This window comes from Sphingobacterium sp. 1.A.5 (genome assembly GCF_002734235.1).
In the GTDB taxonomy this organism is placed as follows: Bacteria; Bacteroidota; Bacteroidia; order Sphingobacteriales; family Sphingobacteriaceae; genus Sphingobacterium; species Sphingobacterium daejeonense.
Genome location: NZ_PEBA01000015.1, coordinates 1 through 51,215 on the forward strand (window position 1 = coordinate 1; position 51,215 = coordinate 51,215).

Here is a 51,215-nt window from a genome sequence, read left to right on the forward strand (position 1 = left end):
TTCATGTTGCCAGTAGTGCTGCGGAGTCCATTAGAAATGTCACGAACCGAATCTGCCGAAGAGAGATGGCAGAATAGCATGCTCACAAAATGCGTCCAACTGTTGATGCCCTTGTGATGTTTGTCAGATTGATGTTCGTGAACCAATTTTTTGAAAATGTTCCGATCTACGAGTCCCAAAATCTGAGAGAATACGTTTATATTTACCATGGCGATGGATCAATTTTGGCGAAATAAATATAGCATTCCCTGCTATATAAATCCACCGCCATTTTTTCCCTCGTTTAGGACGCTACTGATCCAGTAACGGTGTAGAAACTAATCTACAAATCCAATCAAACAAATTTGGTTACCGAAAACAACTAATAGGAAAATCAATTAACTAAATAATTTTGTGAAGTCAATTCTAAGAGTTAAAAATTTCTATGCTCCAATGAATTATCATTTACATAATATCAATATCATACAATGAAAAAACATTACCATAAACCCATAATTAACATTGAGAATATCATTCTTGAGGAAGGTATTGCCAGTGGGTCAGCTTTTATCAGACCAGGCAATGAAAATGATGAAGTATTTGAGGAATGGCATCAGGACGATAATCAAACTAAAGAGTTTGATTGGAATTTTTAACAAAAAATTAGCGAATAAAATGTTTAAAGATAACACGAAAATTAAGGGAATTAAATTATTGGCATTTATAGCATTGGTCGTATTGATCATCCTTGCCTCTTGTCAAAAATCCAAGGATGAATCCATAGGAAATTCTGAGGCAAAACTGAAGGTTAACCTTTCCGTTGGTGAACCAGAGGAAGAAAAAATAGTTGTTGCTGGCAGGCAGACAACAAGGAGATCGACTGGCACTGTTCAGCGATCAAATATTAACTTAGGCGGTGGGATGTCTCTCGAAGTGACAGTTTCTGAATCTGAACAACCTAGAATGATGGAAGGTATTACCAAAAATTCTAGCTCAGCAACTGCATTGAAAGCTTCTGGTAGCAGCGTGCTCAAGGTTCTTGAAAAAGACACTAAATATAGAGTCGTGGTATACAACGAATCGGGCAGATATTTAGAAACCCATGACTACGTGTACGGAAATGAGATATCTGCTCCTGCCTTTCCTTTATCAGCTGGCGAAACCTATACTTTTATTGTTTACTCCATAAATAGCAAGACCGAAATTCCGGACATCGAAAGTCAAGAAGATCTTGAAACGGCAAAACTTAAAGATATTTCAAGTGATTTAATGTTCTTCAAAAAGACTTTAGAGGTTAACCCAGGTGACAATAATCTAAATGCAATCCTTCATCATCAATTTAGCCAAATTACTACTACGTTAGAGATGGACGAAAATATGACAGGTTCTATTGAATCTTTGAATGGAACAGCCTTTGGACCAACCAAAAATTCGGCAACTTTAAGGTTTATTGATGGAAGCTTAGAATTTCCGAATGGTGAAGCAAATGCTAGTGTTTCCTTTCCGAACGTTCAGCCCGGAATAAGGACCATAACCAGCGATCCCTCCTTCCTAATCAGCCCAACGACTACTACTGCAAATTTTAAAATTGCTTCCATGGTCATTGATTCGGAAACAAAAACAGATATCTCAATTCCCGACATCAAAATTACTCCAGGACATCGGTACAATTTAATAATCAAGATTAAATCCTGTCTTCAAGATGTGACCTCGGCGGATCTAAACTGGGATTATGATGGTACTAGCTGGAGAGTAGGTCGAACAACTTATTATGGAATATATAAGGATGATGAGAGACGCTATTACCAAAATGGTGAACTAATTTACAACGAATTTACAGCACCTGAAGCAAACTATGGGTTCCAGTTTGATATTATTCAATTTGACAATGCCTTTAATATGAAGGTCAATGGAAAACACATTTTCAGTAATTCAGATAGAGATCAAATTCAATTTGAAACAGTTGGCGGACCAGGGGGAACTACAAATATCGAATTTGAAGACGGCACTCAATACGGTGAAAATATGGATATGATCTACGACCTGAGAGGAACTTTAGAAAGACCTATCCTGCGAATTATGATAAGCAGAAATGGAGAGGTAAAAATGTTTGGTAGCAAAGTAAATAATGGACCACTATTTCCTCTCAAATTAAAAGATGGAAAGACATTCAACAATGTCATTTGGAATAAAACAGGAAGTAATTCAGTAGTTGTTTCACAGCAGGTGTCAGGACCTACAGTAATTATTGGAAAAGGAAGAGGTAGAAAGACTATACCATGTAGAGGAGCAGGAGCAGGATTATAGAATTAGAGAATTTACAGAATTTTTGCATGGACGATATAAATTGAAAACAAATATTAAAATAAGGAAAGAAAAATTTATAAAAACAACTTAATATTCTGAAAATACATACAGCCTATTGCAGAGGGGTTATATAAAAACGATTTTAATTAATCATTTAACAGATAATTAAAATGGGATTTATATAATCCTTTTATTTTTATGAAAGAAGACGATCGGAAAAGTAGTTCTAGGCTCTGGATTTAAGAATCAATTGTAATAAACTTTTAAAATAAGGCATGTTCAAAAATGAATTAACTTACACCTGCATTGGATGTGCGATGAAGGTTCATAATACTTTGGGTAATGGGTTTCAGGAAAAAATATATCAGCGATGTTTTGCGATCGAATTGCATAGATCTGGTTTACAGTTTCAGCCTGAAAAGAATCAATCGATATATTATGAAAACATTAAAGTCGGTGTAAGAAGAGCTGATTTCGTTGTAGAAAATCAAATAATTATTGAATTGAAGGCTGTAATAAAATTAGATGATGCAAACCTTGCCCAAGCAAAAAATTATGTAAAAATGTATGATTTCCCTTTAGGATTATTAATAAATTTTGGAGGAGTCAGCCTGGAATATAAACTAATCTTCAACCCAAAATATAACAAAACCTAATACCCCAACATTAATCCAGTTAATCCTTAAATTCTGTCAATCCTTAAATTCAGTTAATTCTGTTAATTCTGCTAATTCTGTTATTTTTTCTTATTCTTTCTTGTCATCCTTGCCTTTTCTCCGCTTCCGTAATTATAAGTTTTGCTGTTGCTTTCTTTCTTTTTATGGAATGCACCGCCACGACTTTCATCGATTACCTCTTTTTCTTTGGGTGCATCTGACGGCTTATAGATTACCAATTCTTCTGGCAATGGCATTACAGGAATCTTTTTGCCTAGAGACTGTTCAATTTTCCTGACTTTTGGCAGTTCGATGTCAGTTGCAAATGTTATCGCAATTGCTTCTTCCTCTGGAGTTTTGAGGACATGCTGAATAAATTCATCTCTATTTTCTGGGATTTCAAAATGGAAGATAAATGGAATTCCATTGAGGTCGATATTTTCCAGGCCTTCATTGGCAACTATTAAAACTCTTGCCTTAGGGTTAGATTTAAATAGGTTGATATCGTCAAACCCAGGGTCATCGAAGAATAGCGGATTAAGTATTGCGGCTTCACCTTTTTTGACGTGCAATCTATGAAGCAAGTTTTGTGCTGTTTGTTTTGTATTGACAAAGACAACGACCTTGTCAAAGACATCGTCATCTTGCATTAGGTTGTTGAGTAAATTGATTTTAGTGGTAAAGTTTGGAACTTGATAGAGCATTAAATCATGCGTTTCAGTTTCCACATCACCTAAGTCATCTACTTCGATCAATGTTGCGAAAGGCATAAAAGGATCGATCATCAAATGTAGTTTTTCATGCTCTACGGTACTGAAAGCCAAATACTGAACATTTCCGCAAGACTGAGCCAATTCGCGAACATTGGTCTGCATACCTTGTTTTACGATTTCTTCGGCATCATCGATGATAAAAGTCTGGATACGGTTTAAATTTAGGCCAAGTTTAAGGTATACAGCTCTGGCGCGAGGAGGTGTAGCAACAACGATATCTACTCCACGCACCAGGTCTTCGATCTCCTCTTCCATCCCACCACTGGTTTTCAGTCCCATGATATGCAGGTTCTTATTTTTGCTGATGGTATAGAAACGTTCAACGATTTCATTGATTCGTTCTTCGTTTGGGGCTAATATCAATACCTTTGGCGCTTCATCATCCGTATATTTCAGGCGCATTAAAACTCCAAGAACATAGGTTGTGGTCTTTCCGGCACCATCGGGAGCAATTCCGATTACGCTATGTCCACCCACAATACGGGAAAGGGTCCGCAATTGAAATTCCTTTGCCGTAAAATAACCCAACTCACTCATATTTGAATGAAGACGCTTGCTTAGTTTTAATTTATCTAATGACACCTTTGAAAAATATTTGATGAAAGGACAAAGGTATAGAAAACTATCCTAAAAACTTTAGAATCCTTTATCTTGACAATCTATTCACATATTTTATTTCAAATAGAGACTTAATGACTTATTAATTTAGAAGATAAGGCAGGGAAATCAAAGTTTACCATTTTTCCTAAAGCGTTCAAATTCTTTTTTATCCTTGATGAGTAATGGTAAAAAATCGGCCATCCTAGCTTGGAAGATTTCATTTTCATTGATAGGAACTTTGACCAAAAGATATTGGGATTGGTCTAGACCTTTGGTTTGAGTGAGTAAATCGCAATATTCTTCGATATTCAATTTTATAGGGTGATAGCCTTCACTGGTACTATAGATTATTAAATCTTTTTCGACTTTATTATCATCGATATTAAAACATACACATCCATTTTCTTCCATATCATAGAAGTCAAAAGGTCTTAAGTTTTTCATTTTTTCTTGATCCTCTAAATCCTTAAACCATAGCACATCTTGCCAACCTAGATTATCAAATCCATAGAATGAATCATGAAGAGTAAGAATATAGATCTTACCATTGACTTGATACCTTTTTCCCTTGATTTCAAGTTCATGTTTGAAGCTCCAGCTGATACTTACAAATCCGACTTCAGTATAGAAAGCTTTAATATCCTCTGATAGCTGAATTTGAAAATCAGATTCAATTTGCTTGAATTCATCGATTGGAGAAGGATAGCCTATTTCTGCTTCCTTTATACTAATTTCTGAATAGCCTTCTAAATCAGAAATAATCCTTTCAAACAGTTCTCTATATTTTTTCATTTTGAACTAAATATTTCTAACCTTATTTTGAGCAATGGCATCTTGGAACCATACTTAAATACTTTTACAAATCTCCTATTTCCTTAATGATGAACCATTTTTTATATAAATCCATCGGTTTGCTAACTTGCATTTTCCCTTCTTTATCTTTGTAAACTACAGGTTGGTTATAAACCATAGTTCCCCATTTCTGGTTTAGATCGCGATATAATGGCCATAAATTTGAAACTTTATCTTTTCCTTCGAAACCTAAATCCTTTACATGGTCGACATCGTATTTATTCAGATCCAAGTAATAATTATCGACTAATAAAGACCTAAACCGATCTTTTTCACTGGTACCGTCTTTTTTATTACGGATTAATTTTGTTCCTATATCTGGAAAATTCTCAGCATCTACACCGATCATAATAAATTTGCTTCCCTCCCCTGTTTCTTTATTCTTGTCTTTATAAGAAGTTTTTTTGGTTGGAGGAATTTCTACCCTGGTTTTTTGATAAATGGAAGCTGATTCAATTGGATCAGGTGGATTCATTCCCTTCATTTTCCACAAAGAATCCTTTGGGATAAGATCATTCACAGTTTGCATGTGCCCACGTTTAGTCCAACGGATAGGAATTGGATTTTCATAGGATCCGTCTGGCAGATCTTTTTCGGATATCAGTTCAGCGACATACGCAGAAAGCTGCCCCATCAATTCTTTTAGTCTATCTTTTCTATCTTGATAAATTTTCTTTTTTTCTTCGGAAGACAATGATTTCTGCGGTGGAAATGCATTTGTGATCTTTTTGATCTCTTCCATTAATATGAGCGATTCTTTCTTTGCATTCTCTTTATTTTTATCATCTGTTACCTGAACATTTTTAATGAAAGAGACAAATGGTTTTGGGTTATTACTTGCTACCATCAACTCTGCATTCTGTTCCTCACCTTTAAAATAAAGCTCATGATTTTCCCCACCTTTATCTTTAAAATCAACTTTAGTTTTCCACCAACCTAAAAATGCATCTACTGCTTTCTTCCCTGTCTCAACCAACCAATCCCCTGCGGCCAACAACCTATCCACCAACCAATCGATTTTCTCATCTATCCATTTCTCTGCCTCCTTCGCCATTTCACGGATCTTTTTACCAATTTTTCCCATGCTCACCTGATTTGCTAGAAATTCCAGGAACAAAGGAATTGCTCGCTGCAGTCCAATTTCAAACATCTGTGCAGACTTCGTAAAAGCACCTGCCATTACATCAGCAACATTGTCTAGGACATTTTCAACCAACTGTAAAATTTCTCTAGCTTTCTCAATGGCAGTTTCTACGGCATTGTAGAATGCAACAATGGAATTAACGACCGCCATCACACCTGTTGGATCAAGCATAGAAATCAGTTTAGCTGAAACTTTGGCGATGATATTGCTGACGATCCAATCGATTACCGAGTCCGTTAATACTTGTAACAATTCAGCTCCTTTAGCCTTTATCATATCAATGGTTTCGTCCAAGCTATTTTCATGTAAAGCTTTGACCCATGACCAGGCCATGGCTGCCCCTCTAGAAATATAACCAAGCCAGCGACGTACTTTTGCAGCAAGTTCAGCACCTCTTTTCTTTTCAATGCTTTTATAGACTTTATCCATGCCCACACTGAAGAGACTGCCCAACATTTTGAAAATTTCGGAGAATGAAAATGCTCTTGGAATATAAATTGGAGAACCTTTTACAGCATCGAATAGCCAGGCTGTAAATCCTTCCTTTAAATGGAACCATTTGCGTTCAAAGAATCCTATCAATCCAAGTTTAGCCGTAGTAAGCATATTCACGAAGAAAACCTTAGGCTGTTCAATTATGGTATCAAATACATCGAAGGTCTTATTAAACACCTTAACAGCAAGCTCTTTAGGAAATTTGAGAGCTTCTAATAATAGATTGAAAACTTCCCACAATGCTCCCATCAGGTCACCATGTACAAAAACCATCTCAATTAGCTTGATTGCTTTTTTCTGCATTTTTGCCCATGCGCCTTCCACATCTTTGACTTCTCGCAAGATTGGAATATGCTTGAAAACATATTTTACCATAAAGGCAATGATTCGATCCCTAATGCATTTAGGAATTTTATGAAACAAGGTATCCAAAACCAAAAACGGTAATTTATAGTAATCAGCGAGAGCCAAGCCAACTTTGCGAAGGATAACAGTTATTGGATGAAGGATTTGCTTGATTCGATTGAATGCAGCGTCCATCATTGTCACCAATAAGGACAATTGCACTTCTGCCCAAACAGTCAATATGGTAAACTTTTCCGTTAGCCAATTTACAATGGAATTTAAGGCTGATAAAGCAATTTCACCCATATCTTGAGAAATGCTTTGAAGAGCGATTAAACAACCACGGAGGGATGCAAGTATCATATTAGCCTTAGCTTTCAGAATATTGACTAAGGATTTCATCTGATTATTTAGAGCAGGAATCAGCACTCCATTTACATAACCCCTTTCTCTGATGATGGCTTGTCGGTCATTAAGATAATGTCTAACCTTGCTCGCCAAAAATAATATACCTGTTAAAGCTGCTCCCGCGATAATAAATGGTCCTGCAGGTGATAATAGCAAGATTATACCTGCCAATACCATTAATTGAGTTTTATAAGGTTCAAGTTTTTGCTTTATTAATTCCCATAAGGCCAAAACTTTTCGCTTCACTTGTTCCCAAAGGCTATCTTGATCATCACCTTCAAAGCCAATGGCACGCGCAAACCAATGCCAGATATCTGCATATACAGAGATAATTGTTTTGATATGGTTCCAGATTTTATCCGCCACCGATTTGATACTATCCCAAATATTTCCAAATACTCTACTGATAAAATCCCAAAGTGGCTTTCCGAAATCATTCCAGACCATATCAATAAACGCCTTGATAGGACGCAAGAATTCCTTAATTTTCTCCAAGACTGGGCCCGCTATGCCTTCTAGTATATTGGTTATAAATTGGGTAGCTTCAGAAAACGGGGTACAATCTCCCTGTTTTAATCTTTCAACAGCAGAGACAAGCCAAACCTTAAATTGATCAAAGTTAGCACGCAGTATGTTTAAAACTGATGCACCGAGTCTTATAGGTGCGGACAAGGAATTAACGGTATTGGATATAAAGCTTGAGATTTTATCTTTGGCCCAATTTATAAAACCTTTATATCTAAAAATATCATGGATTTCAGGAGATGCTTCCCTAACGATTGCCCATAATCCATCTTTGGCAGCTTCCAGCAAGAAACCATCTTCTTCTTCCTCTACTTTCCGAGAAATTACAAGTTCAGCAATTGCTACGGGTGTAGATAAGGTATTAACATGGCTACCCTTGAGCTGAACCTGTTTTTCCTTTATACCTCGTTGCTGTATGACATGAGTTAATTCATGTGCCAATAAATGAATGCCAGTAGAACTATTAGGATCATATTTACCAGTATTAAAAAAAATATCATTTCCGTGAGCAAATGCTTGAGCATTTAACTTTGAGCACATTTGAATAGCGAGATTGTTGTCATGTATCCTAACACTAGAAAAATCCGCCCCAAATGAACTTTCCATTTGTTTGAGGATAGGTCCTGACATCGGTCTTCCTGTACCTTTCGATGCGGAAAGCCCTCTTTCAATATCATCAGTGTTTTTTGTTAGTTCCTTTTCACAATCCGTACATTTCCGCTGAAGTGGTTCTTCAGATAATTTCTTATTTGAAGATTCATCAGCTTTTAGTCTTAATTTTTCTTTTTCAAATTTTGCCTCAGTATATCGCACTTCTGCCTTCAATTGAACTTTAGAGTCTTCATTGATTACTTCAGCTTTTTTTTGAACATTTAGTTCATTATTAGAGGTCGTAATCTTTTCTTCTTTCTTCTGAACTTTTTTCTCAGATTCACAGGATTCACATTTACGTTGAACGTAGGCTGAAATTTTATGATCTATAGGTATCTTTTGATTTCCGAAAGTAGATTTTTGATTAGATAATTTCTGCAAAACCTTATCAGCAGTGTTATCTGCCTCCTTTTCAAAACTATCATTGACTTGTGCTACTCTGAGCTTCGTTTGAATAGTGGATTCTATATTTTCTTTTTTGAAAAAAGGCTGTCTTTGTACTGATCCATTGAAAAAAGAAGGTTCGGCTCCCTTGTTAAAAAAAGAAGTTTGTGCCTTTGCAGGTGTTGCTATGGGTTTCGTTTCAGCAACTTTCATTTCATGGTTAGTAAAAAAGACATATTAAATTTCAACTTGATTGGTTGAAAATGCAATAGCTAGGATTAGCCATTTTTTGGTCTGAAAAAGGATTTAATATTCAAAAAGGATTAATTTTTTGGATTGATTATTAATTGGAACAGAAAGGAAATATTCGAAATAAACACCTGTTCCAAATGTTAAGGAAATGTTAAAATTTACTCATAATACGGTTTATACTTGTCTTGATTTCAGGACAATTTTATTAAAATTCAATAATTGATATTAAATGTTACAACATATAAAATTTCACAACACACTTATTTACAGCATTTTGCAATTTATTCAAAATAATAAAATGCAATTTATGATAAGTGAATCGGTTTTTGAATAACAATAAATACAATTCACACATTTAACTTAAAAAACACTAACAAATGGGAAAATATAATTTTAATAAGGACGTGATGGGGCAGTCTCATTTATTATTGGACTATGCCAAGAAATTCACCAACAATCACAATGATGCTGAAGACCTTTTACAGGATACTTTGATCAAAGTTTTTCGGTATTTCGAGAATTTTAAGGAAGGTACGAATTTAACTGGTTGGATGTATACGATCATGCGAAACACATTTATCAATGATTACCGCAGAAAATCTATTAGTACCAAGTTAATTAGCCAGAAAGAGGAACTTTCACCAGCAGATTTAAGTCGCTCTTCTGTAAAAAACCAAGCTGAATCATCATTTATGAATGCTGATATTCAAAGAGCTTTAAAGACTTTACCTGAGGCTTATTATACACCTTTTGTGATGCATTTCGAAGGATATAAGTATTACGAAATTGCAGAACACCTTCAGATTCCAGACGGAACTGTCAAAACAAGGATTCACGTAGCACGTAAAATGTTGCAAAAATCCTTACACGAATACAAAGTATCAAGAAGCGCTTAAGAATTAAAAATCAATATATTTTTTGAAGAAGCTTATTATAAGCTTCTTTTTTCTTTTCCTGTCCTAAACTCAACTAACAATTCCTCCATTGACAATAAATAAATCTTTACGAAACTTGTTTAATTAACCAACAAGCTTTATATTAGATGTTAATGATTCCTTGAATCAGCTATTGACCAATTTATGCAACAATGGAATTAAATATCCCATATATAAACCCGCATGCATATCTAAATTCTTTGACCAAGAATTACCATTTCTATGATCATTCAGCTTGGAATTCTGTTCAAATTGTTACTCCTCAAGAAATAGCCTCCGGAGGATTGCTCCTATTTATCCGAAATGATTTTCACTTTATACGAGGTAAATGGAATTTCAACGAGAACACTCACTTTATTTCCAATGATCCTGTTGGTGAAAAAGGATTGGTTGATTTTAGAATTGATAAAGCCGGGCAATTAAGTTCTGCAAGAATTCAAGGCGAGAAAAAATTTGAATGGGACATAACTGAAGTCGATGGCTTTCGGTTCTTTATTCCTGAAAAGTATCTTACTATTAGCAATAAGAAAATATCAGATTGCTTTAAACTTTTCTGTGACCATCCAAATATTCGATACATTCAAAAGCAAATCATAGAAATATCTCCAATGGACATCGAAAAAGCTATGTTACTGGAAAGCAAAATGCTGGAATTTCTGCACTATTGGTTAGAGTTCCAAAAGACATTCAGTATAGATCATAATTTTGAAGGCGTATCCGATAAAACAAAAACCATAATTCAGAATGCCAAGCAGATTATTCATGAAAATATTCAAGAATCAATTTCTGTAAAAGAGATCAGCAGGAAAATAGGACTCAATGAATTCGACCTCAAAAGAAATTTTAAAAAAATCTACGGGCTGCCGATCCACCAATATTTGATCAAGTTGAAACTTGAACAAGCACGCCAAATGGTACTAAATGGAGATCTTCCAATTGGAGATATTTGCAATATGTATGGATATAGCAATAGAGGACATTTTGCAAATTTATATCAGCGATATTTTGGAGTTACTCCGTTACAAGATCGACTGAGATAGTTTCTTTTACCGATTCAAAATAAAAATTCCTGTTTGGTATCAAAAAACTCCTTTTTCGATATACTCTTGATTACTATGCTAACATAACTTTACTGAAATCTAATGCCATTTGCACCACGCTTGGCCCAACCAGTATAAAATTATGTTCAATCTCGCCGTAATATTAGAAGATTCTGCTAGACGATTTCCAAATGAAATTGCCATCAGCTTTATGCAAAATGACCTGACCTTTCAAGATTTAAATCGGAAAGTCAATAGATTAGCCAACGCATTTAAGGTTTTTGGACTTCAAAAGGGAGATAAAATAGCGATGTCTATTCCTAATACTCCTCACTTTCCTCTTGTATATTTTGCAGCATTAAAGGCTGGAATGGTCGTCGTTCCGCTAAATATCTTGCTTAAGTCAGAAGAAATTGCGTATCACTTAGAAAACAGTGATGCAAAAGTATATTTCTGCAGCAAAGGATCTGATGTTTTACCCATTGGAACTTATGGATGGGATGCCTTTAGAAATACGCCAAGCTGCAAATATTTTGTACAGTTGGAAAAGGAAGACTATTTGAATGGAAATGTTAAAATATTTTTTGAGGAACTTATCACCAATCAATCCGATTTTTTTGAAACCATAATCACAGAGCCTAATGATACTGCCATAATTATTTACACCTCAGGTACCACCGGCCACCCAAAAGGTGCAGAACTCAGCCATATGAATCTATTCTGTAATGCCAATTTAGTAGCAGATCTATTTCAGACCAAAAGAGGTGACAAGCAATTAGTAGTCCTCCCTCTCTTCCATATTTTTGGGATGACCACGATGATGAATGCAGGATTTTTCAGAGGAGTGCATCAAGTATTTGTTCCAAAATTCGACCCAGCCGTTATTATGGAAAATTTTCATAGATATAAGGTCAACATCTTTGCCGGTGTACCAACCATGTATTGGTCACTTTTGAATTATAAACATGAGAACATTCCGGACGATCAAATCAAAACACATTTGAGAACATGTGTTTCTGGGGGAGCTTCGTTGCCAGTACAGGTCTTGGAAGATTTTGAGAAACGATTTGAAGTTTCTGTTTTAGAAGGATATGGCATGAGCGAAGGTTCTCCCGTTGTGACCTTTAATGATTATAATATTGGCACAAAACCTGGATCCATTGGTGTGCCTGTTTGGGGAGTTGAAGTTAAAATCGTCGATACTGATGGAAACGAATTATCCAATGATCAACCAGGAGAATTAGCCTATAAAGGCCATAATGTGATGAAAGGATATTATAAAAATCCAGAAGCAACGGCAGAAGTTCTTAAAGATGGCTGGATGCATTCTGGCGATGTTGCATATAGGGACAAGGATGGCTTTTATTTCATTGTGGACCGAACTAAAGATATGATTATTCGGGGCGGCATGAATGTCTATTCGAGAGAAATCGAGGAAGTACTGATGAAGAATCCTGCGATCTCATTAGCAGCGGTGATTGGGATAGCCGACGAAAAATTAGGTGAAGAAATCAAAGCATTCGTCGTACTGAAAGAGGCAGTAAATGTTGAGCCCGATATCTTGATTTCTTGGGCTAAAGAAAATTTGGCCGTCTATAAATATCCAAGGATCATTGAAATTGTAAAAGAACTGCCCCTCTCCGCTACCGGAAAAGTTTTGAAAAAGGAATTAAGAAAAAATAAACTATAAACTTATGAAATATCAAATTTTATTCATCAGCTTATTACTTCTTTTATGTGGATGTTCTGGCCCCAAAGCTATCAGTAAATCTGAGGCTCTGATATTAAAAAACGTAGCCTATGGTCCTGACAGCAGAAATATTATGGATATAAAACTGCCAGCCAATCGGACTACTGAAACTCCATTTGTCTTATTGATTCATGGTGGAGCATGGACGATGGCCAACAAGGAGAATATAGAGGATTTTATGGATACGCTCTATACAAATGGAATTTCTGTTGCTAGCATCAATCATCGGTATGCGAATCATGATAATGTCCATTACCCTGAAATGTTAGCTGATGTTGATGCTGCCCTAAACTATTGCATTTCTAAAGCAAACGAATGGAAAATCAGAAGCAATAATTTTGTTATGGCTGGTGTAAGCTCAGGTGCCCATTTAGCCCTACTCTATAGCTATACTACAGATAAAAAAATTGATGCAATAACAGAATTCTGTGGGCCTGTGGATTTTACAACCAAGGAAGTATTGGGCTACATCCAAAGCGCAGGATTAAAAGAGGTATTAGTGAAAATGACTGGAAAGGATTATGACTTAAGCAAAGAGATAGATCCTGTATTTGCAAAAAGTAGCCCTATAACTCAGGTTAAAGATATCCCAATTCTGATTGTTCATGGAACAGCAGATCCTGTTGTGCCATTTATTCAATCCCAATCTTTAGCAAAAACATTAGAGGACAAAAACATCAAACATAAATTGATTCCTATAGAAGGTGCTGATCATGATTTGAATCTAAAAGACAGTAGCATTAGAAAAATGGTTTATTCAGAAGTAGTTAATTGGATAAATCAATACGGACATTAAATAATATAAATTATGAAAAGAACCATTATATATTCCCTTCTTTTACTGATCACTTATAGCTTGCAAGCTCAGGAAAAAAAAGATGTAAAAGTCCTTAGCAGGCAGGAAGTCAGCGAACGGTTATTACCGAAGTTTGCGCCATTAGCTTTTTTGCCAGCGACTTTAGTGAATGATCAACATATTAAAGAGTCTCGAGAAAAGGAAAAACAACTGAAAATTCCAGAATTAAGCAATGCTGACAGTGTAGATATAGTTTATGAAAATATACCCGGCTTGAATCCTGGAGATCCTGCAATACCCGTTCGAATATACAAACCAAAAGGCTTAACAAAATCTCCTATTTTTCTATGGTTTCATGGAGGTGGATTTATTTATGGCAATTTGAATTGGGACCATAAAATGTGTGCTAATATGGCTATAAGGGCCAAGGTAGTTGTAATTTCTGTTGATTATCGATTAGCTCCTGAAAACCCATATCCTGCGGGAGTGAATGATGCTTATGCTGTCTTCCAATGGAGTATAAAAAATGCAAATCAGATCGATGGGGATCCTGAGCGATTAGGTATTGGCGGAGGTAGTGCTGGTGCTGGTATTGCAGGAAGCATGGCTCTAATGAACCGTGAGAAAAAGGGACCGGAAATTAAACTACAGGCTTTAATTTTCCCTCCAGGAGATATTGATACAACAAGAGTTTCTATTCAAGAATTATGGGATATTCCCGGAGTAAAAGGAGCTGATGTCCCTATCCTACTCCGCTATTATCTTGGCGAAAATTTTAATAATCCGCCTAAAAATGTATTGCCCGGAATGACTAACAACTTCAAGGACTTGCCAGCAACCTATCTTGTAACTTGTGGTGTAGATCCCTTAAGAGATGGAGGATTGCAGTTAGGAATTAATTTAATTGAAGCAGGTGTACCTGTTGAGTTGCACAATTTTCCTGGATACCCACATGGAATGTTGCCTGATAGAGTATATCCAGAACTTTATGAATTTTTGAACACCTATTATGCCATTGATCATAAAACATCCAAAGTAACTCAAACAAAGGAATAACGTTAAAAAAAGGATTTGCATCAGCAATCCTCTTATAACCCAATAAAACCAATAAATTATGAAAATTAAGATACCATATTTTGGCTGTCTAGCACTTGTCATGCTTATCATGCTCAGCCCAATCGTCACATTGGCACAAGGAAATAGTATTCGTGGAAAGGTTCAAGATGAACAAGGAAATGTCATTTCTGGTGCCACCATTAAAATCAAAGGAACCAAAACCACTGTGCCCTCTGCTGCTGATGGCACATTTGAAATCACAAATCTTACGATTTCTGAAATCATTTTACATGTTAGTTTTCTGGGATATCAACCTAAGGAACAAAGAGCTATTTTAGGGCAGTTTGTTACTATTACATTATTACCTGCCAACAACACTATGGATGAAGTATTTGTGACTGGTACTTTTGACAAAAGAAAACGTATGGATGCTTCTGTTGCCATATCGACTTTAGATGCTGCTCAAATTGAAAAGCTAGTACCTTCTTCAGCTGCCGATTTACTTAAGAATGTCCCTGGGGTATTTGTGAATTCTTCACTTGGAGAAATCCGGAACTCAGTTGCCAGCAGGGGTATTACAGTAGGTACTCAAGATGGAAGTTTTGGCTACGAATATGTTTCAATGCAAGAAGACGGGCTTCCGATTACAAATTCTACATACTTCAATTATGGCCCAGATTTCTTTTTAAGACCAGATGCTACTCTATATCGTCTTGAGGCTGTCCGAGGTGGCACTGCATCTATTACAGCAGCAAATGCACCAGGAGGAATCTTCAACTATGTCTCCAAAACAGGTGGTGATTTATTAGCAGGTGAAATAAGATTGAAATATGGCCTCCTAAGTCCAGATGGTCATAGTTTTAGTAGAGCTGATTTCAATATTGGTGGTCCTATTCAAAACAATTGGTTTTACAACATTGGAGGATTTTATAGATATGATCAAAGTGGAAGATATCCAGGTTATGCTATGAACAATGGTGGTCAAGTCAAAGGTAATATCATGAAAAAATATTCAAAGGGAACATTAAAGATCTTCTTGAAATACTTAAATGACAAAAATGGGTATGTTCAATTTATTCCAACCAATAGTTATGATAAGCCAGAACCAGCTCCTGGATTCAACATTTATTCTAGTGTATTGATGCCTGCTCTAAATTATGAATCTCAAGATTTTATGTATGGCGGAACAATGAGCTTTAACCCCAAGAACCTTGTTCATAGCACTTACCGGTCTGCGGGGTTTAATTGGGAACATCAGTTGGGCAATAATTGGACTTTCAATAATGCTGCTAGATATGCTAAAAATAATATTCTATATAATACTCCTGGAAATGTTACAACCATGAGTGCGACAGATCTTACCTCCTATTTCTTATTGTCTGGTATGGAAGGTCTAGGAATTGGGATGTATTCATACAAGAATGCCAAGACGGGTGAAGAGTTGATGCAAGTGGCATCAGCCTTAGGTCAAGGCGGCCTGCCAACCTACACTGCAGTCTCAAATAAGTTGCCTGGTCAAGATCTTTTCCAAAATGGAGTATTTATGACCACCTTTGGAGCATACCACAATGATGTTAAGGAATTTATTGACCAATTTACATTTCAAAAAACCACCGATAACATGAGTTTTGCCATGGGAGGATATTTTGGGCATACCGATGTAGAGAGGTATTCTGGTGTCGATGGTGTAGCCATTAGCACAATAGAAAACAGACCACAATACCTAACCTTAGATTTTACAGGTGGAACTTTGGCGGGAACTACAGGTGTGCATAAAGTAACCAATTCAGATGGAATTGCACAAGCTATAGGTGATAATGGCGCTTCCCTTACTTTTAATGCAACTCAAAGATTAATGGCACTTTTCTTCGGTCATACTTGGAATATCAATCCGAATTTGACCTTTGATTGGGGCATACGATATGAAAACATGAAAGTAAAGGGACATAATAAGCGTGTATATATGAAAACAGGAGTTCAAGGTGGATTAGATGGCGACCCAAAAACCTTTTATGATAATAATACAGTTGATAGAATTACATCCGTAAACTTCGACAAAACATTAAACAGCTTCTCTTTTTCAGGAGCATTAAATTATAAGTTCAACGAAAATATGGCTTTATACGGACGATATTCTCAAGGGAAAAAGGCACCAGATTTAGACGTTTATTTCGCTGCAAACAGAGAAGAAACTATTGGATTATTGAATCCACAAGAGCGAACAACAAGACAAGTTGAATTAGGATTGAAGGCTAGGACGAAGGATTTGAATTTATTCGTCACCCCATTTTACAGCGTATTAAGCGGTGTGCCTAGTGGACAATTTTTTCAGGCTGAAGGTGGTGGATTTTATGTTCCAGAAACGCTTTATGGAAAATATAGCACTGTTGGAGTCGAAATCGAGGCTGATTGGCAACTGCACAGAAATTTTAGTGTTCGGAGTATAGCAACTGTCCAACGCTCTAAAATCATCAATCTTGAACAATGGGTAGCAAATAATCCTGGACTAGCGGATGATACAAAGGTTTCGTATTCAGGAAATGAAACCGACAATAACGCAAGAATTATAATGAACATTACCCCTACTTATACAACAGGAAAATTTTATAGCTTCATAACGTGGTCTCATTTAGGAAAAAGGCAAGCGAATGTAGTAAATACTTTCACCTTACCCTCCTTTTCACAATTTGATTTAGGAGCTGGTTATGATGTTAGCAAAAAGATAAAATTGAGTTTGAACATCAATAATATATTCAATAAATATGCGGTTATGAGTTGGGTAAGACCAGGAGGAATATTAGAGACTTTGGCAGGAAACAACAGCTTCACCAAAGAAGAATACGATCAAGCTGTGCAGAATAATACACCTTATTCAACGGTTTCCAATCCCCCAAGGTCCTACTATCTAACAGCAACATACAAATTTTAAAATCAAACCAATTACCTAAAAAAAAGCGAGCCTAAGTATTTTGGCTCGCTTTCATATTTATGAATAAAGACTATTAAAACTTTTTATAAACTTTGGGATAATCACCTAGAAAATAAACCTCATCATTAATTTTGATTTGCCATTTCTTGCCGTCTTTTGTATACATCGTATGCATTTCACCGGTTGTTTCCGTCATCAAAACTGAATTAGAGAAGAAGGCACATCCAACATTTGTTACTGGGAAAGTAATGATTTTACTGTTTGAGATAATGCCTTCTTCCAATAACTTTCGAGCAGTATCTAAAACCACAATAAATGGGATTTGATGAGTAGTATTCATAGTAGGTGTAATTTTTAAAAATTAGCCTTAGCTTAAAAAAGATAAGGCTAAAAACAAGTTTTTTATGGTTATATTATGTAGCAAATAATATCTCTTTTATTAGTGAACCATCTAGAACTTAAATAGTTCTAATTGCAACAAATTTATTTTTTGTTAAATAATCTCAAATAATTGATTATTATTCAAGGAATTATACTATATTTGAGAAATAAATCAGGCTCTGCCGACGCTAATCTAAAACCGATCAGTTCACTCATCTCTTTTAGTCTTCGCTTTTTCAGTCGCTAAATTTGTAAATAAGGTTAAGTCCTATTTGAATTTGTACTGCACATTCTCATTAACTTCTTTCTTAATTATAATACATGATTTATAAAAACATAAAAAATAATGGCTTTATGCCGAAAAATAATTCAATAATTAATATTTAATACAATGGAACAAGGAAAAGTAAAATTCTTCAACAACACAAAAGGTTTTGGTTTTATTACACCAGAAAATGGTGGTGAAGATATTTTCGTACACACAACTGGATTAAGAGACAATGTTCGTGAAAACGACACAGTTGTTTACGAAGTAGAAAAAGGTAAAAAAGGATTAAACGCTGTAAATGTACGTCTTGCATAGTACAAATCAATATAAATATTGAATTTACAAAATGGCTATGGGTTCTTCCCGTAGCCATTCTTTTTTGCTATTAATTTGAACTTTTGACAATGACATTTGTTTTGAAATAAGAAGGACAATAACCAAGTAATCTCGACAAGATTATAAGGTTATCCTCATTTGATCACACAAAACATGTCACCATGGAAAATCATCACAATCACAAAGTTCAGAATAATGGTGGAAACAATAATTACACCTGCCCCATGCATCCTGAGGTTAGAGGCAACAAAGGCGACAAATGTCCGAAATGTGGAATGAACCTCGTGCCACGTGAAGGATCCGAGGAAAATTCGGTAGACGTTAGTCTGGAAGCAGAGCCTGAACCCATAGAGGAACACCAACAAGTAAAATTGAATTTCACTTTCTCTGAAGGAAACAAACCAGTTCTGCTGGAAATCTCACATGAGATGAAAGTGCATCTCATGGTAGTTAATGAAGACCTCACTTGGTTCAAACATATTCATCCAGAAGAGAAAAAAACAGGACTTTTTACGGTTACAACTATCTTTCCCTTTGCTGGAAAATTTATCCTTTTCAGTGACTTTAAACCTCAAAATGGCTCTCAAAACATTGACAAAAAAGAACTCACAGTCCAAGGTAAAACTAAGAGCGAACCTTTAGATTTTTATGCAAAAACCGTTTCAGATGTAGATGGTTATAAGTTAATCTTGGAAAGTGCGGATCAACTAGAGTCAGGTCATTCCCAAAGTTTAAAATTCTCTTTGGAGAAGGATGGAAAAAAATTATCAGAATCTGATCTAGAGCAGTACCTTGGTGCTTCAGCACATATAGCTATGATCGGAATTAAGGATAAAAATTTGATCCATGTTCACCCGACTTCCAATAATGAATTTCCGATTTATGCTGAAGCTCATATCAAAAATAGTGGTAAGTATAGAATTTGGGTTGAGTTTCAAACACAAGGCAAGGTTCATCTTGCCGACTTTAACATAGAAGTTAAAGAAGGAAAAACGACAAAAGGAAATGATGAACATAATGTTCATAATCATTAAACAAAGCCGTCTAAAAGAACGGCTTTATTTATTAAGCGCAATCAGCAAGTTTTTCAGAGTTTACCTTCTTTAGAACAATTTTAGATTTCTTTTCTTGCTTAAAATATAGCAAAGTAATCCCGATTCCAATAAGGGATAATAATGCGCCAACCAATACTGGTGAAGTATAACCATATCCTGCATCTATTGGCAATCCTCCAAAATAGGCGCCTAAAGCATTAGCAATATTAAAACATGCTGGACCTAATGAAGCAACCAACATTTCAGCATCGGACTTGACAGAATTCAACAACAATAATGTTAATGATGGAACCAGGGCAAATGTTGCAACGCCAGTAATAAAGGTCATCAAAAGATTAGCATAGGCATTGGATGCTACAAAATAAATTAATACCATGCATAGTATCTGCAGTACCATAACTCCAACCACAACTTTGGATGGTGAAAATCTATCAGTCAGCTTTCCGCCTATCATATTTCCGACAAACATCCCCAACCCTGCCAAGATCATAATGTAAGGTAGAAACCGAGAATTTATTCCAGAGACTTCGCTCATTAAGGGTGCTATATAAGAAATCCAAGCAAAAAGTGCCGCAGGACCAAATGAAAAGATAAGTACCATAAACCAAATATTGGCATTCTTAAAAATGGCAAAATCTTTCCAAGGACTTTTGTTTGATTCTCTAACTTCAGTTTTTGGCATCCAAAATTTTAATGCTAAAATGGTCAAAACACCTATAAAAGCAATTAATAAAAAGGTATATCTCCAAGAATAATGATGACCTATATAGGTACCAATGGGAACCCCTAGTAAGTTGGCTACTGTCAATCCCGAAAACATGGTAGCAACTGCTTGAGCCTCCTTCCCCCTATCCGCTATTCTACTTGCCACCACAGACCCCACTCCAAAAAATGCACCATGTGGCAACCCTGCAATAAATCGAGAAGCCAGTAAGAAATTATAGTCAGGAGCAATGATCGATAATCCGTTGAATAAAGTAAATAGGACCATTAATAATATCAAGGCTTTAGTTGGTGAAAACCTATTCATACCTACTACGAGCAATGGAGCTCCAACGACTACCCCAAGAGCATATGCCGAAATTAAATATCCAGCTTCTGGAATACTCACTCCTAAGTCGCTCGCTACATCAGGAAGCATTCCCATAATGGTGAATTCTGTAACACCAATTCCTAATCCCCCCAGAGCTAGAGCTAATAAACTTTTCTTCATAAAAACTAATTTTGATATACAAATATCCCAAGATTATAATTATTAGAGAAATAAGAATACTTATAAGCTTCTATAATAAATGTGATAGACAAATAGGTTGAAACTATGATACAATTATAATATCTTACAGATCTATATATAAAATATATGATAAAAATTTACCATAATAACAGCTGTAGCAAAAGCAGAGCAGCTTTTGAATTACTAAAAGATAAAAATCTTGAATTTGAAATCCATGAATATTTAAAGAATGTGCCTTCTAAAGAAGAATTAAAAGAAATTATAGTGCTATTAAAAATCAAGCCATTTGATTTAATGAGGAAAAATGAAACCTTATTCAAGGATAAATACAATCAGATGATATTGACAGATGAAGAATGGATTGATGTAATGTTAGAAAATCCAATATTAATAGAAAGACCAATTGTGATTAAAGATGGTCAAGCTGCCATAGGCCGGCCAATAGAAAATATAATTAACCTCTTAAAATAATTTATTATGATTTTTTAGAGTTCGGAACCAATAGGATTATTTTTTTTCCCCCATAGCCAATACAGGATAATTCCTGTCCAGCTGCTAAATAGAGTAATAATAACCCAGATAAACTTTTGGTTAAAACTTAAGATTTTATTATTTATTACACTATACCAAGTTAATAACAATGGCAATATCATAATTGATATAATAAGAAGCGTCATAAATGAATTGATGAAAAGAAAGTTCATAATTAAAAGATTTTTAAAACCTAATATATGAAAATTCTTGATTGAAACCCAGAAGTTTAACCACCCATTTTGGTAATTATAATTACTTGTATACAGGTATTTTAGCAGCAATGCTTAAGCTCTAGATTTGTGTATAATCCAAAAAAACATGAAAAGAAAACCAAACTCTATGAGCAGATTATTGATTCTTCCAATATTTGCATTGCTAATTATAGAAATTACATCGTGTAGCAAAGATGATAATAGTGGAGACACACCTGGAAATGTGAAAATTGATGCCGCAGTGGGAACTTATAAGGGTACCATTGAAGTTTTTAGAGGCACACAAACACAAGAGTATTTTAATGCTATTGTCAATGTGACAAAGTCAATGATAAAGAGCTAAAAGTAGCTCCCAAGTCTGGTGAAGCTTATTCGGATGCGACACCTGAAACATTCTTTATCCAATCCGTTTCGGACTTGGGCTTGTCAAGCACAAATAGTAGATTTATCTATCAGGTTGCAGATAAATCCCTAAACTTTATTACGAACAAAGACCAAGAAAATGAAATCATCTTTCATTTTACCGGAACTAAGCAGTAGAATACCACAATTATAAATTGAAAAAGCCCAACTGTAAAGTTGGGCTTTCTCTTTATAAAGGACTAAGATATTATCTATCTAAGTCTCTTAACCACGTTTTAACTTCATCACGAGTTTTACCCGTTTTTTCTTGAAGTCTTCCGTATAATTCGTCTTCTTTTCCTTCAACATACAATAGATCATCATCAGTTAGATCTGCATATTGTTGTTTAACTTTTCCTTTTAATACGTTCCACTTTCCTTTTAAATCTAATGAATCCATAATGCTTTAATTTTTTTAATGTTATTAAATAATTAATGTGTTGTATATAAAGAACACTTCGAACAATAAAAGGTTTTGATTTTTTTAGAATTGTTTTTTAAAGGTGATTCAAACCATTATTATTAATCTTTGTTTTTTAGACATGGATTTAAATAGAACATTTACCCACAACCATATGGATCGCGAGATAAAATTCAGCGTCACATATGACCCTCAAACGCATTCATTTAGTGTTGTTGAGGATGATAGCATTAATTACATGCTGTTTTATAACCCTGCTAATAAGGAATGGACAACTTCGGAAGATCCAATGCCTACAATTCCAGTAAACGAATTAGCATTATTGGTTCAACAAAATTTTGGAGTATTTGTATAAATATTCCATTAAAAAAATAACAGCCCCAAATAAATTTGGGGCTGTCATATTATTTAATAACCTTATCCATTTCTGCCTTAGGACAAGGGATTAAAAATTCTATTACATTATGCCTTTGCGAGCTAATTTAATAGTCATGTGTACTGAATGAACAATCCATAATGGAGAAAGTTCTATCTAAATAAAAAATAATTATATTTTTTCTACTAAATACTTCCAATACCGTTTTGGAACATGCCGCAGGTGCAATTTCAAATTCTTTCTTTCTTCAATATTCGTACTTTTAAAGTAGGTTTTCCATAAATGTTGAAATTCCAATTCCCTTGGATCAAGATCTAATTCTATAGCATATGGATTTTCAATTTCGTGATTGTCAGAATTACTGACTTCGTGAATCTCCTTTCCATCATAATGATACCCGTAATTTCTGCGGATATCATAAATCAACCACTGTTGATCAGAAAACCGATTTTTAAAAAAAGTAGTAACCAAAGGTAAAACATTAAAATCTGGCTCAATCAAAGCAGTATACAGATTGTCTGAGGATTTGACGAATCTCACAAATGCTTTCATTCTGTGCCTTTCTCGACTTACTTTCTTAATCGTTTGATGTATCTGCAAAATTTCGGGATTTCCGTAGTCCCGAATATCAATTTTACCATCCTTAAATAACCGAATGATAGTCCTAAAACCTAATTCCCATGCTTCTTTTTGATCGGCAAGAAAGTTATGGTAAAATATATTGAGGTCCTTCTTTCCTATTATTTTTTCGATTCCTTTCAAAATTCGGGAAGATTTATTCAGGTCGGTTGAAATTTCTCTCTGATCATTAAATATACTGGGTTCTAACATGGTTAAAACCTTCGGTGTAGCATAAAACTCTTTTCTCTCAAATGCCTCAAATACACAACATAAGTAACCATTGAAACTTCCATCAAACAAATAATTCATTAGAATAGGCTTAATTGTGGTGCTGAAGTTAAAATCTTTGGTTGAGGATTGTGCTCCAAAATGGCTTTCTTTACAGAATCTGGATATATAAATCCCGTATTGACAACCGTATCTTGACAAACCATAAAATATTTAGCTCGGTTAAATGCTATTCCCATCTTCTTCAACTGATGTTCCCGAAGTTTTCCATATTTCCTAGCTTGAACAATTTTATTAGCAGATTGCCTTCCAATACCAGGAATTCTAATGATCCATTTATAATCAGCAGTATTGATATCAATTGGAAAGAATTGGGGATTTCTCAATGCCCAAGAAAGTTTTGGATCAATTTCTAGTTCTAAATGTTGATGGCTGTTGTTTAAAATTTCATTCAAAGAAAATCCATAAAATCGCAATAACCAATCAGCTTGATAAAGTCTATTTTCTCGCACTAAAGGTGGAGCAGTTCCAATTTTGGGCAATAAACTGTCATTTGCATTTATCGGAATATATCCTGAGTAGTACACCCGTTTGAGGTTAAATTCTTTATAGAACTTATTAGCGGTCTCCATTACTTGAAGGTCATTTTCTGGTGTTGCGCCAATAACCATTTGCGTACTTTGTCCTGCCGGAACGAAATGAGGAACTTTTTTGAAAATCTTTTTATCCCGCTGCACGGTTTTGATTTCATTTTGAACGATTGCCAATGGCTCTTTTACTGTCTGATGGTCTTTCTCAGGAGCAACCAATTTCAAACCTTCTTCCGTCGGGATTTCAAGATTTACACTCATGCGATCCACATATAATCCAGCTTCTTTTAATAAAGCTTCACTAGCGCCAGGAATAGCTTTCAAGTGGATATAGCCGTTAAACCTTTCTTCTGTTCGAAGTTTCTTAACCACCAACATCAATCGTTCCATCGTATAATCCGCAGATTTAAAAATCCCTGAACTCAAAAACAAACCCTCAATATAATTTCTTCTATAAAAGTTCATTGTAAGATCTACTACTTCTTTCACAGAAAATGCTGCCCTCTGAACATCATTGCTCCTTCGACTCACACAAAACGAACAATCATAAATACAATAATTGGTCATTAAGATCTTTAATAGTGAAACACATCTCCCATCTTCAGTATAGGTATGGCAAATGCCACTTGCAGAGGCATCTCCTATCCCACCATTATTAGTTCGCTTTCCCCCACTTGAACTGCAACTAACATCATATTTTGCCGCATCAGCTAATATTTCCAATTTATCATTAAATCCAAACATATGCTCAATATATTAGTGAACCAAAACAAATTTACTAAATTTATTAGTAAAACAATGCCTTCATTTAAAAGTTCTGAACAATTTGAAAAAATTCCTGTTCTATTGATATCAAATGACTTAGCTACATGTTAGAATTTAGAAGAGAAGGTATTTATTGTCCACAAGGTAAGTTTTACATTGACCCTTGGTTACCTGTAGATAATGCAATTATTACTCATGCTCATTCTGATCATGCAAGAATTGGGATGAAAAAATACCTATGCCATCCATTAACAGAACCAATTCTAAGATTAAGACTAGGATCTGATATTAAGGTCCAAACATTGAATTACAATCAGGAGATTTTAATGAATGGCGTAAAAGTGTCTTTGCATCCCGCAGGACATATTATTGGATCTGCGCAAGTTAGAATGGAATATAAAGGCAAAATTACCGTAGCTTCTGGTGATTACAAGATACAAGCAGATGGAATAAGTACACCATTTGAGCCCGTTCGTTGTCATGAATTTATAACCGAAAGTACATTTGGTTTACCAATTTACAATTGGCTTTCGGTAGAACAAATGAATCAGAATCTTTCTGACTGGGTATTAAACAATCAGAGCAATGGAATTACTTCAATATTAGTTGGTTATGCATTGGGAAAAGCGCAGAGAATTATGAAAGCTGTAGAGGGTGTTGGGAAAATATATGTCCATTATGCCATTGAAAGGATCAATAAAGCGTTTATTGATTCTGGCATTTATTTACCTGATTACGAAACCATAGATTTTTCGAATAAGCCTAAAGATCTATCAAACTCTATAATTATTGTGCCCCCCTCCCTATTTGGGTCAAATATGTTAAAAGGAATTCCAAAATCATATACAGCTATTTGTTCTGGATGGATGCAGGTACGAGGTGCAAGACGATGGCGATCGGCCGATGCTGGTTTTGCAATAAGTGACCATGCAGACTGGCAAGGACTTCTTACCGCAATAAAAGAAACGAGTGCAGAAAAAGTATTTGTGACACATGGATTTAAGTCAGAATTCACAAGGTATTTGAATGAAATGGGTACCGAAGCGTTTGAGATTACAACAGAGTTTGGCTCCGATGAGGAAATTGATGAAACAATAATTAAAGAATAGGTATGAAGGTATTGGCAAAACTTATCAATGCATTGGATAGCACTAACAAAACTGGAAGTAAGATCATTGCTATTGAAGATTTTTTGGAAGAATCTACCGAACTTGATAAATATTGGTTTTTACGTCTATTTACAGGAAAAAGACCCCGAAGATCAGTTAAGACTTCATTTATGCGCCAATGGGCAACACAGATTTCGGAAGTTCCAGATTGGCTATTTCAAGAAAGTTATCTTGCCGTTGGAGATTTAGCCGAAACAATATCTTTAATTATCCCTCCAGCAACCAAAACCATAGATAAATCGTTGGATGAATGGATGAACGAGATTATTTCATTGCCAACTAAATCTGAGAATGAAGTCAAATCATATATTATTGACGCTTGGGATCACTTAGATCAGACTGAACGATTTGTATTCAATAAACTTTTGGGAAGTAGTTTTAGGATAGGTGTATCTTCAAAATCCTTAATCAATGCATTTGCAAAATATTATAAGGTAGATGCTAACCTAGTTGCCCATAGCCTCATGTCTGACTGGTATCCTGAAAAAATGAAATTCGAGGATTTTATAAAAGGTGACCATATTAACATCAATTTATCTGCTCCTTTTCCATTTTGTTTGGCAAATCCATTAACTGATGATCTTGAAAATCTTGGAAAACCCGACGATTGGCAAATTGAATATAAATGGGATGGAATCCGTGGTCAGATCATTCACAGAGAAAACGAAACCTTTATTTGGTCTCGTGGCGAGGAAATGGTCAATGAGCAATTCCCAGAATTAATGAATCAATTTGACACATTAAATGCAGATTTTGTGATCGATGGGGAAATTGTCCCTTATGATGAATTAGGAGTAATGAACTTTAACCAATTGCAGAGAAGATTAAACCGTAAAAACATCGGCAAAAAGTTGATGGAAGAAGTTCCCATTAAATTTATAGCATTTGATTTATTGGAAATCGACCGTGAAGATATCCGTCATCTCCCCTTATCTCAACGCAGGGAAAGATTGTCACAGCTTCTTCAATCTATTGATTCTCCCAATTTTATTATATCTAAAGAAATAAAGGTCAAAGATTGGGAAGAATTAAAGGATATTCGTGAAAATTCAGGAACCATCAACGCCGAAGGTCTTATGCTTAAGGCTAAAGATTCGGAGTATCAGGTCGGTCGCAAAAAAGGTTACTGGTGGAAATGGAAAGTCGACCCCATGACCATAGATGCTGTATTGATTTATGCCCAACGTGGAAGCGGCAGACGCAGTGGCCATTATACAGACTATACCTTTGCTGTAAAAGATGGTGATAAATTGGTAACTATTGCCAAAGCTTACTCCGGACTCAGCAATGTTGAGATTGCTGAGGTAAGTAAGTTTGTAAGAGCTAATTCCTTGGAAAAATTTGGACCCGTTAGAACTGTAAAACCAGAATTGGTTTTCGAAATTGCTTTTGAAGGAATTGCATTGAGTAACAGACACAAATCTGGTGTAGCTTTGAGATTTCCTCGGATTTTAAGATGGCGGAAAGATAAATTACCCCATGAAATTGATGATATTGAAGAAATCAAGAAAATGATAAAATCATAAATCATTCTATAAAATAGAAGACCTAATTGCTTAGGTCTTCTTTTGCTATATTATGAAGGGACTTTTCTAGGATTTTCTCTTTCCCATACCCTATGTTTTTTAAGTGCATTAACAAATGCATCTGTCCAATTTGGATCTGACTCAAATATTACACCTTGATCTTTTTCTATAAAAGATTTTGCTGCTAATTGCTCTGCTCCTTTGGCAAATGCAATTGCTTTACAGTGACGATAACCTTCATTAATAAATTGAAGATAATCTGGATTTTGAGCCAACTTGGCTACAGAATCGCCATCAGGAGTATAAAATCCATCAAAACAAACCGAAACATCGGTCAGATAACTATGCTGTATTGGTTCTTCGCCACCTTCCTTATATTTCAAATTACCTACATGCGAAGAAATCAGCATTGCCATAGCACCATCTTTCTCAAGTCTTTTTTTCATTCTATCTACTGATGCTTTACTAACACCATCATCCACCAAAAATGCAATTTTCCGGCTACGAATATTACCCTCATCACCTTTAACCTTCATACTCAAGAATTCAGACTTTTCGATCTCGGGTTTATTAGGCTTTATTGGATAATTTGGGTGATTTTGCCTTGCGAATTGTAAAGTAAGCGGATCTAGAGATTTCATTGGTGTCAATCCTAAGTTTTTCCCAATAGCTTTTGCCAATTTTGGATCAACTTGATTTAATATTGCCAATTCACGCTTTCTAATGTCTTCATTATTAACTTTCGAAAGCTCAAAACTAAAAGCATTGATTACATGGTTTTGCTCCTCAGGACTTAAAGAATTAAAAAATAATCTAGCTTGAGTAAAGTGATCTGCAAATGAACTTGACCTTGCTCTCACTTTTTTACCATCAACCTGTTGTTTCCCTGTTTGATAGCCTGTCTCCCCTTTCAACATGGCTTGGAATGGACAACCATTTCCTTGGCTATTCGGAAAATAACTAGTATTGCCCTTCAAGATATCCATTCTTGCAAACCCATCTTTTTGATTATTGTGTTTGCCATTTATCGGCCTATTGATAGGTAATTCATGGAAATTTGGACCACCTAATCTATAATTCTGTGTATCCATGTATGAGAATATTCTCCCTTGAAGTAGTGGGTCATCAGAAAAATCAATACCCGGTACTACTCTACCTGGATCGAATGCAGCTTGTTCTGTTTCTGCGAAGAAATTCTCTGGATTACGGTTCAACGTCATTGTTCCTATTATCTTAACCGGAACAAGTTCTTCAGGGATAATTTTGGTAGGGTCTAGAATATCAAAAGAGAATTTCATTTCATCTTCTTCAGGAATTAATTGAACCCCCAAATCCCATTGTGGGAATTCACCGTTTTCAATCGCTTCCCATAAGTCCCTTCTATGAAAGTCAGCATCAAATCCTGAGATTTTCTGAGCTTCATTCCATGCTACAGAGTGTACCCCCAATCTTGGCTTCCAATGAAATTTAACAAATGTAGATTTTCCCTCAGCATTTAAAAATTTAAAGGTATGTACGCCAAAACCCTCCATCATTCTTAAGCTCCTAGGAATTGCGCGGTCTGACATCACCCAGAGCGACATATGTGCAGCTTCTGGCATTAAAGAAATAAAGTCCCAAAAAGTATCATGTGCTGAAGCAGCTTGAGGAATTTCATTGTTAGGCTCAGGCTTAACAGCATGGATAACATCGGGGAAATTCATGGCATCCTGGATAAAGAAAACAGGAATATTATTACCTACAAAATCATAGTTACCTTCTTCTGTGTAGAATTTCACGGAAAATCCACGAACGTCTCTGGCTAAATCTGTTGAACCTTTAAAACCGGCAACTGTGGAAAAACGAGCAAAAACTGGGGTGCTAGTACCCTTTTTTAGAAAATTAGCAGTCGTATATTCAGAAATATCAGCTGTTGCCTCAAAAACTCCATGAGCCCCTGAACCTCTTGCATGAACCACACGTTCTGGAATTCTCTCCCTATCAAAATGCATTAACTTGTCAAAGAATATTTGATCCTGCTGTAATGATGGACCTCGGTCACCTACTTTGAGCGTGTTGTTGTTATCATAAACAGGAACTCCATCATTGGTGGTCATTACCTTGTTCATATTATCGACAACATGCTTGTCAATATGGGGTGCATAAGGTTTTTTTCCTTTTTTCATAGCGTGAATTTTATGGTTTTTAATTATCCTTTTTAATTTAAATAGCATGGAGTATGCTTTCATTTCTTGAACAAAAAAATTGAATAAATGTTCTGACAATTTTTAACTAAACAATTGTGAACTTTTAAGTGTTGAACTAAAAAGAACATATTATGGCAGAGAAAATAATTAGAGATCAAGAAGCTCATGACAAATTAAAATCCATTGTTGATCAAATTGACATCGGGACAATTTGCACTTTCACTCCACATTCTTCTTACCCTCATGGTGTCCCTATGAGCAGACAAGAAGTGGATGAAGATGGGAATATATGGTATATCTGTTCTGCAGAAAGTGAAACACACAAAAACCTAGAAAAGAATGATAAAATTTCAGTCTTTTATGCCGATCCTAAAAACTATACCTTTTTAAGCATTAATGGTACTGCAACACTAAGTAGAGATCAAGCAAGAATTGATAGATATTGGAGTAAGATGATGGAAGGTTGGTTTGAAAAAGGAAAAGAAGATCCAAATATTAAATTATTAAAGGTAATTCCGGATGAAGCTCATTATTGGGACTCCGGTTCAAATAAAATTGCCACTTTATTTGGCATGTTGAAAAATGCTATTACAGGAAGTAACGAAGATATTGGTGAAGAAGGAGAATTAAAACTCTAAATCATCAAAAATTAAAGCCAGAAAGGAAATCCTTTCTGGCTTTTAAATTTTCGATTTAATTACAGAACTATTGTTTCGTCCACACTAACCTATTTAAATCATACCCAGCATCTTTAGCAATTTTCATGAATTTCTCTTTCACAGATTCTGGCATTGTCTTATTTCTAGAAAGCATCCAGATATAATCTGTGTTTTCACCAAAAACAAGAACATTCTCATAGGCTGGATCCATCGCAACAACATTATATCCCGAATAAAATGGTCCGAAAAAGGATACTTTTAAAGCTCCCTTATTTTCGTCACCAATAAATTTTGCCTTCCCTTCAGATTCTTTCCATTCCGATTTAACTGTATCAAAACCACGGTTCAATACATTCACAGAACCATCCTCATTTAAAGTGTATTCTGCGGTCACTTGATCCATGTCTTTTTCATGTTTGAAATCAAACCTTGCGATTTCATACCATTTACCAGCATAAGATTTGATATCGAAATTGTCAACAACCTTTACTCCTGAAGGAACTTTAACAGACTTACAAGCCTGGAAAATAAATGGAGACAATAGGATCATCGATCCTAATGCTATTTTAATGTATTTTGAATATTTCATACTATTGTTTATTCTAGAACAGTTTTTATTTTTTTTTGTTCAGCAAGAGTCATTGAATTCCTATAAATCAATGTTTAAATCAATTTAAATCGTTAAAAAATTATTAAGAAAAATTTGTCATTGAAATAATACTAATTGTAAATATGTTTTAACAGCTTTATTAAAAATATTCTTCTTACTTTGCATGAATTTGAAAATTTTTAAGCCGTTTTAAAAATATTTTCAATGCACTAACAGAACAACAAAAATGGAAAAGATAAAATGTGAGGACGAAAAGATCCAATTTCTTGGTAAGATTCAAGATTTGGGATTTATCATCTTCTTAAATCAAGCAGGCATAATAGAAGCTGTTAGTGATAACATAACTAATTATTTACCAAACCATACTCCCCAAACACTAATTGGGAAGTTAATTTCGGAAACATTTTTTGGCAATTTTCAAGAAAAGGATTTTATAAAAAATGCTATCGAAGAGTTCAAAGGCAGCAATGATTTCAAAAGGATTACAAAGTTATTAGAAATTGAGGAGCAGCCTTTTTACTTAAGTATATCTTATTCTACAGATACCATTTATCTTGAATTTGAAAAATGCATAAATAATGACAGTAGCAAAACCAATATAATCAACAACAAATTGATTGGACTGCAAAATGCAGAACAAGATGTTTGGAAAGTATTATCAGAAATACTATCTCAGAATTTAGAAGTAGATAGAGTTATGATCTATCAATTCAATGAAGACAGCAGTGGAATTGTTATTGCAGAAACATTGAACAGACCAAACTTAGATTCTTATTTAGGTTTAAATTATCCTGAATTTGACATCCCAAAACAAGCTAGGGAACTTTATAAAACAAAACATTGCAGATTTATAGCAGATACCGACTCAGAAGGCTCTACAGTTGTAACTCTTGACAACCAAGAAGCTAATCTCCAGGAAATATCCATTAGAAGATTGTCACCCATTCACCTGCAATATCTTAAAAATGCAGGCTTTCGATCCAGCATAAGTTTTTCGATTATTATAAAAGGTGAACTTTGGGGTTTGGTATGCTGTCAGCATGAAAAACCAAAACATATCGATTTAAGTATCAGAAACTTTTCTTTGATGGCTACAAATTTTGCAGCCAATAAATTCCAGCAATTGGAAGATATCGAAAGAATGGCTTATCTCGAAGAAGTTCAAGAATTAGAACTCCTTTTAAAAGAAAAAGTATTGCTGAAATCCAATATTTTTCATGAACTAAAGGATTTTTCAAAAACTTTGCTTCATATGTTAGAAGCAGATGGTATAGCCATTGGGTTTGAAGATTCTATTTTTTTAGAAGGTATACATCCTGAAAAGGAATCTTTGAGATCGCAATTACCAAAATTGACTGAATTAGCCAAAGACCATATATACAGCACTAATGCTCTTTCAAATCACCTTCAACTCTATGAAGATTTTGGGAGATCAATTGCCGGACTATCATTTGCAGAAATAGATAGTAAAAAGGATTTTTTTATAATCTGGTTTAGAAAAGAAATTCTTCTTGACAGAGAATGGGCTGGAAAACCTGAAAAATATTATGAAGAAGACAAATTAACAGGAGTTGTAAAACCTTCTCCCCGCACTTCATTTAATGTTTGGCGTGAGCAAGTAAAGGGAACTTCAAAAAAATGGAGCTCTAAACAAATGCACTTTATCACTAGAATCAGGGAACTTTTAAGAGACTCTATGTTAAACAAGGCAGCAGAAATCGATTCTTTGAATACTCAACTCATTGAAATGAACAATGCTTTGGATACCTATGCATATACCATAAGTCATGACCTCAAAAATCCACTTTCTGCCATAAAAGTCTCGACTGAATTTCTTCAGTACCGACAAGATGTGAAGCCGGAGCTTTTGAAGAAAATGAGTTCTAATATTTTGGATTCTGTTCATATTATTTTAAATATGTTAGATAAGATCCACCAATTCTCAAAAGCAAGTTCTTTCAATTTTGAAAAAGAAATAGTTGAGACTGAAAATTTTGTCGATGAAATTATAGAAATGAGCAAACATCGGTTTGGCTCAAATAATGTAGAAGTAATTGTAAACCACCTGCTCCCTGTTCAAGGTGAAAAAACCTTGTTATACCAACTTTTCCTGAATATTATTGGAAATGCCATAAAGTATTCATCAAAAGCAACATCCGCCAAGGTGATAATAGATTCATTCCGCACTGATAATGGAATTATTTATACCATCAGCGACAATGGAATTGGCATGGAAGAAGATGAGCTTGCATCCATCTATGAAATGTTTAAAAGGATGTCCAATTCTTCAGGATATGAAGGTTCTGGTATTGGTATGTCGATTGTAAAAAGAATATCTGATAAATTGGGTATAGATATATCTATTAAAAGCAAACTTAATGAAGGTACAACGGTTAAACTGATGTTCCCAGCATAAAAAATGAGGGTAAAATTGAACTGATTAACCTGAAATTTTCCATAATCAAAATTTAAGCTTTATTATTTTATAATATCGAAAAATCTTTATTTGAAATTTTAATATAATATCCAAACTATTATATACTTTTACTTCTATTAACCGAAGTATGAAAAAAATTTATTATCTGATCCTATTGATTGGGCTCATTATGAGCTGCAATAAGGATTCGGACCCTGCCCCTAAAAAAGAGGCTGTTTCCAAACCAATTAAATTAGAAGTATTAATCCCTGAGAACCACGGTTCTGCTGGTGTAAAATTTATTGGCAGAATTCTTCATTTAAATGATGAATCAATCAAAGAGCATGGGTTTCTAATCCAAGAAGCTTCTGGTTTTGGAAATAGTTCTACCATAGATCTAAAAATACCAGCAAAATCCCAAACAGGAAATAATTTCTTGATGGTCAATAAGCTTGACAAAGCAGGGATTAACTATGAAGTTAAATACTATGTCATCACCGACAAAAACAAATATCTTTCAGAGGCTGTCAAGTTTCCGTATGTACCAATCACGCTAACTCCTATCGAAGAACGGAATGTTCAACAAGGTGAAATTATAACGATTAAAGGAGATTTTTCAAAAATTGATAGTACTTATTATATTACTGGGCACGGTGAAAATTCTTCTATTACGGATAATTTCTACCTACAAATAAGTGCTGACAAGAAATCTCTAAACTTTAGAATTATTGATCGATATGGACATGGAGATGAACCATATTTTACATTATCGAATAATTTATCAATGCCTATTTATTTAGGTCGAGTTAATGTTGTTTCCAAAATAGATCCATTAAGCAACTATGATTTTTATTTGAGAGATCGGATTACTTTCTCTGCTGCAGGATTCAAATTCGATTCAAAAAAACCTTTATCAATTCTTGTAGGAAATAAAGCATTTAGTTATAAAACAAATTTTCAATCTGATGTCGAAGACCTAATTCGTGGACAAAAGGGAAACACCTTTAAATTCGGATATTATAACGGAGCAGACACTGTTTATTTTCCAAAACCATTGACCTTAATCCCTCCTATCTCGAGTGACTACTATTTTAGGGAAACTTATGCCCATCCAAATGTAACCCTTTCAGTGAATGCATATGAACTTGGAAGAAAAATGGACTTTTTAGCATCTAACATAACATTGGGTGGGAAAGAAGCCTCTATTTACACGACCTGGAATGGAAGTGACAGACTAACTATAGGTGATGTTGAAGAAGGTTCTTATCCTGTAAAATTTGTTAACAATCATTTTAATTATACTAGCGCCGATAAGATCACAGTAAAAAAATTGCAGATTACCTCTTTTTCTCCGAGTGTAATTCATGATGGTGAGATGCTGACCATAACAGGGAATTTTATGAATGGAAGATCTTACCGGGTTTATAGTAATATTGGTAGATCTGACAGTCAACCAGCAGCTTCTGGTAAGATACAAGTCCTGCTCGACCATTCAATAGCATCAAAAATAAAAATCCAAAAAATAGGCTATTATGATGAAACCCTCGATAAAGAAACTTTGGTCGATGTAAACTACGAAACTGAATTCAGCCAATTAACATATACTCACTTTAGCCCATCAAAAGGTACGATACGAACACCCATAAGATTATACGGTGAAGGAATAGGTAGAGCTCAAATATTTTTCAATGGAAAATGGATGCCTTCTTACAATGGAGGAAAAGGCTGGACAGAAATCTCGCTTTATGGCACAATCTTACCGGGCAAATATAAAATCGCAGTTCTTTATCTCAACAAATGGTATACGGTTGATCAATTTTTTGAAATCACTTATTAATTAAAGAAAATGGCTACCACAACAAATATCATAAAGAAGACATTATTATTTTGCTCAAGCATTATCGTGATTTTATTTAATTCGAATTGCTCGAAATCCGATTCAGCAAAACCTGATGTTGAGCAAGTTCAAGAGTATCAAATTAATACCTTGGGTTTCTCAGATATTACCAGTAATCAAGTAAAGTTAACGGGACAAATAAAGATCGCAGGTAATGAAACAGTATTAGATCATGGATTTATAATTCAAGAGGCTGGCACAGAAGCAAATAGTTCTTCTGAAATAAATATTAGCTTAGGAAAAACTAATCAAGTTGGAGAAATTTCAACAACTTTTAAATCTCCAAAATCTTTTGATCCAAATGTTTATTATACCTTTTATTTTTACGTAAGAACTGAAAAGAATTTTATTAAAGGCAATTTACATGAGTTTGCTTTAAATAGTTTAAGCATAATTCCTAATGAAAACAGATTCTCTTACGGCAGGGATACGATTCATGTAAATGGAAATTTTGAAAACCTTGGAGATAAATTTCGAATCAGAGTAAGAGGAGCTTTCGAATTGTTCAGTCTACCATTCACCTTAAGTGCAGATAAAAAAGTGCTTTCCTTTGTGATTGGTGCAGGTCCTGAAGTCAGCAATTTCGATGAAATACAGATTAGCTTAGTTAGAAAAAATGAAAACCCAAAAAGTTATGTTCAGGATTTAGTTCAAATCACATATTTGGCAAAAGTTGTTTTTGAAAGAGCGTACCACGATTTTTTAACCCCTTTAAAATTTAAAGTCGAAAATATAGCAGACTCATATTATGGGATTAAGAATTTATTTATCCTGATCAACGGAAAGAAAATCCCTTATAACAATAATTTATACTTAAGAGACCATCCAGAATTTGGTGGGAAAACCTTAAATATCGGTTATATGAATGGTAAAGATTCTGTGTACTTTTCAGAACCTTATAATTTGATTCAGCCATCAAGCGATGATCCAATTATTCCACATATCGATAGGGTGCACCCCAATACATTACTCAATTTCAATGCAAAGCAATTACATCATTTCTTTTGGGCATATGTGAGTGCAAAACTTGGAAATGAAGAAGTTGAAGCTAGGTTCGATTATCGAGAAAATCTTCTAGGAATTCATGTAGGGGATCTTCCCGAAGGTGAATATGATTTAACCGTTTACAATCAATTTCACTTTTATAACCATAAAAATAAAATCAAAGTTGAAAAGCTCAAAATAAGTACCAAAGGACCATATTCCACTTATATTGGGGATACTATCCAATTAAAAGGGAATTTTATTAAGGGATTAGAATATTTTGTAATAAATCAAAACAACGGCCTTATTAATTCAGCTGTTGGGGGAGAAAATGAGATAAAACTGGAAGTCATTTCAGGCTTTGAAGGCGTTACAGCATTTAAATTCATTTCAAGTGACGAATATTATAAAGAGTTAAAATCCAATGCAATCGCAATCCCATATAAATCTCTTGGTTATACTATAGACAAGTTCTACCCTACATCGGGAACAACTGGAGATGTATTAACTATTGAAGGCAAAGGAATAGGATGCGTTCCAGCAATATTGCTAGGTGACACCAAAATAACACCAATAAAAATAAATAACCATAAGATTTCTTTTTCAATTCCAAGGTTACCTGGTAAGGGAAAAATGAAAATCAGCATTTCATCTGTCCATAACTTTTACCAAAGCGATAATTATTTTGAATACCTATAATCCCCCTCAGAAAACTAATATTTTTCTAGCCTGCTTGCTATTTTTAATATTCCTAGGCTGCCAGAAAACAACTATTATTGACCCCAATTTAGAACCGGCCATTGCTCTTGAAACTGGAACTATAACTATTATTTCGCCTAACCAAATAAAAATGACAGGTGAAATTAAAAATATCAATAATGAACAAATTCTAGATATTGGGTTTGTATTATATGATATCAGCCAAAGTCCTGAAAATCCTAAAGAAATCTCCTTGAAAAATAAGGAAATTAAAGAGGGTTTGTTTGAATTAACATATACTTCGCCAAACATATTTGAAGTAAATAGAGAGTATGCCTACGCTCCTTATATTAAGACTGCAAAAGGATACTATAAAGGAGAATTAAAACATTTCTCTGTTGATTTAATTAAAATCAACAATGATCATATTTCTGTTGTTCCGGCTGGAAAGTCCTTTACTCTTCAAGGAGATTTTAGCCAAATGTCAAAAGACTTCTACCTTACGTTAACCTCACAAGATTATTACAACGTCCCACATACAGTTACACTACCATTTGAAGTGGCAAAAGATGCTAAAAGCATCAAAATCACAGCTCCCAAACTAAATGTTTACCATGGTAAAGAATATGAAATTCTCCTAAATACCCAATCCAAGAATGGAGAAAATCATAAATCAAGGTTTTTTTCAACCTTGAAAATTTTAGCAAATATCGATACACCAAAGGTCAATGAAATTTATATTACTGATGATATTCCAATTACTGGTTATGCTTTACCTATAGAAAACAACCATGACCTAAAAATCACTATTGAAGGAAAAACACTCCCCTATACAAGTGGAATGAAAATGACTGACTTTGATCTAGTTAAACAGGCAGAATACACTTGGTCTTATAATAATGGTTTAGAAACAATTGAATTGCCGAAAAAACTTCAATTAAAAAAGCCAACACCAGACCAACTAAAAATTGATAAGTATATCGTACACCCTTATCAATACTTTTGGATTCAGGAATTCGACTATTATAAATTCTTTGGTGAAAAAATCGCAAAGATTAAAATTGGAAACAATGAATATAATGACGTCAAAGTTTCTAACACTGGATTTTTCTTAGAAATTGGAAATTTACCTTTGGGCGAATATGATATTATTTTTTCATCAGCACTTTTTGATGTGAAACTCCCAAATAAAGTAAAAGTCGTTCCTTTTAATGTGAGCTCAATATCTAAAACAGAGGTCTATCCTTATGAACCAATATTGTTTACTGGATCATTTATAAAAGGCGACAGATATTTTTTAGGAACTTTAGATTACTTAAATTCTTTCGGAAATGAAGCAATCTCTGATAAGGAAGTTATTATAAATTTTGAGAATTTACCTTCTGGAACATATACCGTCAACTTTGGCGCTAGTACATTATATGGTAGCGAAGAACTTATTATCCCAATGAAATTCAAACTTCTTCAACCAGTTATTACAACCTTAAGCAAACACATTATTAAAATTGGTGAAATTCTAACCTTAAAAGGTAAAGGTCTTAACGGGGTAAACTATATAAATCTAGGGGATTATTCTATTTTCATTTCTAAAAGATCCTTTGATGAAATACAAATTCAAATACCATATTGGATGAATCCAGGGAAATATCCAATTAAATTAATATTTGATAGAACTGCCGAAAGTGAAATTAGCACATCTAAAACTATTGAAATTTTGTAACATGAAAACTTCTAACCATTTAAATAATTTTAATAGGGCATTTTTAATTCTACTTATATTTCTTTTAGGGTCATGTTCTAAAAAAGAAGAAATTAAACCCGATGTAAAACCCATAACCATAAATACACTCCCTGCAGGAAACGTTATTGCCACTGTTGCTACTCTAAATGCCGAAATCGGGTATCTCAATGATGAAAAAATTATAGACTATGGTTTCATTGTATTTGAGCAATCTTCTACCAATGGTAAGAAAATCTCTTTAGGTTCAAATCCTAAGGCAGGGTTAATTCAATATGATTATAAACCAGACAAAAATTTTGGGTTAAACCAAATCCTTAACTACAGGTTCTATCTTATCACTGAAAGGTTTGAATATATGGGAAATACAGTCTCATTTAGAGTTAAAGATTTTTGGGTAGACCAAAAAGATATTATTCCAATTTCCTTAGGAGATACACTGACACTAACAGGAAACTTCAAACAGATCAGCCAAGATGACATAGTAATTGCTAATAAGATTTATAATCCAATGCAGATTGAAATTATTAATGTTGAACCTAGTAAATTACAACTCAAAATCCCCTATAATCTAGGAAAACACGGCGATAGAGTTAACCTAATTATTGGCAAATTTCAAAACCAAAATGACATAAATACTTCATCTTTAGTAAGTATCAATTTATTGGGAAAGATTGAATTTGATGTAGATAAACCTATATATTATGGAGAAGGTTTAAAGATTAGATCTTATGGAATTGATTATTTCAGCAATTTCTTTGTGGTAGTTGGCAATAATAGATTGGAATTGGGCTACGACAATCCTAACATAATAACATTAAAAGGCATTAAAAACAACGGACAAAAATTGAGGTTAGGCTATTTTAATGGAAAGGATACTATTTTCTCAAATAAAAAATTGGAGTTAATTCCACCTGTGAGTTCAGAAATCACATTTAAACAAACTCTACCACACCCAGGATATTTCTTTACAATAAATAAGTCTGTACTAACTAAATATTATGGCGAAGACCCTTATATCATTAAAATTGGTGACAGTACAGCTGCTTATTCTTATTACAGTTATGAACCTGACGCTGGATATTATCTTCCAAGCTTAAAATTAGGAAATTATGAGGTGCAAATTGTATCAGATTTATACCCACCAATAAAACTAAACAACCAAATTGAAATAAAACCTATTGCTGAAAAAATCATAAATCAAAAACCATATTATTATGGAGACATCATAGAGATGTCGGGAAATTTTATTGACGGACATGAATACATAGCCAAAGTATCTGATTATGAATTAATGCATGTAAAAGCCACAAATGGAAAGTTAAAATTCACTTTACCGCATGGAAAATTTGGAAAAAACCTCCTAACAATAGGCCTATACCAAGAACCAGCAGGATATAAATTTCCCAATCCAGGAATACCTATTGAAATAAACAAGTCTGTAGTAGAAAGCGTCTCTCCTTCCATTGTTTATCAAGGTGATGTAGTAACGCTCAAAGGAAAAGGATTTAAAAATCTATTTTCCGTTAGAATTTATTATGCAGGAAATGATTGTAAATTACTCTCTATCTCTGAAACTGAAATTAAATTCATGGCACCTAGCGTTTCAAGGAAAGGGAAATTCCCAATAGAATTGGAATTTTTAGATAATGAAACCATAACCACAACTCAACTTTTGGAAATCAAATAATTCTGAAACTTAGCAAAAAGAAAAATTAACTTTATCATGTGATTATTAGAAAATAATCACATTTTTTTAAAGTAAAATCTAGTATCATACGTCTACGTCATTATGGACGAGGCACAGCTAGAAAATATGTCGGAAAAAAATGCCAAATCATTCGCAGAGGTTGTAAAGACCTATGGCGGACAGTTGCTGCGCTTTGTGAAAGCGAGGGTACAAAAAACTGCCGATGCAGAGGATATTCTCCAGGAGGTTTGGTATCAATTTTCGCGAGTTACCAATATTGATGACTTAGGCAATGCAGGTGCATGGTTATACTCCGTCACTCGAAATAAAATCACTGATAGTTATAGAAAAAAGAAAAATGAATCTCTCGATGAGCTTACAGAAGCTGGAAATGAGGACTCCTTCCCTATCGCGCACCTATTGGTAGCCGATGAAGCTGACCATCCTGAACTCAAAATGTTTAAGGATATTTTTTGGGACGAATTGATGAAGGCTCTAAATGAACTTCCTGAAAAACAAAGGAAGGTCTTCATACTCAATGAAATTGAGGAAATGACTTTGCAAGAAATTGCAAATATGGAAAATGAAAACATTAAAACTATCATTAGCAGAAAAAGCTACGCCGTAAAGCACTTACGGCTCAAGCTTAGAGGCTTATATGATGAATTAAAATATTAAAAACATAAAAATGAACAAAGAAATGAGTAATAAAAGAAAAGGTAAAAAGATCTTTATTGGATTGGCAATGGTCATTATCTTCTTTTTGGTAATTGCCTTACTCCAATTTTTATGGAATGAACTGATGACAGATATTTTTGGATTGAAAGCAATTAGTTATTGGCAGGCATTTGGCCTATTCATACTGTCTAAGATATTATTCGGTAGAGGTTTTGGAAAGCCAGGCGCTGGATTCCGTCAAAGGTTTAAAAGAACTGATATAACCGGAGAGGATATTACAGAAGAACAAAAAGATCGACTCCGTGAAGAATGGAAACGTAGGTTTGATAATAAGTGCGGATTTTAAAAGCTGAAATGATATTTTATTTTTTTTAAAATATTTTAAAGTAAAAGGATGAGTTGACTCGTCTACTACATCAAAGGCCTTAAAACATTAAAAATAAAATATAATGAAAAACAAAATTCAATTTATAATCCCTAGACTACTTGTAGTAACTGCAGTGGTCGGAATAATTAGCTTGATCATTGGTGCAATTTTTAAAATTCTCCTTTTAGCAACCATTCTATTCTCAGTCGGATCTTTGATCTATGCAAAAATCAAAAGAAATAGAATGAGAGAAAGATTCTCGCATCATTTTGATAGATCTCAAAGGTATTACTTGCCTCAAACGAATCAAGCAATCGTACCTGTTCATTATGCTAATAGATCAACTAAAGCAACAATTATCCCTATTTATTAATTCAAAAATTTAAGAAAATGTTTAAAAGAGAAAACTATAACCAAAGTTCAAGAGAATATGCACACTCATGCAGAGGAAATTTTAAAAGAAAATTTGATCGCTTTTTCAGCGAAGGAAGCCCATTTGGAAATGGAAACTCAGCTAATATTCCTGTTAACATAGCTGAAAATGATGAATTTTATCAAGTACAAGTATATGCTGCAGGTAGAGAAAAAGATCAATTTCAGGTAAATATTACGGATAATATTTTGACAATAAAGGGGAAAGAAACGGAACCAGAACCCGGCATCAAATATATATATCAAGAACAGCAATTAGGTGCTTTTGAAAGAGCTTTCCATTTGCAAGATGAAATAATAATTGAAAATGTTCATGCCAGTTTTGAAGATGGTGTATTGACCGTTATTCTTCAAAAAGATCCATCAAAAATAAAATACCCACAGGAAGTACCTGTGTCTTAATAGATTTATTTTTTAAAATGATTGATTAAAAGCAACCTTCACGGTTGCTTTTTTTATTTCATTAACCTTCTTTCCCAAAGAAATATTCCTCTACAGCTTTCCAACCCACTAATCTTTCAAAACCTGTTTCATTTATATTATGATAACAATCGAAAATTAATCCAGTACCTGAAAATGACCTCAAATTATAAATATGATCATCAATCATATAATCAGCTTTTATAATTCCTTTATTACCGCAAAAAACGATTTGATGCCAAGTAATAAAAGGGAAATGTTCGCCAAGCCATTCATATTTCTCAACTAAGCTCCATGGAAATTCCATCGCAGCAGAAACTATAAATACGTTAAAATGATCATTCAACTTTTTAACCACTTCTTGAGCATCTGGGTTAATCGGTAGTGTTCGAAAGAAATCCGGCATTTTAAGATATCGATAAACTGCGTCTGGATCCTCAAAACACCTTTCCTCCGGCTTCCCTTGAATTTCTTTTTCCAAGATTCGAATACCTGTTTCTTTAAAATGATAATCCAAGTAATGAGCCATGTTATTAGCTAAGACGCCATCCATATCTATGGCTATTGTTTTCCGTGTTGACATAATGAAATATAACGATTTTATCAATCACAAGGAGAAACTTTATTCAATTTTTGAGCAGTTAAACATTTAATAACAAACACTTAACAGCCTTTAACCAATATCCTAACATTAGCATAATAAGGGAAGACTAATTTTAACCCAGTACGTTTTTTTTAATTATTAACTTAATGAAACACTTTCGAAAACTCTATTATGAAAACAGACTGTTTTTTGTCTGTTTTCTAGCTTGGTATATTGTGCTGAGCGGATTTATTTTTTACGTGCCGAAGCAAGAAGCCTTCCAATTAACAAATTCCAATCATTCCTTATTTTTCGATTACTTTTTTACTGTAATCACACAGTTTGGGGATGGTCTATTTGTATTGGCATTAGGGTTTATCTGTTTTTTCATGTGGTACAGAAAGTTGGCCCTTGCCATTGCAACTACATATATTGGATCAGGAATTATTTGTTCTTTGTTAAAAAGAACATTCCAAGCCTACAGACCAGGCTTTCATTTGCAAGATGACCCTTCCTTTCACGCGCTATCTTGGATGCCAATGGCACACCATAATGCATTTCCTTCTGGACATACTACCTCAGCATTCGCATTGGCAGCTACAATCGCAGTCTTCTCTAAAAACAAAACCTTAGGAATCATAGCACTTTTCTTTGCCTGTTTGACTGCATATTCTAGAGTGTATTTAGGGCAACATTATTGGGATGATGTATGGTTCGGCTGTATGCTCGGATTTGGATTTGCAAGCTTTTATGCGTTGATCGTACATTATTATTCCATTAATAAATTCGTAATTATTCAATTTCCTACAAATTTTAAAATATAAAATATGATTACTTTATTAACCCTTGCAGTAAGATTTGCTGCCGTGGGCTTGCTTGGAATGGTAATTGACTTTATTATAACATGGTTTTTAAAAGAAAAAATTGATATCGAGAAATTCGTAGCAAACACCATCGGGTTTATTATAGCGGTATGCAATAATTACATATTAAACCGGATTTGGACATTCAATAGTAAGAACCCAAATGTTATTGAACAGTTTTACCATTTTGCGACAGTTAGTATCATTGGTTTGCTCCTGAATACAGTATTCCTTTATATCCTCCACGAAAAATTTAATATGAAATTTTATTCCAGTAAGTTTCTGGCTATACTTATGACTTTTGGTTGGAATTTCTTAGCAAACCTTTTGTATACTTTCGGTAATGTCTAGTGAGTATAAGATTAAACTGCGATGGTTAATCATTATATCTACATTGATCCGTTGCATTTTTGCATTTAATATCGAGCTGGGAAATGATGAAGTCTATTATTTTACCTACGCAGTGCAGTTGGATTGGAACCACTTTGACCACCCTCCTCTCATAGGATTATTGATTAGGTTCTTCACATTAAACTTGAATTGGGTTAATGAATTTTCAATGCGGCTAGGTGCTATTTTTCTTGCAGCCATCAATACATGGCTCATAGCAAAAATAGCTGGCTACCTATTAAACGAAAGAACAGGATTAATAGCAGCGATTTTATACGCTGCCTCATTAATTTCCAGCATAATCTCAGGCTTGTTTATACTCCCAGATTCTATTGCCAATACATTTTGGTTAGCAGCACTCGGAAGTATGATTGTAATCGTAAAATCAGAGGATAGAATATTAAAAGACAATCATCTGATTTTATTGGGATTATGGGTTGGATTAGGATGTTTGAGTAAAGTACACTCTATTTTTCTATGGTTGGGATTTCTTAGTTATATATTAATATTTCAGAGAGAAATACTCAAAAATAAAGAACTTTATCTAGGATTAATCCTGACTGCAGTTTGTTTCTTACCAATTTTATTTTGGAATGAGGAGTATGATTATATAACCTGGAAATTCCACAGCCAGAGAGTTGGCATTCTGGAATCAGGAATTCGCTGGGATTTTTTTGCTCAAACATCCTTTGGGCAAATCTTTTATAATAATCCATTCTTAATATATCTATATATAATTGTCTTTATCAGTTTGGTAAAAAATAGATTTAAAATTTTCGATGTTCCAACTAAGATAATATGGTTATTATTATTCTGCTCACTCCCCATTATTTTGGTTACTTCATCTTTGTCTATGTTCCGACAAACTTTACCTCATTGGAGTGGTGCAGGTTTCTTTGCAATGATGTTAATCGCTGCATGCTGGATTGATAGGAAACTGGACCATGACAATATTATCCGAATCAGAAGGCTCTTAAATTTTCAACTGAGTTTTGTGTTGCTAATCATGGTATCAGCATTTGCAACCATAAAATGGTATCCTGGAAATCTTTTTGTCAAAGCTAATATAAATGAAATCGGAAAAGGAGATGTCACATTGGATATGACAGGTTGGAAGGATCTTGAAAAGCAATTTTCACAGTTGCGAAATATTGATATTAAAAATGGAAAAATGAAAGAATCTGATGCACTGATTATTAATAATTGGTATCCGGCAGGGCATTTTTATTTTTATCTATCTAGACCTCTGCAAATGCGAATGATTGCTGTAGGTCGGTTAAATGACATTCATAAATTTGCATGGATGAATTTGGCAATTCCTGAAATAAAACCTAAGGAGAATGTATATTTTATAGTAGCTTCAAATATGTTTCAAGATCCATCTTTATTATTTTCAGACCTATTCGAAGAAGTTAAACTACATAAAACCTTAGAACAAAAAAGATCGAATAAATTGGTGAGAAAATGGTATATCTATCATTTGTATAATGCTAAATCTGCCATAGGTAACAAACATCCTTTATTGTATATGGAATAAAGCTTCTGCTTCTCATTGAAGAAATTTAAAAAGAAAAAAGCCACTTGCGTGGCTTGTTTCTTTTTAAAATATTCCTTTGGTGCACTTTCTGAAAAAAAGTGATAATAGTTTTGGTTTTTTTGGACAATCTCTTTCTCCTAATTGCTTTTTACTCAAAGCCCTATATCCACAATAAAAACACTTGTTGAGCATATATTAAATTATATGTTAATAATTAATTTGTTTGGTTAAGCTGCAAATATATCTCAATTAATTTATTAATTAATACGGTTAACCGTAAAAATTTTAATGTTTTATATCGATTTTAAGGAAAAAATGAGGTTCTGAACTATTTCAAATCAGATTCTGAATGCAATTGACATTTCCAAACTCCATTCTCTTGAATCCAAGCTGAACTACAAGCACATTTACTCGAAGTTTTCTCCCCATTATTATCTGTTTCTATCTCGACGATATATCCTATTGTAGCAAAACTTTTGCTAAACATCTCTATAACCGCCTCAGTTATTCCCTTAATTGACATTTTCATACCCTCACCCTGTTCAAACATTTGCTTGAAAGTAGGCTCATCGATACTCTTAACACCCTGCTTACTAACTGTAGTACAAGGAAAATATGTAAGGTTTTTTACTGTTTCATAATCGTGATTGGCCATGCCGTGCCAATATTTAGTCTCTAAATCTAGTATTTGATCTTCCATTATCTTTAGTTTTAATGTGATAAATAAACAACAAATACTGAGACACAAGGTTTTAAATAATTATTATTACCTCAGCTTAATTCTAAGCAATTGATTTGAGGCAGTCATATATAAGTAACCATCTTCACCAAAGGCACAATTCGCTGTATGGACACCTGATCTAATTCTTCCAATGGTATTCCCATCAGAATTCATAACAATAACTCCATCTCCTGCAGCAGCATATAAATTACCATCATCATCCACCTTAATTCCGTCTGCAGCTAAGGATTCTTCTGGAAACTGCTTTTTAAAGTCATAAAAAATACTGCCTTCACCAACCGAACCATCTTCTTTAACATCATAAACCATTATATATGGATTGTTACCATCACTTAGGGCAACATACAATTTCTTTGCATCGACAGAAAGCGCAATACCGTTTGGTCTTGCTAAATTAGAAATGACTTGACTGGCCACACCTTGACTATTTACTCGATAAACACCATTTTCAGCAATTTCCTTCGTAGTAGTATCCTTTTCTCTTCCAGGTAAACCATAAGGCGGATCGGTGAAATAATAATCACCATTAGGATGTTGACAGATGTCATTAGGAGAATTGAACTTTTTGCCCTCCCAAGTATTTACTAATGTTTCCTTTTGTTTAGATTTTAAAACAATTTTCGCAATCCTTCTATTGCCATGGTCACAAGCAATGAGAAAACCATCCTTATTGATCAACAACCCATTCGTCCCTTCCTCTTCACTATACACGCCTGGCCCTTCAAATCCTGCAGGTTTTATAAAATGCTGAAGACCGTCTTTCTCTGACCATTTATAAATAATATTTTGTCTAGTATCAGAATACAATAAATAATCACCATCTCCCACCCATACTGGACCTTCAGCCCATACCATGCCATCTGCCAATTTTTCAACCTTAGCATCAGCATCAACAATCTTTTCCATAGCGGGATCTAATATTTCTACTTGTCCCATAGTAGGGTAATCTTTCTGTGCTTGGGCACAGGAAGAAAAAGCAAAAGCTAGGATAATAATTTTTAGTGAAGTCTTAAGCATAGTTTTTAGGTTTTATGATTTCCTAAAATATAAAAAAAAAAGATTATTATCTAGCCTTAACTATGACTCCTGTCGGTTTATGAAAAATTAATCAATAGGATTTACAGGTTGATTTTCCATAACACTATCTAACCTTGTGCTATCGGTGTTAACCGTATCAATTGGATCATCCATTCTATTATCCATTGGCGTATCATTATTATCAATTGTCGTATCGTTATTTCTACACCCTATAATTAGGAGGTACGATATCATCAATATTATTATTAAGATCTTTTTCATGAGATTAAGTTTTATTTTCGCTTATGCTTTACTTTTTGAGGCTCCTTAGGATGGTCATTCGGATCAGGTGCTGTATTTAATTGATCCATTTGAGGATCAACACCCGCTTCACCTGACGCATCTTGATTTTTAACCTTTTTGTCCATCACGGACATAAGATCTTTTTTCTTATTTGGCCTCCCTTTATTATTTAGTCCTTCTTTCGAACTTTCGTTTTTTGTTGCCATATCAATGTTCCTTTTTAAAAAGAACAATTTGAAAATGAACTAGTTGATTATATTTTCATTAATTAAGAATTATTCAACTTTTCAAACTTTGACGTGTTCAAACAATACACTAATAATTTTAGATATGTTTACTCCATTAGTATTTGCCATAATATTTGTCATAATTGCCGTAATAGTGCTATATCTAATACTCAGAGGTGGCAAAAATCGACAAGGAAGTAGAAAAGGATAGATTAATTGCCTTTCATTAAGAAGCCAGGTTACTTTGAAAATTCATTGTAACCTGGCTCTTTGCAAAATGGATAATTAAACAATATTCTTTTAATCGTGTCCGTGAATTTTAACAAGTTTATTATATACACCCATTATTAGGATGGGCGCCACCCATTGACCTAGAAAAAGTGCTATATGCTTATGTCCTTTGCATTTAAAGAAAATGGATGCGCCCATAATAGTTAATGCCGTACATAAATAAAATTTTGACGGTACTCTGGCAGTACAATCCTCAATTTTTTTCGTCAAATCTCCTTCTTTTAATTCTGGATTGTTCATTGGATTTTCCATAGTCTATATTATTTTAATGTTCTGTAACTAATTGACTTAATTAAAGAAACCATTGAAATTCAATTCGTTGAAACTATATTGACATCAAGTATAAATACTATGAAATCAAGTATTTTTTCCTCAACTAATTTCGAAGGCACTTGTTCTTCATTTAAATTCAAGCTTATGAAGACAATTGAAAATTTTGCAGGAAATAAGCTAGGTCTTATTCTTGCATTTGCTATAATTCAGGACGATCTTAACGGACATGACCCTGAAGACAATAAAAATAAAGATGATAATGCTCCAAATTATCAAAACCCATTCTATGATCCTGATTCAGATCAAGGTTCAAGGCAATATAATGCCAAAGAAGATCCACACAAAGACGATAATGAACCAATTGGTGAAGATTATCCGCTGAATGAAAATATCGATGAAGAGGAAGAAGAAGAAAATGATGAAGAAGATTTAGAATTTGAAGATGAAGAAAAATATGAAGATGAATATGAAGATGATATAGATCGATCAGACGAAGATGAAAAAAGATCTAAGAATGATTTGTTCGATGACGATGAACTCAACAATACAAATTATGGTAACCCTAACTCCTTTTAAAATATAACCAAGAGAAAATTTAGCCCTGATTTTTATCAGGGTTTTATTTTGCTCATAACCTGCATTCTAGCATCATTAATACAATTTAGTTGCATCTTTGGCAATATATTTGTTGCAACACGAGAAACTTTCATAAAGGAAGTTTTAAGATGAAACAAATTATTTATTATCATGAAGAAAGTATTTTTACCTATTCTAACTTTATTTATTTTAATGTTTGCAGCTGAGCAAACAAATGCACAAACCCCTTATCGTACCGCTATTGGCCTAGGAATTGACCTAGGTGATGGCCAAACATTATTCGGACCTCAAATTAAGCATAGTTTTGGTGGCAATAATGCCGGTAACGCACAAGTATTATTCGGTGACCACATTACTGTCCTTGGTGCGGATTACTCCTATAATGAACGTATCTCAGGAACTAATGGACTTTCTTGGTACGTAGGTGTTGGTCCTCAATTATCATTTATTGACCATGGAAAATGGCATGGCGACTGGGATGATGATGACCACTGGAAAGAAGGTGATACACATACTGACTTTGCAATCCGTCCTGCTGTAGGTTTGGAATACAGAATCCCTTCTACTCCATTAGCAATGCATTTCGATTGGAAACCGTGGTGGAACCTATCACATGGTTCGCGCTTCGATGCTTCTAGATTCTCTTTAGGATTTAAATTCGTATTGAAATAAGAATATACTAAGATCTAAAATAAAAGCCTGCAAAATATTTTGCAGGCTTTTTTAATTGATATATGATGGGTCTTTAATAGTCTTTGGTTTACCTAAATATCTTTTCCAATTCCTTTTCAAGGTCTACACCTCTTAAATCTTTTGCTATTATAAATCCGTCCGGATCTATTAAATAATTGGCTGGAATACCCTGTACACCATAAACTTCAGCAGCTGAATTATTTTGTCCTTTAAGATCAGAGCCATGAACCCAAGTTAGGTTATCCTTTTTTATTGCTTCTAACCAGTTTCCCTTTTCAGTATCCAACGAGATTGCAAAAATTTCAAAGTTTTTTGATTTATACTTTTCATAGGCTTTCACGACAAAAGGATTTTCCTCTCTGCATGGAACACACCATGATGCCCAAAAATCTAGTAAAACATATTTACCACGAAAATCTGAAAGCTTGACATTTTCGCCCTCTTGATTTGGCTGTATGATTTCTGCTGCAAGTTCACCTTCGACAAATTGCCTACCACCAATTATATTTTCAATATAATTTCCACGAGTACTTTTTTTAAACTTTTGGGGCAAGCTTTCGTAAAGTTCTTTTGCCTTTGGAAATGATCGGTTGAATCAAGCCGGCATTTGCCGAATAGCTGCACAAAAACAGTACTGTCCTAAATAAATATTTTGGCATAAAAAATCCATCTCCATTCGTGTTCAATTGAAGAATTCGGTTAATTACTGGAAAGGTATCCTATGTGTGTTACTAAAAGAGCACATATTGTCCTTTTTTATCAGGTGGTTTTCCTGAAATGAACGGATCATCAGCCCATTTCCACAGATCAATTTTCACGAATATGTTCATCCTGATAAAGTTGACCAGATTCGAGAGGTTCCAATTGTATTTTGCCTTCTTCTGGATGTACTTAAAGAGCAGGATCCCGATAAGTGCAGTCCATATTT

48 protein-coding genes and 1 pseudogene are annotated in these 51,215 nt (G+C 34.3%); 31 read left to right on the forward strand and 18 right to left on the reverse strand.

What is annotated here, in order from left to right; all coding sequences use genetic code 11:
- Positions 1 to 209 (reverse strand): DUF4372 domain-containing protein (locus tag CRT24_RS09000; protein WP_218962599.1); only part of this gene is annotated, 209 nt, incomplete at its 3' end.
- A 258-nt stretch (positions 210 to 467) separates the two neighbouring features.
- Here CRT24_RS09000 and CRT24_RS20850 point away from each other — a divergent pair.
- The 3 genes from CRT24_RS20850 (at position 468) to CRT24_RS09010 (ending at position 2,942) form a co-directional block, all read left to right on the forward strand.
- Positions 468 to 635 (forward strand): hypothetical protein, encoded by a 168-nt coding sequence (locus CRT24_RS20850; protein ID WP_180269100.1) that lies wholly within the window; start codon positions 468 to 470, stop codon positions 633 to 635.
- Between the two features lie 19 nt (positions 636 to 654).
- The gene (locus CRT24_RS09005; RefSeq protein WP_180269101.1) at positions 655 to 2,286 is read left to right on the forward strand and encodes a fimbrillin family protein; all 1,632 of its coding nucleotides are present in this window, start codon (positions 655 to 657) and stop codon (positions 2,284 to 2,286) included.
- Positions 2,287 to 2,561: 275 nt separating this feature from the next.
- On the forward strand, positions 2,562 to 2,942 hold the full coding sequence (locus CRT24_RS09010) for a GxxExxY protein (protein ID WP_099370917.1): 381 nt from the start codon (positions 2,562 to 2,564) through the stop codon (positions 2,940 to 2,942).
- Between the two features lie 80 nt (positions 2,943 to 3,022).
- Here the strand turns inward: CRT24_RS09010 and CRT24_RS09015 are convergent, their stop codons facing one another.
- The 3 genes from CRT24_RS09015 to CRT24_RS09025 form a co-directional block, all read right to left on the reverse strand.
- A complete protein-coding gene (locus tag CRT24_RS09015) occupies positions 3,023 to 4,297 on the reverse strand; it encodes a DEAD/DEAH box helicase (protein WP_099370918.1) in 1,275 nt (424 codons plus the stop codon).
- A gap of 144 nt (positions 4,298 to 4,441) precedes the next feature.
- Positions 4,442 to 5,107 carry a hypothetical protein gene (locus tag CRT24_RS09020; RefSeq protein WP_099370919.1) on the reverse strand — a complete coding sequence of 222 codons (666 nt, stop codon included), beginning with the start codon at positions 5,105 to 5,107 and terminating at the stop codon, positions 4,442 to 4,444.
- 64 nt (positions 5,108 to 5,171) lie between these two features.
- The gene (locus CRT24_RS09025) at positions 5,172 to 9,332 is read right to left on the reverse strand and encodes a DUF4157 domain-containing protein (RefSeq protein WP_099370920.1); all 4,161 of its coding nucleotides are present in this window, start codon (positions 9,330 to 9,332) and stop codon (positions 5,172 to 5,174) included.
- Positions 9,333 to 9,748: 416 nt separating this feature from the next.
- Here CRT24_RS09025 and CRT24_RS09030 point away from each other — a divergent pair, with 416 nt between their 5' ends.
- From CRT24_RS09030 to CRT24_RS09055, 6 genes are all read left to right on the forward strand, one after another.
- On the forward strand, positions 9,749 to 10,267 hold the full coding sequence (locus tag CRT24_RS09030) for an RNA polymerase sigma factor (RefSeq protein WP_099370921.1): 519 nt from the start codon (positions 9,749 to 9,751) through the stop codon (positions 10,265 to 10,267).
- Positions 10,268 to 10,458: 191 nt separating this feature from the next.
- Complete coding sequence (locus tag CRT24_RS09035) at positions 10,459 to 11,346, forward strand: helix-turn-helix transcriptional regulator (protein ID WP_099370922.1); 888 nt, start codon at positions 10,459 to 10,461, stop codon at positions 11,344 to 11,346.
- A gap of 142 nt (positions 11,347 to 11,488) precedes the next feature.
- Positions 11,489 to 13,036 carry a long-chain fatty acid--CoA ligase gene (locus CRT24_RS09040; RefSeq protein WP_099370923.1) on the forward strand — a complete coding sequence of 516 codons (1,548 nt, stop codon included), beginning with the start codon at positions 11,489 to 11,491 and terminating at the stop codon, positions 13,034 to 13,036.
- A gap of 4 nt (positions 13,037 to 13,040) precedes the next feature.
- Positions 13,041 to 13,892 (forward strand): alpha/beta hydrolase, encoded by an 852-nt coding sequence (locus CRT24_RS09045; RefSeq protein WP_099370924.1) that lies wholly within the window; start codon positions 13,041 to 13,043, stop codon positions 13,890 to 13,892.
- Between the two features lie 12 nt (positions 13,893 to 13,904).
- The gene (locus CRT24_RS09050) at positions 13,905 to 14,948 is read left to right on the forward strand and encodes an alpha/beta hydrolase (protein ID WP_099370925.1); all 1,044 of its coding nucleotides are present in this window, start codon (positions 13,905 to 13,907) and stop codon (positions 14,946 to 14,948) included.
- A 58-nt stretch (positions 14,949 to 15,006) separates the two neighbouring features.
- The gene (locus CRT24_RS09055) at positions 15,007 to 17,877 is read left to right on the forward strand and encodes a TonB-dependent receptor (protein WP_099370926.1); all 2,871 of its coding nucleotides are present in this window, start codon (positions 15,007 to 15,009) and stop codon (positions 17,875 to 17,877) included.
- 73 nt (positions 17,878 to 17,950) lie between these two features.
- Here the strand turns inward: CRT24_RS09055 and CRT24_RS09060 are convergent, their stop codons facing one another.
- The gene (locus tag CRT24_RS09060) at positions 17,951 to 18,217 is read right to left on the reverse strand and encodes a hypothetical protein (RefSeq protein WP_099370927.1); all 267 of its coding nucleotides are present in this window, start codon (positions 18,215 to 18,217) and stop codon (positions 17,951 to 17,953) included.
- Positions 18,218 to 18,649: 432 nt separating this feature from the next.
- On the opposite strand from CRT24_RS09060, the gene CRT24_RS09065 reads away from it, so the two are divergent.
- Positions 18,650 to 18,841: a cold-shock protein gene (locus tag CRT24_RS09065; RefSeq protein ID WP_099370928.1), complete on the forward strand. Its 192-nt coding sequence runs from the start codon at positions 18,650 to 18,652 to the stop codon at positions 18,839 to 18,841.
- A gap of 182 nt (positions 18,842 to 19,023) precedes the next feature.
- A complete protein-coding gene (locus CRT24_RS09070; protein ID WP_099370929.1) occupies positions 19,024 to 19,896 on the forward strand; it encodes a heavy metal-binding domain-containing protein in 873 nt (290 codons plus the stop codon).
- 31 nt (positions 19,897 to 19,927) lie between these two features.
- Here CRT24_RS09070 and CRT24_RS09075 read toward each other — a convergent pair whose 3' ends face one another.
- Entirely contained in the window at positions 19,928 to 21,130 is a 1,203-nt protein-coding gene (locus CRT24_RS09075) for an MFS transporter (protein ID WP_099370930.1), read from the reverse strand.
- 147 nt (positions 21,131 to 21,277) lie between these two features.
- On the opposite strand from CRT24_RS09075, the gene arsC reads away from it, so the two are divergent.
- Both arsC and CRT24_RS09085 read left to right on the forward strand, forming a co-directional pair.
- Positions 21,278 to 21,622: an arsenate reductase (glutaredoxin) gene (gene arsC / locus CRT24_RS09080; RefSeq protein ID WP_099370931.1), complete on the forward strand. Its 345-nt coding sequence runs from the start codon at positions 21,278 to 21,280 to the stop codon at positions 21,620 to 21,622.
- A 381-nt stretch (positions 21,623 to 22,003) separates the two neighbouring features.
- Positions 22,004 to 22,240: a hypothetical protein gene (locus CRT24_RS09085; protein WP_099370932.1), complete on the forward strand. Its 237-nt coding sequence runs from the start codon at positions 22,004 to 22,006 to the stop codon at positions 22,238 to 22,240.
- A gap of 267 nt (positions 22,241 to 22,507) precedes the next feature.
- Here CRT24_RS09085 and CRT24_RS09090 read toward each other — a convergent pair whose 3' ends face one another.
- Positions 22,508 to 22,699, reverse strand: coding sequence for a CsbD family protein (locus CRT24_RS09090; RefSeq protein WP_099370933.1), 192 nt, complete (start codon positions 22,697 to 22,699; stop codon positions 22,508 to 22,510).
- A 142-nt stretch (positions 22,700 to 22,841) separates the two neighbouring features.
- On the opposite strand from CRT24_RS09090, the gene CRT24_RS09095 reads away from it, so the two are divergent.
- Entirely contained in the window at positions 22,842 to 23,075 is a 234-nt protein-coding gene (locus tag CRT24_RS09095; RefSeq protein WP_099370934.1) for a hypothetical protein, read from the forward strand.
- A gap of 192 nt (positions 23,076 to 23,267) precedes the next feature.
- On the opposite strand, the gene CRT24_RS09100 is transcribed toward CRT24_RS09095, so the two are convergent.
- Together CRT24_RS09100 and CRT24_RS09105 are read right to left on the reverse strand one after the other, a co-directional pair.
- Positions 23,268 to 24,026 (reverse strand): TIGR03915 family putative DNA repair protein, encoded by a 759-nt coding sequence (locus CRT24_RS09100; RefSeq protein WP_099370935.1) that lies wholly within the window; start codon positions 24,024 to 24,026, stop codon positions 23,268 to 23,270.
- On the reverse strand, positions 24,026 to 25,279 hold the full coding sequence (locus CRT24_RS09105; protein WP_099370936.1) for a putative DNA modification/repair radical SAM protein: 1,254 nt from the start codon (positions 25,277 to 25,279) through the stop codon (positions 24,026 to 24,028). The genes CRT24_RS09100 and CRT24_RS09105 overlap by 1 nt, the downstream gene beginning before the upstream one ends.
- A 125-nt stretch (positions 25,280 to 25,404) precedes the next feature.
- Here CRT24_RS09105 and CRT24_RS09110 point away from each other — a divergent pair, with 125 nt between their 5' ends.
- Positions 25,405 to 26,409, forward strand: coding sequence for a ligase-associated DNA damage response exonuclease (locus CRT24_RS09110; RefSeq protein ID WP_099370937.1), 1,005 nt, complete (start codon positions 25,405 to 25,407; stop codon positions 26,407 to 26,409).
- A gap of 2 nt (positions 26,410 to 26,411) precedes the next feature.
- A complete protein-coding gene (locus CRT24_RS09115; RefSeq protein ID WP_099370938.1) occupies positions 26,412 to 27,995 on the forward strand; it encodes an ATP-dependent DNA ligase in 1,584 nt (527 codons plus the stop codon).
- A 50-nt stretch (positions 27,996 to 28,045) separates the two neighbouring features.
- Here the strand turns inward: CRT24_RS09115 and CRT24_RS09120 are convergent, their stop codons facing one another.
- Positions 28,046 to 30,160, reverse strand: a complete 2,115-nt coding sequence (locus CRT24_RS09120) for a catalase (protein ID WP_099370958.1) — start codon at positions 30,158 to 30,160, stop codon at positions 28,046 to 28,048.
- Positions 30,161 to 30,312: 152 nt separating this feature from the next.
- On the opposite strand from CRT24_RS09120, the gene CRT24_RS09125 reads away from it, so the two are divergent.
- Positions 30,313 to 30,819: a pyridoxamine 5'-phosphate oxidase family protein gene (locus CRT24_RS09125; protein WP_099370939.1), complete on the forward strand. Its 507-nt coding sequence runs from the start codon at positions 30,313 to 30,315 to the stop codon at positions 30,817 to 30,819.
- A gap of 67 nt (positions 30,820 to 30,886) precedes the next feature.
- On the opposite strand, the gene CRT24_RS09130 is transcribed toward CRT24_RS09125, so the two are convergent.
- Entirely contained in the window at positions 30,887 to 31,429 is a 543-nt protein-coding gene (locus CRT24_RS09130; RefSeq protein WP_099370940.1) for a lipocalin family protein, read from the reverse strand.
- 247 nt (positions 31,430 to 31,676) lie between these two features.
- On the opposite strand from CRT24_RS09130, the gene CRT24_RS09135 reads away from it, so the two are divergent.
- The 9 genes from CRT24_RS09135 (at position 31,677) to CRT24_RS09175 (ending at position 42,753) form a co-directional block, all read left to right on the forward strand.
- The gene (locus tag CRT24_RS09135; RefSeq protein WP_099370941.1) at positions 31,677 to 33,866 is read left to right on the forward strand and encodes an ATP-binding protein; all 2,190 of its coding nucleotides are present in this window, start codon (positions 31,677 to 31,679) and stop codon (positions 33,864 to 33,866) included.
- A 148-nt stretch (positions 33,867 to 34,014) separates the two neighbouring features.
- Positions 34,015 to 35,703 (forward strand): hypothetical protein, encoded by a 1,689-nt coding sequence (locus CRT24_RS09140; RefSeq protein ID WP_099370942.1) that lies wholly within the window; start codon positions 34,015 to 34,017, stop codon positions 35,701 to 35,703.
- Positions 35,704 to 35,853: 150 nt separating this feature from the next.
- Entirely contained in the window at positions 35,854 to 37,446 is a 1,593-nt protein-coding gene (locus CRT24_RS09145; RefSeq protein ID WP_144034546.1) for an IPT/TIG domain-containing protein, read from the forward strand.
- On the forward strand, positions 37,433 to 39,166 hold the full coding sequence (locus CRT24_RS09150) for a hypothetical protein (protein ID WP_099370944.1): 1,734 nt from the start codon (positions 37,433 to 37,435) through the stop codon (positions 39,164 to 39,166). Before CRT24_RS09145 ends, CRT24_RS09150 begins: the two co-directional genes overlap by 14 nt.
- 1 nt (position 39,167) lies before the next feature.
- Complete coding sequence (locus tag CRT24_RS09155; protein ID WP_099370945.1) at positions 39,168 to 40,874, forward strand: IPT/TIG domain-containing protein; 1,707 nt, start codon at positions 39,168 to 39,170, stop codon at positions 40,872 to 40,874.
- Positions 40,875 to 41,000: 126 nt separating this feature from the next.
- A complete protein-coding gene (locus tag CRT24_RS09160; RefSeq protein ID WP_099370959.1) occupies positions 41,001 to 41,552 on the forward strand; it encodes an RNA polymerase sigma factor in 552 nt (183 codons plus the stop codon).
- Positions 41,553 to 41,562: 10 nt separating this feature from the next.
- Positions 41,563 to 41,898: a hypothetical protein gene (locus CRT24_RS09165; protein WP_099370946.1), complete on the forward strand. Its 336-nt coding sequence runs from the start codon at positions 41,563 to 41,565 to the stop codon at positions 41,896 to 41,898.
- 103 nt (positions 41,899 to 42,001) lie between these two features.
- Positions 42,002 to 42,292, forward strand: coding sequence for a hypothetical protein (locus CRT24_RS09170; protein WP_099370947.1), 291 nt, complete (start codon positions 42,002 to 42,004; stop codon positions 42,290 to 42,292).
- A gap of 17 nt (positions 42,293 to 42,309) precedes the next feature.
- Positions 42,310 to 42,753, forward strand: coding sequence for an Hsp20/alpha crystallin family protein (locus tag CRT24_RS09175; protein WP_099370948.1), 444 nt, complete (start codon positions 42,310 to 42,312; stop codon positions 42,751 to 42,753).
- Between the two features lie 61 nt (positions 42,754 to 42,814).
- Here CRT24_RS09175 and CRT24_RS09180 read toward each other — a convergent pair whose 3' ends face one another.
- Positions 42,815 to 43,354, reverse strand: coding sequence for a 5'(3')-deoxyribonucleotidase (locus tag CRT24_RS09180; RefSeq protein WP_099370949.1), 540 nt, complete (start codon positions 43,352 to 43,354; stop codon positions 42,815 to 42,817).
- Between the two features lie 167 nt (positions 43,355 to 43,521).
- Between CRT24_RS09180 and CRT24_RS09185 the strand changes: the two genes are divergently transcribed.
- The 3 genes from CRT24_RS09185 to CRT24_RS09195 are packed head-to-tail and all read left to right on the forward strand — an operon-like array spanning position 43,522 to position 46,144.
- Positions 43,522 to 44,178 (forward strand): phosphatase PAP2 family protein, encoded by a 657-nt coding sequence (locus CRT24_RS09185; RefSeq protein WP_099370950.1) that lies wholly within the window; start codon positions 43,522 to 43,524, stop codon positions 44,176 to 44,178.
- A 3-nt stretch (positions 44,179 to 44,181) separates the two neighbouring features.
- Positions 44,182 to 44,568 carry a GtrA family protein gene (locus CRT24_RS09190; RefSeq protein WP_099370951.1) on the forward strand — a complete coding sequence of 129 codons (387 nt, stop codon included), beginning with the start codon at positions 44,182 to 44,184 and terminating at the stop codon, positions 44,566 to 44,568.
- On the forward strand, positions 44,561 to 46,144 hold the full coding sequence (locus CRT24_RS09195) for a glycosyltransferase family 39 protein (RefSeq protein WP_099370952.1): 1,584 nt from the start codon (positions 44,561 to 44,563) through the stop codon (positions 46,142 to 46,144). Before CRT24_RS09190 ends, CRT24_RS09195 begins: the two co-directional genes overlap by 8 nt.
- Positions 46,145 to 46,472: 328 nt before the next feature.
- On the opposite strand, the gene CRT24_RS09200 is transcribed toward CRT24_RS09195, so the two are convergent.
- The 4 genes from CRT24_RS09200 to CRT24_RS09215 form a co-directional block, all read right to left on the reverse strand.
- Complete coding sequence (locus CRT24_RS09200) at positions 46,473 to 46,844, reverse strand: nuclear transport factor 2 family protein (RefSeq protein ID WP_099370953.1); 372 nt, start codon at positions 46,842 to 46,844, stop codon at positions 46,473 to 46,475.
- Positions 46,845 to 46,910: 66 nt separating this feature from the next.
- Complete coding sequence (locus CRT24_RS09205; protein WP_099370954.1) at positions 46,911 to 47,903, reverse strand: SMP-30/gluconolactonase/LRE family protein; 993 nt, start codon at positions 47,901 to 47,903, stop codon at positions 46,911 to 46,913.
- A 293-nt stretch (positions 47,904 to 48,196) separates the two neighbouring features.
- Complete coding sequence (locus tag CRT24_RS09210; protein WP_099370955.1) at positions 48,197 to 48,412, reverse strand: hypothetical protein; 216 nt, start codon at positions 48,410 to 48,412, stop codon at positions 48,197 to 48,199.
- Between the two features lie 321 nt (positions 48,413 to 48,733).
- Positions 48,734 to 48,976 carry a hypothetical protein gene (locus CRT24_RS09215; RefSeq protein ID WP_218962600.1) on the reverse strand — a complete coding sequence of 81 codons (243 nt, stop codon included), beginning with the start codon at positions 48,974 to 48,976 and terminating at the stop codon, positions 48,734 to 48,736.
- A 165-nt stretch (positions 48,977 to 49,141) separates the two neighbouring features.
- On the opposite strand from CRT24_RS09215, the gene CRT24_RS20860 reads away from it, so the two are divergent.
- On the forward strand, positions 49,142 to 49,573 hold the full coding sequence (locus CRT24_RS20860; RefSeq protein ID WP_180269102.1) for a hypothetical protein: 432 nt from the start codon (positions 49,142 to 49,144) through the stop codon (positions 49,571 to 49,573).
- Between the two features lie 171 nt (positions 49,574 to 49,744).
- Entirely contained in the window at positions 49,745 to 50,266 is a 522-nt protein-coding gene (locus CRT24_RS09220) for a hypothetical protein (protein WP_099370956.1), read from the forward strand.
- 88 nt (positions 50,267 to 50,354) lie between these two features.
- Here the strand turns inward: CRT24_RS09220 and CRT24_RS09225 are convergent, their stop codons facing one another.
- The gene (locus CRT24_RS09225) at positions 50,355 to 50,840 is read right to left on the reverse strand and encodes a peroxiredoxin (RefSeq protein ID WP_099370957.1); all 486 of its coding nucleotides are present in this window, start codon (positions 50,838 to 50,840) and stop codon (positions 50,355 to 50,357) included.
- 178 nt (positions 50,841 to 51,018) lie between these two features.
- Positions 51,019 to 51,215: pseudogene (locus CRT24_RS20865) on the reverse strand (IS4 family transposase); the annotation flags it as partial.

What these genes read in the sequence shown, in the direction of transcription:
- CRT24_RS20850 (WP_180269100.1), top strand. Translation starts at nt 468, where the DNA reads ATGAAAAAACATTACCATAAACCCATAATTAACATTGAGAATATCATT.
- CRT24_RS09005 (WP_180269101.1), top strand. Translation starts at nt 655, where the DNA reads ATGTTTAAAGATAACACGAAAATTAAGGGAATTAAATTATTGGCATTT.
- CRT24_RS09010 (WP_099370917.1), top strand. Translation starts at nt 2,562, where the DNA reads ATGTTCAAAAATGAATTAACTTACACCTGCATTGGATGTGCGATGAAG.
- CRT24_RS09020 (WP_099370919.1), bottom strand. Translation starts at nt 5,107, where the DNA reads ATGAAAAAATATAGAGAACTGTTTGAAAGGATTATTTCTGATTTAGAA.
- CRT24_RS09025 (WP_099370920.1), bottom strand. Translation starts at nt 9,332, where the DNA reads ATGAAAGTTGCTGAAACGAAACCCATAGCAACACCTGCAAAGGCACAA.
- CRT24_RS09030 (WP_099370921.1), top strand. Translation starts at nt 9,749, where the DNA reads ATGGGAAAATATAATTTTAATAAGGACGTGATGGGGCAGTCTCATTTA.
- CRT24_RS09035 (WP_099370922.1), top strand. Translation starts at nt 10,459, where the DNA reads ATGGAATTAAATATCCCATATATAAACCCGCATGCATATCTAAATTCT.
- CRT24_RS09040 (WP_099370923.1), top strand. Translation starts at nt 11,489, where the DNA reads ATGTTCAATCTCGCCGTAATATTAGAAGATTCTGCTAGACGATTTCCA.
- CRT24_RS09045 (WP_099370924.1), top strand. Translation starts at nt 13,041, where the DNA reads ATGAAATATCAAATTTTATTCATCAGCTTATTACTTCTTTTATGTGGA.
- CRT24_RS09050 (WP_099370925.1), top strand. Translation starts at nt 13,905, where the DNA reads ATGAAAAGAACCATTATATATTCCCTTCTTTTACTGATCACTTATAGC.
- CRT24_RS09055 (WP_099370926.1), top strand. Translation starts at nt 15,007, where the DNA reads ATGAAAATTAAGATACCATATTTTGGCTGTCTAGCACTTGTCATGCTT.
- CRT24_RS09060 (WP_099370927.1), bottom strand. Translation starts at nt 18,217, where the DNA reads ATGAATACTACTCATCAAATCCCATTTATTGTGGTTTTAGATACTGCT.
- CRT24_RS09065 (WP_099370928.1), top strand. Translation starts at nt 18,650, where the DNA reads ATGGAACAAGGAAAAGTAAAATTCTTCAACAACACAAAAGGTTTTGGT.
- CRT24_RS09070 (WP_099370929.1), top strand. Translation starts at nt 19,024, where the DNA reads ATGGAAAATCATCACAATCACAAAGTTCAGAATAATGGTGGAAACAAT.
- CRT24_RS09075 (WP_099370930.1), bottom strand. Translation starts at nt 21,130, where the DNA reads ATGAAGAAAAGTTTATTAGCTCTAGCTCTGGGGGGATTAGGAATTGGT.
- arsC (WP_099370931.1), top strand. Translation starts at nt 21,278, where the DNA reads ATGATAAAAATTTACCATAATAACAGCTGTAGCAAAAGCAGAGCAGCT.
- CRT24_RS09085 (WP_099370932.1), top strand. Translation starts at nt 22,004, where the DNA reads ATGAAAAGAAAACCAAACTCTATGAGCAGATTATTGATTCTTCCAATA.
- CRT24_RS09090 (WP_099370933.1), bottom strand. Translation starts at nt 22,699, where the DNA reads ATGGATTCATTAGATTTAAAAGGAAAGTGGAACGTATTAAAAGGAAAA.
- CRT24_RS09095 (WP_099370934.1), top strand. Translation starts at nt 22,842, where the DNA reads ATGGATTTAAATAGAACATTTACCCACAACCATATGGATCGCGAGATA.
- CRT24_RS09100 (WP_099370935.1), bottom strand. Translation starts at nt 24,026, where the DNA reads ATGAATTATTTGTTTGATGGAAGTTTCAATGGTTACTTATGTTGTGTA.
- CRT24_RS09105 (WP_099370936.1), bottom strand. Translation starts at nt 25,279, where the DNA reads ATGTTTGGATTTAATGATAAATTGGAAATATTAGCTGATGCGGCAAAA.
- CRT24_RS09110 (WP_099370937.1), top strand. Translation starts at nt 25,405, where the DNA reads ATGTTAGAATTTAGAAGAGAAGGTATTTATTGTCCACAAGGTAAGTTT.
- CRT24_RS09115 (WP_099370938.1), top strand. Translation starts at nt 26,412, where the DNA reads ATGAAGGTATTGGCAAAACTTATCAATGCATTGGATAGCACTAACAAA.
- CRT24_RS09120 (WP_099370958.1), bottom strand. Translation starts at nt 30,160, where the DNA reads ATGAAAAAAGGAAAAAAACCTTATGCACCCCATATTGACAAGCATGTT.
- CRT24_RS09125 (WP_099370939.1), top strand. Translation starts at nt 30,313, where the DNA reads ATGGCAGAGAAAATAATTAGAGATCAAGAAGCTCATGACAAATTAAAA.
- CRT24_RS09130 (WP_099370940.1), bottom strand. Translation starts at nt 31,429, where the DNA reads ATGAAATATTCAAAATACATTAAAATAGCATTAGGATCGATGATCCTA.
- CRT24_RS09135 (WP_099370941.1), top strand. Translation starts at nt 31,677, where the DNA reads ATGGAAAAGATAAAATGTGAGGACGAAAAGATCCAATTTCTTGGTAAG.
- CRT24_RS09140 (WP_099370942.1), top strand. Translation starts at nt 34,015, where the DNA reads ATGAAAAAAATTTATTATCTGATCCTATTGATTGGGCTCATTATGAGC.
- CRT24_RS09155 (WP_099370945.1), top strand. Translation starts at nt 39,168, where the DNA reads ATGAAAACTTCTAACCATTTAAATAATTTTAATAGGGCATTTTTAATT.
- CRT24_RS09160 (WP_099370959.1), top strand. Translation starts at nt 41,001, where the DNA reads ATGTCGGAAAAAAATGCCAAATCATTCGCAGAGGTTGTAAAGACCTAT.
- CRT24_RS09165 (WP_099370946.1), top strand. Translation starts at nt 41,563, where the DNA reads ATGAACAAAGAAATGAGTAATAAAAGAAAAGGTAAAAAGATCTTTATT.
- CRT24_RS09170 (WP_099370947.1), top strand. Translation starts at nt 42,002, where the DNA reads ATGAAAAACAAAATTCAATTTATAATCCCTAGACTACTTGTAGTAACT.
- CRT24_RS09175 (WP_099370948.1), top strand. Translation starts at nt 42,310, where the DNA reads ATGTTTAAAAGAGAAAACTATAACCAAAGTTCAAGAGAATATGCACAC.
- CRT24_RS09180 (WP_099370949.1), bottom strand. Translation starts at nt 43,354, where the DNA reads ATGTCAACACGGAAAACAATAGCCATAGATATGGATGGCGTCTTAGCT.
- CRT24_RS09185 (WP_099370950.1), top strand. Translation starts at nt 43,522, where the DNA reads ATGAAACACTTTCGAAAACTCTATTATGAAAACAGACTGTTTTTTGTC.
- CRT24_RS09190 (WP_099370951.1), top strand. Translation starts at nt 44,182, where the DNA reads ATGATTACTTTATTAACCCTTGCAGTAAGATTTGCTGCCGTGGGCTTG.
- CRT24_RS09195 (WP_099370952.1), top strand. Translation starts at nt 44,561, where the DNA reads ATGTCTAGTGAGTATAAGATTAAACTGCGATGGTTAATCATTATATCT.
- CRT24_RS09200 (WP_099370953.1), bottom strand. Translation starts at nt 46,844, where the DNA reads ATGGAAGATCAAATACTAGATTTAGAGACTAAATATTGGCACGGCATG.
- CRT24_RS09205 (WP_099370954.1), bottom strand. Translation starts at nt 47,903, where the DNA reads ATGCTTAAGACTTCACTAAAAATTATTATCCTAGCTTTTGCTTTTTCT.
- CRT24_RS09210 (WP_099370955.1), bottom strand. Translation starts at nt 48,412, where the DNA reads ATGGCAACAAAAAACGAAAGTTCGAAAGAAGGACTAAATAATAAAGGG.
- CRT24_RS09215 (WP_218962600.1), bottom strand. Translation starts at nt 48,976, where the DNA reads ATGGAAAATCCAATGAACAATCCAGAATTAAAAGAAGGAGATTTGACG.
- CRT24_RS20860 (WP_180269102.1), top strand. Translation starts at nt 49,142, where the DNA reads ATGAAGACAATTGAAAATTTTGCAGGAAATAAGCTAGGTCTTATTCTT.
- CRT24_RS09220 (WP_099370956.1), top strand. Translation starts at nt 49,745, where the DNA reads ATGAAGAAAGTATTTTTACCTATTCTAACTTTATTTATTTTAATGTTT.